Annotated in this window: 53 protein-coding genes and 1 pseudogene (2 of these 54 running past the window's edge); 37 read left to right on the top strand and 17 right to left on the bottom strand. The window is 45.1% G+C overall.

Annotated elements, in window-relative coordinates; translation table 11 throughout:
- The 3 genes and pseudogenes from ABS362_RS04485 to ABS362_RS04475 all read right to left on the bottom strand — a co-directional run.
- On the bottom strand, positions 1 to 1,627 hold the 5' portion of the coding sequence (locus ABS362_RS04485) for a DUF7619 domain-containing protein (RefSeq protein WP_350411224.1). The gene continues 1,049 nt to the left of window position 1, outside the view; only the first 1,627 of its 2,676 coding nucleotides appear in the window; it begins with the start codon at positions 1,625 to 1,627; the stop codon falls past the left edge of the window.
- Between the two features lie 1,344 nt (positions 1,628 to 2,971).
- Positions 2,972 to 3,079: pseudogene (locus tag ABS362_RS04480) on the bottom strand (hypothetical protein); the annotation flags it as partial.
- A 513-nt stretch (positions 3,080 to 3,592) separates the two neighbouring features.
- Entirely contained in the window at positions 3,593 to 5,392 is a 1,800-nt protein-coding gene (locus ABS362_RS04475; protein WP_350411121.1) for a glycosyltransferase family 2 protein, read from the bottom strand.
- 162 nt (positions 5,393 to 5,554) lie between these two features.
- Between ABS362_RS04475 and ABS362_RS04470 the strand changes: the two genes are divergently transcribed.
- Positions 5,555 to 6,868 (top strand): glycoside hydrolase family 2 TIM barrel-domain containing protein, encoded by a 1,314-nt coding sequence (locus ABS362_RS04470; RefSeq protein ID WP_350411120.1) that lies wholly within the window; start codon positions 5,555 to 5,557, stop codon positions 6,866 to 6,868.
- A gap of 807 nt (positions 6,869 to 7,675) precedes the next feature.
- Here the strand turns inward: ABS362_RS04470 and ABS362_RS04465 are convergent.
- On the bottom strand, positions 7,676 to 8,584 hold the full coding sequence (locus ABS362_RS04465; RefSeq protein WP_350411119.1) for a polysaccharide deacetylase family protein: 909 nt from the start codon (positions 8,582 to 8,584) through the stop codon (positions 7,676 to 7,678).
- A gap of 777 nt (positions 8,585 to 9,361) precedes the next feature.
- On the opposite strand from ABS362_RS04465, the gene ABS362_RS04460 reads away from it, so the two are divergent.
- From ABS362_RS04460 to ABS362_RS04440, 5 genes are all read left to right on the top strand, one after another.
- Positions 9,362 to 10,168: a M57 family metalloprotease gene (locus ABS362_RS04460; protein WP_350411117.1), complete on the top strand. Its 807-nt coding sequence runs from the start codon at positions 9,362 to 9,364 to the stop codon at positions 10,166 to 10,168.
- Between the two features lie 239 nt (positions 10,169 to 10,407).
- Positions 10,408 to 10,836, top strand: coding sequence for a hypothetical protein (locus ABS362_RS04455; protein ID WP_350411116.1), 429 nt, complete (start codon positions 10,408 to 10,410; stop codon positions 10,834 to 10,836).
- Between the two features lie 180 nt (positions 10,837 to 11,016).
- Positions 11,017 to 11,445, top strand: a complete 429-nt coding sequence (gene mscL / locus ABS362_RS04450; protein WP_434086515.1) for a large conductance mechanosensitive channel protein MscL — start codon at positions 11,017 to 11,019, stop codon at positions 11,443 to 11,445.
- 220 nt (positions 11,446 to 11,665) lie between these two features.
- Positions 11,666 to 12,076 (top strand): hypothetical protein, encoded by a 411-nt coding sequence (locus tag ABS362_RS04445; RefSeq protein ID WP_350411113.1) that lies wholly within the window; start codon positions 11,666 to 11,668, stop codon positions 12,074 to 12,076.
- A gap of 78 nt (positions 12,077 to 12,154) precedes the next feature.
- Positions 12,155 to 12,958 carry a hypothetical protein gene (locus ABS362_RS04440; protein ID WP_350411111.1) on the top strand — a complete coding sequence of 268 codons (804 nt, stop codon included), beginning with the start codon at positions 12,155 to 12,157 and terminating at the stop codon, positions 12,956 to 12,958.
- A gap of 81 nt (positions 12,959 to 13,039) precedes the next feature.
- On the opposite strand, the gene ABS362_RS04435 is transcribed toward ABS362_RS04440, so the two are convergent.
- From ABS362_RS04435 to ABS362_RS04425, 3 genes are all read right to left on the bottom strand, one after another.
- The gene (locus tag ABS362_RS04435; protein ID WP_350411110.1) at positions 13,040 to 13,231 is read right to left on the bottom strand and encodes a cold-shock protein; all 192 of its coding nucleotides are present in this window, start codon (positions 13,229 to 13,231) and stop codon (positions 13,040 to 13,042) included.
- A gap of 390 nt (positions 13,232 to 13,621) precedes the next feature.
- Positions 13,622 to 16,060, bottom strand: a complete 2,439-nt coding sequence (locus ABS362_RS04430) for a TonB-dependent receptor (protein ID WP_350411109.1) — start codon at positions 16,058 to 16,060, stop codon at positions 13,622 to 13,624.
- 920 nt (positions 16,061 to 16,980) lie between these two features.
- Entirely contained in the window at positions 16,981 to 17,856 is an 876-nt protein-coding gene (locus ABS362_RS04425; RefSeq protein WP_350411108.1) for a DUF3575 domain-containing protein, read from the bottom strand.
- A 344-nt stretch (positions 17,857 to 18,200) separates the two neighbouring features.
- On the opposite strand from ABS362_RS04425, the gene ABS362_RS04420 reads away from it, so the two are divergent.
- The gene (locus ABS362_RS04420; protein WP_350411107.1) at positions 18,201 to 18,914 is read left to right on the top strand and encodes a LuxR C-terminal-related transcriptional regulator; all 714 of its coding nucleotides are present in this window, start codon (positions 18,201 to 18,203) and stop codon (positions 18,912 to 18,914) included.
- Positions 18,915 to 18,996: 82 nt separating this feature from the next.
- On the opposite strand, the gene ABS362_RS04415 is transcribed toward ABS362_RS04420, so the two are convergent.
- The 3 genes from ABS362_RS04415 to ABS362_RS04405 all read right to left on the bottom strand — a co-directional run bounded on the left by ABS362_RS04415 (position 18,997) and on the right by ABS362_RS04405 (position 20,458).
- On the bottom strand, positions 18,997 to 19,206 hold the full coding sequence (locus ABS362_RS04415) for a response regulator transcription factor (protein WP_350411106.1): 210 nt from the start codon (positions 19,204 to 19,206) through the stop codon (positions 18,997 to 18,999).
- 162 nt (positions 19,207 to 19,368) lie between these two features.
- The gene (locus ABS362_RS04410) at positions 19,369 to 19,806 is read right to left on the bottom strand and encodes a hypothetical protein (RefSeq protein WP_350411105.1); all 438 of its coding nucleotides are present in this window, start codon (positions 19,804 to 19,806) and stop codon (positions 19,369 to 19,371) included.
- Between the two features lie 187 nt (positions 19,807 to 19,993).
- Complete coding sequence (locus tag ABS362_RS04405) at positions 19,994 to 20,458, bottom strand: YbhB/YbcL family Raf kinase inhibitor-like protein (protein WP_350411104.1); 465 nt, start codon at positions 20,456 to 20,458, stop codon at positions 19,994 to 19,996.
- Between the two features lie 357 nt (positions 20,459 to 20,815).
- Here ABS362_RS04405 and ABS362_RS04400 point away from each other — a divergent pair, with 357 nt between their 5' ends.
- Both ABS362_RS04400 and ABS362_RS04395 read left to right on the top strand, forming a co-directional pair.
- Complete coding sequence (locus ABS362_RS04400; protein WP_350411103.1) at positions 20,816 to 21,280, top strand: Hsp20/alpha crystallin family protein; 465 nt, start codon at positions 20,816 to 20,818, stop codon at positions 21,278 to 21,280.
- 335 nt (positions 21,281 to 21,615) lie between these two features.
- Positions 21,616 to 22,290, top strand: coding sequence for a hypothetical protein (locus tag ABS362_RS04395; protein WP_350411102.1), 675 nt, complete (start codon positions 21,616 to 21,618; stop codon positions 22,288 to 22,290).
- 100 nt (positions 22,291 to 22,390) lie between these two features.
- Here the strand turns inward: ABS362_RS04395 and ABS362_RS04390 are convergent, their stop codons facing one another.
- On the bottom strand, positions 22,391 to 22,672 hold the full coding sequence (locus ABS362_RS04390) for a hypothetical protein (protein ID WP_350411101.1): 282 nt from the start codon (positions 22,670 to 22,672) through the stop codon (positions 22,391 to 22,393).
- 352 nt (positions 22,673 to 23,024) lie between these two features.
- Here ABS362_RS04390 and ABS362_RS04385 point away from each other — a divergent pair, with 352 nt between their 5' ends.
- The 14 genes from ABS362_RS04385 (at position 23,025) to ABS362_RS04320 (ending at position 36,265) form a co-directional block, all read left to right on the top strand.
- Positions 23,025 to 23,504, top strand: coding sequence for a c-type cytochrome (locus tag ABS362_RS04385; RefSeq protein ID WP_350411100.1), 480 nt, complete (start codon positions 23,025 to 23,027; stop codon positions 23,502 to 23,504).
- Between the two features lie 28 nt (positions 23,505 to 23,532).
- A complete protein-coding gene (gene nosZ / locus ABS362_RS04380; RefSeq protein WP_350411099.1) occupies positions 23,533 to 25,575 on the top strand; it encodes a Sec-dependent nitrous-oxide reductase in 2,043 nt (680 codons plus the stop codon).
- A 208-nt stretch (positions 25,576 to 25,783) separates the two neighbouring features.
- Positions 25,784 to 26,398, top strand: a complete 615-nt coding sequence (locus ABS362_RS04375; protein WP_350411098.1) for a hypothetical protein — start codon at positions 25,784 to 25,786, stop codon at positions 26,396 to 26,398.
- Positions 26,395 to 26,853, top strand: a complete 459-nt coding sequence (locus ABS362_RS04370) for a nitrous oxide reductase accessory protein NosL (protein WP_350411096.1) — start codon at positions 26,395 to 26,397, stop codon at positions 26,851 to 26,853. Before ABS362_RS04375 ends, ABS362_RS04370 begins: the two co-directional genes overlap by 4 nt.
- Positions 26,837 to 28,135: a nitrous oxide reductase family maturation protein NosD gene (locus tag ABS362_RS04365; RefSeq protein ID WP_350411093.1), complete on the top strand. Its 1,299-nt coding sequence runs from the start codon at positions 26,837 to 26,839 to the stop codon at positions 28,133 to 28,135. Before ABS362_RS04370 ends, ABS362_RS04365 begins: the two co-directional genes overlap by 17 nt.
- Positions 28,098 to 28,805, top strand: coding sequence for an ABC transporter ATP-binding protein (locus ABS362_RS04360; protein WP_350411092.1), 708 nt, complete (start codon positions 28,098 to 28,100; stop codon positions 28,803 to 28,805). The genes ABS362_RS04365 and ABS362_RS04360 overlap by 38 nt, the downstream gene beginning before the upstream one ends.
- A gap of 3 nt (positions 28,806 to 28,808) precedes the next feature.
- Positions 28,809 to 29,576 (top strand): ABC transporter permease subunit, encoded by a 768-nt coding sequence (locus ABS362_RS04355; RefSeq protein WP_350411091.1) that lies wholly within the window; start codon positions 28,809 to 28,811, stop codon positions 29,574 to 29,576.
- A 207-nt stretch (positions 29,577 to 29,783) separates the two neighbouring features.
- The gene (locus ABS362_RS04350) at positions 29,784 to 30,329 is read left to right on the top strand and encodes a c-type cytochrome (RefSeq protein ID WP_350411090.1); all 546 of its coding nucleotides are present in this window, start codon (positions 29,784 to 29,786) and stop codon (positions 30,327 to 30,329) included.
- A gap of 26 nt (positions 30,330 to 30,355) precedes the next feature.
- Positions 30,356 to 32,398, top strand: coding sequence for a Sec-dependent nitrous-oxide reductase (nosZ, locus tag ABS362_RS04345; protein ID WP_434086514.1), 2,043 nt, complete (start codon positions 30,356 to 30,358; stop codon positions 32,396 to 32,398).
- 83 nt (positions 32,399 to 32,481) lie between these two features.
- Complete coding sequence (locus ABS362_RS04340) at positions 32,482 to 33,078, top strand: hypothetical protein (RefSeq protein ID WP_350411088.1); 597 nt, start codon at positions 32,482 to 32,484, stop codon at positions 33,076 to 33,078.
- 6 nt (positions 33,079 to 33,084) lie between these two features.
- Positions 33,085 to 33,549 (top strand): nitrous oxide reductase accessory protein NosL, encoded by a 465-nt coding sequence (locus ABS362_RS04335; protein ID WP_350411087.1) that lies wholly within the window; start codon positions 33,085 to 33,087, stop codon positions 33,547 to 33,549.
- Entirely contained in the window at positions 33,530 to 34,858 is a 1,329-nt protein-coding gene (locus ABS362_RS04330) for a nitrous oxide reductase family maturation protein NosD (RefSeq protein ID WP_350411086.1), read from the top strand. The genes ABS362_RS04335 and ABS362_RS04330 overlap by 20 nt, the downstream gene beginning before the upstream one ends.
- Positions 34,791 to 35,501 (top strand): ABC transporter ATP-binding protein, encoded by a 711-nt coding sequence (locus ABS362_RS04325; RefSeq protein ID WP_350411085.1) that lies wholly within the window; start codon positions 34,791 to 34,793, stop codon positions 35,499 to 35,501. Before ABS362_RS04330 ends, ABS362_RS04325 begins: the two co-directional genes overlap by 68 nt.
- Positions 35,498 to 36,265 carry an ABC transporter permease subunit gene (locus ABS362_RS04320; RefSeq protein ID WP_350411083.1) on the top strand — a complete coding sequence of 256 codons (768 nt, stop codon included), beginning with the start codon at positions 35,498 to 35,500 and terminating at the stop codon, positions 36,263 to 36,265. Before ABS362_RS04325 ends, ABS362_RS04320 begins: the two co-directional genes overlap by 4 nt.
- A gap of 75 nt (positions 36,266 to 36,340) precedes the next feature.
- Here the strand turns inward: ABS362_RS04320 and ABS362_RS04315 are convergent, their stop codons facing one another.
- Together ABS362_RS04315 and ABS362_RS04310 are read right to left on the bottom strand one after the other, a co-directional pair.
- Complete coding sequence (locus ABS362_RS04315; RefSeq protein ID WP_350411081.1) at positions 36,341 to 36,571, bottom strand: hypothetical protein; 231 nt, start codon at positions 36,569 to 36,571, stop codon at positions 36,341 to 36,343.
- Positions 36,572 to 36,698: 127 nt separating this feature from the next.
- Positions 36,699 to 37,895 (bottom strand): proline dehydrogenase family protein, encoded by a 1,197-nt coding sequence (locus ABS362_RS04310; protein WP_350411080.1) that lies wholly within the window; start codon positions 37,893 to 37,895, stop codon positions 36,699 to 36,701.
- Positions 37,896 to 38,179: 284 nt separating this feature from the next.
- Here ABS362_RS04310 and ABS362_RS04305 point away from each other — a divergent pair, with 284 nt between their 5' ends.
- The 3 genes from ABS362_RS04305 to ABS362_RS04295 are packed head-to-tail and all read left to right on the top strand — an operon-like array spanning position 38,180 to position 40,616.
- A complete protein-coding gene (locus ABS362_RS04305) occupies positions 38,180 to 38,818 on the top strand; it encodes a thioredoxin family protein (RefSeq protein ID WP_350411079.1) in 639 nt (212 codons plus the stop codon).
- A 47-nt stretch (positions 38,819 to 38,865) separates the two neighbouring features.
- On the top strand, positions 38,866 to 39,306 hold the full coding sequence (locus ABS362_RS04300; protein WP_350411077.1) for a hypothetical protein: 441 nt from the start codon (positions 38,866 to 38,868) through the stop codon (positions 39,304 to 39,306).
- On the top strand, positions 39,306 to 40,616 hold the full coding sequence (locus ABS362_RS04295) for a hypothetical protein (protein WP_350411076.1): 1,311 nt from the start codon (positions 39,306 to 39,308) through the stop codon (positions 40,614 to 40,616). Before ABS362_RS04300 ends, ABS362_RS04295 begins: the two co-directional genes overlap by 1 nt.
- A 40-nt stretch (positions 40,617 to 40,656) precedes the next feature.
- Here ABS362_RS04295 and ABS362_RS04290 read toward each other — a convergent pair whose 3' ends face one another.
- From ABS362_RS04290 to ABS362_RS04280, 3 genes are all read right to left on the bottom strand, one after another.
- The gene (locus ABS362_RS04290) at positions 40,657 to 41,085 is read right to left on the bottom strand and encodes a hypothetical protein (protein ID WP_350411074.1); all 429 of its coding nucleotides are present in this window, start codon (positions 41,083 to 41,085) and stop codon (positions 40,657 to 40,659) included.
- 13 nt (positions 41,086 to 41,098) lie between these two features.
- On the bottom strand, positions 41,099 to 41,494 hold the full coding sequence (locus ABS362_RS04285; RefSeq protein ID WP_350411073.1) for a group III truncated hemoglobin: 396 nt from the start codon (positions 41,492 to 41,494) through the stop codon (positions 41,099 to 41,101).
- A 94-nt stretch (positions 41,495 to 41,588) separates the two neighbouring features.
- Positions 41,589 to 44,888 carry a vitamin B12-dependent ribonucleotide reductase gene (locus tag ABS362_RS04280; RefSeq protein WP_350411072.1) on the bottom strand — a complete coding sequence of 1,100 codons (3,300 nt, stop codon included), beginning with the start codon at positions 44,886 to 44,888 and terminating at the stop codon, positions 41,589 to 41,591.
- Positions 44,889 to 45,375: 487 nt separating this feature from the next.
- Between ABS362_RS04280 and ric the strand changes: the two genes are divergently transcribed.
- The 11 genes from ric (at position 45,376) to rnk (ending at position 54,978) form a co-directional block, all read left to right on the top strand.
- The gene (ric, locus tag ABS362_RS04275) at positions 45,376 to 46,338 is read left to right on the top strand and encodes an iron-sulfur cluster repair di-iron protein (RefSeq protein WP_350411071.1); all 963 of its coding nucleotides are present in this window, start codon (positions 45,376 to 45,378) and stop codon (positions 46,336 to 46,338) included.
- A gap of 136 nt (positions 46,339 to 46,474) precedes the next feature.
- The gene (locus ABS362_RS04270; protein WP_350411070.1) at positions 46,475 to 46,975 is read left to right on the top strand and encodes a hemerythrin domain-containing protein; all 501 of its coding nucleotides are present in this window, start codon (positions 46,475 to 46,477) and stop codon (positions 46,973 to 46,975) included.
- Positions 46,976 to 46,980: 5 nt separating this feature from the next.
- Positions 46,981 to 47,814, top strand: a complete 834-nt coding sequence (locus tag ABS362_RS04265; RefSeq protein WP_350411069.1) for a DUF2249 domain-containing protein — start codon at positions 46,981 to 46,983, stop codon at positions 47,812 to 47,814.
- 7 nt (positions 47,815 to 47,821) lie between these two features.
- Complete coding sequence (locus ABS362_RS04260; RefSeq protein ID WP_350411067.1) at positions 47,822 to 49,129, top strand: hypothetical protein; 1,308 nt, start codon at positions 47,822 to 47,824, stop codon at positions 49,127 to 49,129.
- On the top strand, positions 49,110 to 49,427 hold the full coding sequence (locus ABS362_RS04255; RefSeq protein ID WP_350411066.1) for a metal-sulfur cluster assembly factor: 318 nt from the start codon (positions 49,110 to 49,112) through the stop codon (positions 49,425 to 49,427). Before ABS362_RS04260 ends, ABS362_RS04255 begins: the two co-directional genes overlap by 20 nt.
- 44 nt (positions 49,428 to 49,471) lie before the next feature.
- Complete coding sequence (locus ABS362_RS04250) at positions 49,472 to 49,927, top strand: RrF2 family transcriptional regulator (RefSeq protein WP_350411065.1); 456 nt, start codon at positions 49,472 to 49,474, stop codon at positions 49,925 to 49,927.
- 171 nt (positions 49,928 to 50,098) lie between these two features.
- A complete protein-coding gene (gene nadA / locus ABS362_RS04245) occupies positions 50,099 to 51,097 on the top strand; it encodes a quinolinate synthase NadA (protein WP_350411064.1) in 999 nt (332 codons plus the stop codon).
- Positions 51,098 to 52,651 (top strand): L-aspartate oxidase, encoded by a 1,554-nt coding sequence (gene nadB / locus ABS362_RS04240; RefSeq protein ID WP_350411063.1) that lies wholly within the window; start codon positions 51,098 to 51,100, stop codon positions 52,649 to 52,651.
- A gap of 99 nt (positions 52,652 to 52,750) precedes the next feature.
- Positions 52,751 to 52,888, top strand: a complete 138-nt coding sequence (locus tag ABS362_RS04235; RefSeq protein WP_350411062.1) for a hypothetical protein — start codon at positions 52,751 to 52,753, stop codon at positions 52,886 to 52,888.
- A 116-nt stretch (positions 52,889 to 53,004) separates the two neighbouring features.
- Positions 53,005 to 54,567 (top strand): FMN-binding glutamate synthase family protein, encoded by a 1,563-nt coding sequence (locus ABS362_RS04230; protein WP_350411060.1) that lies wholly within the window; start codon positions 53,005 to 53,007, stop codon positions 54,565 to 54,567.
- A gap of 6 nt (positions 54,568 to 54,573) precedes the next feature.
- Positions 54,574 to 54,978, top strand: coding sequence for a nucleoside diphosphate kinase regulator (rnk, locus tag ABS362_RS04225; RefSeq protein ID WP_350411059.1), 405 nt, complete (start codon positions 54,574 to 54,576; stop codon positions 54,976 to 54,978).
- Between the two features lie 548 nt (positions 54,979 to 55,526).
- Here the strand turns inward: rnk and hrpB are convergent.
- Positions 55,527 to 57,671 carry the 3' portion of an ATP-dependent helicase HrpB gene (hrpB, locus tag ABS362_RS04220; protein ID WP_350411058.1) on the bottom strand. 402 nt of this gene lie beyond the right edge of the window, so the window shows 2,145 of its 2,547 coding nt (coding positions 403–2,547); its start codon lies beyond the right edge, outside the window — the gene reads right to left on this strand; it ends in the stop codon at positions 55,527 to 55,529.

The raw sequence follows: 57,671 nt of genomic DNA, 5'->3' as shown, positions 1-57,671 counted from the left end.
TCTGTATCCTTAAATTACCCGAAGTTGCATTAGCCGGAACGATAACTTTTAACTCTGTTTCTGAAGCCGAAATTATAGTTGCGGGCAGCCCATTAAAGAACACTTTGTTAAGCGCCGGTTCTGTTGAGAATTTCTTGCCTGTAACTATAACTTCTGTTCCAAACTTGCCACTTTCCGGAGCAAAACCGGTAATGCCTGGCGTCGCGATGATATCATCTGCATCCAGTTTGTCTGCTTCGCTTATCACTTCCGGCATATCGTATATGCGGTTTGCGGTAATGTTAGTGCGAACAGGTGAGTTGAAATCGAAGAAAATGTCTGCAAAGTTCTCGACTAAAGTCTTTTCCGGAAGGTCTGCTCTAGGCTTGATACTGAACTGGATGTAACCGTGGCTGCCTGGTTCGTTCCTGTTGCTGTCGGGTAACATAATGTTATCGAAGGTCCAGGTAAGAACAGGCTTGCCTTTGCCGCTTACATCAAATCTGTAGTTATGCGAGGCAGACCCCATTTGCAGTGTGCTGATATCCAGGTTTTCTGACAAGGTATCGACTACCACCACGCGGTAAGCCACATCTGTTCCTGTGTTCTGGAAACGGATCTTATATTTTAGCGCAACGCCGGTTGGTGTATAGTTTTCGGTAGTCAGGCCGGTTGGTGTTACCTGCTTGTCATTCGGGTCAAAAGAGTCGGTTATCTCCAGGCATTCTTCTGCGGCATCCGGCTCTTCATCACCGGTTGGAAGCACATTTACAAAACCCATGCTAATGGGTACATCGCTTCCGCCCACCTGACAACCTTCTATCGTTTCGCTTGCTAAGGTGTTTTCACCGTTGCCGTCTGGCTGATCGGCCTCTAAACGTATAGTTTTACCCAACGCGGTTACCCAAAGAACCAGGCTGTCGCCGGAGGCCAATTTGTATTGCTCAACTGTAGATAATTTACCGTCCCTGTAAATCCTGAAAAGCTCACCAGTTTCCATGTCTTCCGGGCCATTGTTGCGGATCACAAACCGAACTTTACCAGTTTCAGGGTCACATTCACCGGTGACGGTAGCTATAGGTTTTTCAGGAAGTTTACCTGTTGAGATCCATGCTTTGGTACAAACTGTCAGACCGCGAACGCTTTCATCGCCGCATTTTACCTTGTCCTGTATAGTTATTACGCTGGTCTGGCCCGGAGCTATAGTTCCTACCGTAAATACATAAGTACCATTTGGTAATTGGGTATAGGGTTTGTCAGCTGACAAAAGCTCAACTTCTTTTGGTAAACGCACATAAACCTCTGCATTATGGGCAGGAGCAAAACCTGAGTTGGCGTAGGTTACTTTGGTTGTACTCTCAAAACAACGGCGACGACGCGTGGAGGAAACGTTGGCAGTTAGGTAAGGGGAGAGGGTGACCTTGTTGCCGAAGTTGATTTTGGAATTTATATTCCCTTCTGAAGAAAATGCTACTTTATGATTTTCAATAGCATCAGGACAAATTTGTTCTATTAGCTGACCTTTAATATTATGTACGATTTGTTTAACTGTATATTCACCTATACCTACATCAATAGAGAATTTACCATTACTATTTGTTCTAGTATAATAAGGGCCAGGAAGCGTTTCTATTAATATACCACCCAAGCCAGATTCATTATCCTGTATGCAATTACTGTTTATATCATTATAAATTGTGCCGGAGATAGTGTTAATTAAAGGTGTACTACCGTTACTATAAGATTTAACAGTTTTAAGATAATCTTTACTATCAAGTCCTACCCTAATCTCAGATCCATCAGGCTTAACACTTATTTTAGAGTTTAGGGGGATGTTAAACTGTCTTGAGCCAGGTATCGTCGTTACAAGATTTCCTTCTTCATCAAATTTTCTAATAGTTAGCTTGTCAACAGCATAAATGAAATTTTTGCTATCTACAGCAATAGATGATATTTCTTCCCACTTTTCAGGCGATTTATCTAAGGCATTAAATTGCTTAATAAATTTACCTTGAGGTGATAAAATTTTTATATTAGAGTTCTGTACAAGGTATATTAAACCAGCGTTATCTACTGTTAAATCTCTTATCGGAACAATATACCCATTAGTATTATCTACATCAAGAGTAAATTTTGATATCAGATTTTGTTTGTAATCAAATTTATAGCACTTAGCTCCTTCAATTAAATACATATTATTCTTACCATCGAAGGTGATCCTAGTTGGTGAGAAGTTTGACTCAGAGTTTGTTAGATCTTTGTGAAAACTGTTTATATAGTCACCTGTTGAGCTGAATTTATGTACTATGCCTTTTGAATCAAATGTAAGAATGTAAATGTCTCCATACTTATCTAATGCAATATCCCTTATTGGCCTTAATCCATCCTTATCTCCTAACCAACCAAAGCTTAAAATATAATCTCCATATTTATTTAATAATTTGACTTGATTTTCACTAATAATATAAAAGTTACCTTCTGAATCAAACTCCATTTGATTGTTTGCCTCTACCAAACTATTAGTTCCTTTCCCAGCGTTTCCAAAAGAGAATAAAAAATCCATGTTCGGGCTGAATTTTTGGATTCTATTGTGTTCACTAGTGTAGTTTAGTTCTATGGTGTAGAAGTTGCCCTTAGAATCGATTTCAATTCGAACATAAACTGCGTACAAATTCCCTTCCTTAGGGCTATGCTCAAAGTATGTATTTAGTAGGTCTCCATGAGTATCAAATTTCTTTACATACCTTCTTGCCCAATATGAAAGATAAAAATTTCCAGAGGAATCTATTGCAATATCTTGAGGACCCTCTTTGTCGATCAGTAAATCTGGACTACCATCTGGTTTAAATCTCTGGAACCTATTACGTTCTGCAATATAGATGTTATATTCAGAGTCAATTTTGATTGCTTTGGGCTCATAAAGTTTTCCTTTTTCAGTGCCATAGCCACCAAAAGTTTGTAGTAGATTTCCTTCGCTATCGAACTTTTGGATTTGATGACTCTCTAAATCTGAAACATATATATTGCCAAGATTATCTAATGCAATATCTGATGGTTGTCTAAATAAACCAGGTGCAGTACCTGATCCTCCAAAAGACATTACAATGTGACCTTCTAACGTGTATTTATATACTTTTTTGTCTTCTCTTATAATAAAAAAGTGACCTTTATTATCTAACACAACACCATATCCTGATGAGGCATATTTGGCACTACCATCATCAAAAACATGCTCTTTAATGATTTTACCCTCAGGATTAAATATTTTAAGGGACCATCCATCTGCAACATAAATATTATCATTCTTATCGATTGCAATATCACCAGGAGCGCTTAATGATTGCCCTAAAATCGATTTTAGTCTGTAGTTATGTTCTTGTGAAATAGATGGAGAGTTTGTTAGGATAATCAGCAGAATACTAAGTATAATTGTTCTCATAGGCTAAAAGTATAGATGAATGCTATCGCACTGTAAATCTATAAATTAAACTATAAATATTTAACTATACTTCGGCTAAAAATAAGGTAGGAGTAAAAAAGCCAATACCCTTTAACTATAGTTTATGACCAGCTATAGTTAAAGGGTATTGGCTTTTAAAGTATAAAAGAGGCGTTACTTTTTCTCGAATTTATAGTGTACCGGATGAATGACGATGCTATCTTTTACAGGTATGTGCTGTTTTTTGGCTTCAACCTGTTCTTCCATGTCAAAAATGTCGGTATAGTTGTATTTCTGCATCATAAAACCGGAAGCGATAATGGCGGCCAGTATAGTTAGTGTTAGCGCAAAGTACCGGATGCTGTTATAAAAACTATGACGGGTGCGCCAGATAAATAACCTGACCGGCATAAGTACCGGCTGCAACACAGGAGCTTGTATAATGCTGGTTCTGATAGAATTCATGAATTTTTCCTGGCCCAGCACGACGATGCTGCCAACTATAGCCACATTTACCAGCGCAAAGCCGGCCATCATTTGAAGGTATGGGTTATCCAGCATATGGCCATACACGAGCTGACTGTAGTAAATTGCCCCGATACTAAGGCCGCAGATCACGATGTTTGGCAGGCTAAGCCAGAAGTTGTTTTTAGGTTTGTCGTCTTTAGGTGTTGGTATATAAGGTACCTTAATGCGAAGAATAGAATAGATCAATCCCAGCGTGAAGATCCACCAGGTGCCTGTGCGCAGTATACCACCGAATAAATGGAATCCGTTCTCATTGGTCTCATGGAACCAGCGTTGCGCAAAATGCCGGATACAGATAGAAATAATAAAGAATGGGGCAAACATTAGCACAAAATCGCCAAGCGGCACATACCACGGAAACTCGTACAGCACCAGCGCCAGTATCGGGATGGCAAAATCAACCAGGTTAAAAACACCGAACAGGTAATAGAGCGGCAACGTGAAGTAATGGATCTTCTGGCGCCAGGTAAACTTGCTGAACAGTTTCGGGTAAACCGCAAAAAGTAGCTCAAACGTACCGCGCGCCCATTTTATCTGTTGTTTATAGTAGGCAGCCAGCGTAGCAGGCACCAATCCTCGGGTTAATATTTTAGGCACGTAAACCGATTTCCAGCCTTTGGCGTGTAGCTGCATGGCAGTATGCATATCTTCGGCAAGTCCGGCTGCATGGCCGCCAATGCTATCCAGCGCCTCCCGGCGGAACGTACAGTTTGCCCCGATGGCCTGCACCGTGCCATAGCTGTTCATACCCATCATCATGGGGCCATAAAAGCTATAGGTTTGCTCGGCGGCTCCGTAGGCTACCAGGCTTTCTTTGCGGTTACTATAGGCTTGCACCACTTGCACAAAACCAACTTCAGGGTTCTCGAAAAAGGGGAGTACTTCATCTAAAAATTCAGGGGCTGGCACGTGGTCCGGATCCAGGATTAGGCAGATGTCGCCGGTGGCGTATTGCAGGGCATTGTTTACGTTTCCGGCTTTGGCGTTAACTTTTATAGTTCGGGTAATGTGTTTTACGCCAAGTCGCTGGCAGGCTGCTTTCAGCACAGGGTCGTCGCCTTCGTCGCAGAGGTAAGTAGTATGGGGGTAACGTATGTTTTGTATAGCCTCCAGTGTTTCGATGATCATGCTGTGGGGTTCGCCCGGGCATGCCGTCGTAAAAACATCCACAGTAAAAGCGGTTTGCAGTTTCGGGCGTTTAGGCACACTCACCGAAAAATAATGATACCACTCGTGTAAGGTGCGCAGCAGTTTAAAGCCAAGTGCTGTTGTAAGCAGCCAATAAAGCGGCGCGTAACCAATGTGGTCTTTGTCTATGAACCAGTACAGGAACGAAGCCATACAAAATAGACCAAGCACGATCATGAACCGGATAGTCCTGATATCCTCAGAGGCAGGTTGCTTTAATTTAGGGGGTACAGTATGGTGCAGAGGGGCCGAAAGCATAAAAAATACTCTATCAGGGTGAAGTGTGCTTGGGTTGCTGGTTCAGGTAATCTAAATATTCAGATAATTAAAATTAACCTACGACTGCTATACTCGTATTTTGGCCTATATGTTCTCTAAAAGGTAAGTTTTTCACTTACCTGATCCATAATTTCTAGCGAAATGCCCTTATATCGTTCTTGTGTTATAGTTTGTGTATTTTTTGTTCTGTTTGGCTTTATTGGCTGTAGCTCTGGTACTAACCCTGAGCGTACCTATAGGGCCAAAGGACGTACAGTTGAGATAGTTGGCTCGCAGGGTAACTATAAGTTATATCGCCATGGCAAACCTTATTTTATAAAAGGTGCAGCCGGGTACGAGTATTTTGACAGGATAAAAGCTTATGGTGGTAACTCGATACGGGTATGGCACACCGAAGAAGCCGACCGTATTCTGGACGAAGCGCATTCCAACGGGCTTACTGTAACATTGGGCCTATGGCTTCCGAGGGAAGTGGATGGCTTTAACTACTATGATAAAAAAATGGTAGCCCAGCAAAAAGAAGAACTCCGGGAAATCATACTGAAATATAAAGATCATCCGGCGTTGCTGATGTGGGGAATCGGGAACGAACTATACTCCGAAAGTGCCAATGTAAAGGTGTGGGATGCCGTGAACGGAATAGCAGAAATGATACATGAACTGGACCCCAACCACCCGACGACAACAACCGTGATGAATGTGCCGCTGAAAGATGTAAACCTGATCACGGAACTCTGCCCTGCCCTCGATGTGCTCTCCATTAATACCTTTGGGGCGATGCACAACCTGCGCGAAGAACTGGCTAAAACAGACTGGAAAGGACCTTACATTATTTCCGAATTTGGGGCTCGTGGCTATTGGGAGGCTTTTTACACCGAATGGCTGGCACCCATAGAGCAAACCAGTTCTGAGAAAGCTACTTATAGTTTGGAGCGCTACCAACGCACTGTTGCCGCAGATACAGGGCAATGCCTGGGCAGCTACGTGTTTATGTGGGGAAGCAAACAGGAAACCACACCCACCTGGTTCAGCCTTTTTACCGACGATGGCGAAGAAACGCAACTGGTACATGTGATGCAGGAACTATGGACCGGAAAGAAAAGTGATAAAAACCAGGCACCCTATGTAGCTTATTTAACTATAGATGATAAACACGCCATCGATAATGTGTACCTGAAACCCGGAAAACAGTCAACAGCCAGCATATATGCCTTCGACCCGGAAGGGAAGCCTTTGCGCCTGCACTGGGAAGTACTGCCTGAAGCCAAACCTGCCGATGGGAATATAGTGAAAGAAGTAAAGCCAAATACTGTAAAAGGTGTGTTGCAACAGGCAGATGGCCACAAAATAACCTTAACTCCAAAACAGGAAGGTGCCTACAGACTCTTCGTTTATCTTTATGATGGCGACGGAAATGTAGCTACCGCCAATATTCCTTATTTTGTAAAGCGGTAGGGTAGAGGTTTAATTAAAAGCTATAGTTTTATAGTTTCCATTTGTCATACCGAGCGTCAGCCGAGGGATCTTATATGTCCTGTAGTTACTCTTTTGTCATTTCGACGTTAGGAGAAATCTGAGTTCTATAGTTAGATATCTTTTGATTTTAACCAAGTCATAGTTGCAAATCACTTCTAATCCTGGGAGCTCTAGTTACCTATCGTTTCATCTTTAGCTTTGGTGCCCTCATGGCCGGAAGGCCTCGTCTTCGGGCATCGCGCTGTGCGAATCTCTTTTGCTCCTTCGTCGCAATGCCTAACGGCACCAGATATTCACAAGGCGCTCAACCCAAAGACTGAGATGTTTCTCCTAGCCAACTTTATCTATAGTTTGAACCAGTAAGCTGCGAACTTTATCGTGGTTGTAGTTCCGTAGGGACAGGTCGCGACCTGTCCGCTCGACTGGCTGTTACTATAGAACTATAAACCTAACTATAGCAACAGCAGAAAGTCCCCCTTTGAAGGGGGCGAAGGGGGGATGTTTAACCGTACCAGATCTCTCACGCTGTTCGAGATGACAAAGCAGAAAAGCTCCCCGCCTTAGACTACCGAGAAGAGAGTTCGAAGGTAGCGAGCGTAGCTCTGAGGGGTTGGGGGTGGTTGGATAACAGCAACTATAGTACTCTAGCCAAAGCCACTGCTATTCCTGTCCCTACCTGGCCAGTTGAGTCAGGAGACTCAACATCATCAAAAGTCACGAGTCTGGAGACTCGCGCCAGTGTTACCAACAATACAACTATAAATTAAACTCTACCTAACCTAATCCTCACTTCCCATCCTGGAAACTATTCACCATGCTTTTATGCAGCTGCTTCGGCGACCAGTAGCCACTGGCTATTATGCGGCGGATAGTGTACAGGGGCTCATTGGCGTCGCGGGAAGTGGCCAGCTGGTAGGCTGCTTTTATGTTGCGTTTTTTGAGTTCGGGAATTGCCTGCTCGTTCCAGAGGCCAAATGGGTAAGCAAAGTATTCGGTGGGTTTGCCTGTTATCTCTTCCAGTTGCCGCGATGGTTTCTCGATCTGGGTGGCCCAGTCTTTTTCGGTGTACTTTTTTACATTCTGATGATCCCAGGTATGAGAGCCGATAATGTGGCCGGCATCAGACAGCTCTTTTACCTGCGCTCTGGTCATATAGTTTGGTCGCCCCAGCGACACGGTCATCACAAAAAACACACCCCTGAAGCCATACTGCTCTAAAACCGGAGCGGCTACACTATAATGGTCAAGGTTGGTGTCATCAAACGTAAACATCACAGGCTTTTCGGGTAATGGCTTGTTGTGCAGCAGGTAATCATATAGTTGGTCGGGCAGGATGGAGTGATAACCGCTGTCGGCCAGCATTTTTACCTGTTCCCTGAAATTAGCTTCGCCCACAATATAGGTCTTAGCCATTTCAGAGTCGCGTGGGCGCCAGTCGCGAAGCTGGTGGTAGCACAGAATAGGCACCTGTTTACGGGCCAGAATAGTAGCAGCATCTGCCGGAACCTGGCTTACAAGCTCCGCAACCGGGGCAGGTACTTTTTTAAGTGTATCTTCTATAGCAGCTATAGTTTGAACTGGTACCGGCTGATCTGACGATAAAGCAGCATCAGGTTTAAGAAAGTAAAAAGCAGATGCAACTACAACGATAAGCAGGGCGAGCAGCACAAATGGCCGGCGGAAAAAAGTAAGCATACAGGTAAATATAAAAGCTACCTAATACTACATAATTCCTTTCAAACTATAGCCACTGTTCGGGATAATTAATTCAACAACTTTCATGGTACACATTTCTATAGTTAAGCAGTGTTGTAACAGGTTCAGAGATGAACGGGATGCAAAGCAATTATAGTTCTGGTTGGTAACTAATGTGAAGTGCTAAGATCCAGGAATTAAAGGCAGCTTTAAGATTTACTATAAGTGTGAGCATGAGAGAAGTATTTTAAAGTTTGTACATCAGATAAATGTTACTTTTTATAAACTTTCTTCCCTTACGCCAGCACTTGTTCTCGTTATTGCTTGATTACTAATGGTGTAACATTATTTGAGACAATTAAAGGAGTATGCCTCGCCTAAATGCATACAGCGGTACAGCAAGCCAATATTTTTGAAATAACTGAATAATTACAAGTTGGTTTGTAACTATACTTGGTTAACTGCATTTTTTAGAACGGTTAAGCTAACACAGGATAAAGATTACTTACTGCCAGCTTAATAGTATGTTACTTTCCTGGATAAACCTTCCTTTAAATTAGAATCAAATAGAAATAAGTTTGAAATGTAGAATACTTACAGTCGGCAACTTACCTGCTTTCGTCACGAAGCGATTTAGTTGATTTCAGGCAGAGCCTGGCTGCACTACAACTTAAACGTCTTTCTGCTTTTACAATACCCTATAGTTTTTGCCAGAGGTGGAGCAACCGGAATTTGTTTCACTTTTTAATATATGTTTCACTTTAACACCTTAAACACATGAAAATTAAAAATTTACTCCTGCTTCCTGCACTGGTAGCAACACTTCTGTTCTCGTCTTGCGAGCAGAAAGAAGAATCAGCAGTTGCTGCAAACGAAGTTTCTGAGATGGCATTATCCAGGATCTCGCAACTTGGCTTTAACAAGGACAACGTACAGAAAGTAGAAGGCGGTTACCTGGTAGAAGGCGACATCCTGCTTACTGATACAGACCTTAACCAGAACACCATGGTACAGGCCCTGCGCGTTGGCGAAACAGAACAGTACCGTACTACTAACCTGGTGTCAGTACCTGGTTCAACCCGTACTATCTACGTAGCAGTTTCTACCAGCCTTCCTTCAACTTATGTTGCTGCTGTTGATGAAGCTGTACGTCGTTACAATGCTGAAAACCTTCGTCTGAAGTTTCAGCGTGTATCTTCAGGTTACAACGTATTATTCACCGCCGCTCCAGCAGGTTCTTCTTACCTGGCTTCAGCTGGTTTCCCATCAGGTGGTAACCCTTACAACAGAGTTCAGGTTAACTCTTCTTACTTAGGCACAAATCCTGGTACAAACTACCTGGCTACTATCCTTGCGCATGAGCTTGGTCACTGCATCGGTTTCCGTCACACTGATTACATGAACCGTTCTTATTCTTGCGGTGGTTCTTACTACAACGAAGGTGCTTCTACAGTAGGTGCTATCCATATCCCGGGCACGCCAACAGGTGCTGATCCTAACTCATGGATGCTTGCTTGTATCGGATCTGGTGTGAACCGTTACTTTAACTCTAACGACAGAACTGCTCTTAATTACCTGTACTAGGCTCTACCCTTAGTGCAGTTTTAGAAACCCCGGTTGGTACTGCCTTCCGGGGTTTTGCTTTTAAAGCAAACCTATAGTTGAAGATGTGATTCGGAACCTGCTTTATAGGCTAATGAAATTGCTTTTTGACCATATAATCATACAACTAACATCAATATATTATACTAATAATTTTAAATAGACGTATAATAAAAATTAAATTAATAATTGGTATAATATTATATAAATGTGCTTTACATATGCACTTACAAGAGTATTACATTGGTAATGTAGTTACAAGGTATAGTTTGCTGTACTCTAAAATATGTCAGCCAATAAGCCACGAGGAATTTAAGGCTGCCATGCTCCGGTCGCTTGACCTATTAAGTGAACACCAGCTGGAGCGGTGGTTAGTAGATTTTACGAGCAGCAACATAACTCTGGAAGATCAGCGCTGGGCAGTAGAAACATTCGGACTACTTATCAGCGACAGTTCAGTAAAGAGTATTGCCATGGTTCGCCGCGATGATATGTTCCTGGAGATGGCAGCTGAGAACATGCGCGACAAGATATATGACATTTACGGCCATGTACAGGATCTGGAACATTTCGAGAGTCTTTCTGACGCGCTCCACTGGCTTTGTCCGGGAGTAACTCCGGAGCTGGTCGTATCTGCTAATCCGTGTTAATATAATTTTAAGTTATTTTTTCTAAAACTCCCCGTCGCTGTTTAACAACCCGTAGTATTCTTTGCCTAAATGTTTGCAAATAAAAGGATTATGCTATATTTACATATCCCTGCATACCTATAAATCAGGGAGTAACAGCAAATCATACACACATATAACCAAACAACAACTCTTATGGGCATGATCAAGGAATTTAAGGAATTTGCAATGCGCGGTAATGTAATGGACCTGGCAATAGGTATCATTATTGGCGCTGCATTCAGCGGATTAGTAAACTCCGTAGTAAACGACCTGATTATGCCGCTGGTAGGGGCATCGGTTGGCGACATGGACTTCTCTAACCTGTATGTGCCACTGTCATCGGAAGTACCGGCTGGGCTGGCGCTTGAAGAAGCCAGAAAGCTTGGAGCCGTATTTGCGTGGGGTAACTTTATAACCGTATTGTTAAACTTCCTGATCCTGGCTTTCATAATTTTCCTGATCATTAAGGGCATGAACCGTATGATGCGTAAGAAAGCAGCTGCGCCGGATGTACCGCCAGCCCCAACCAAAGAAGAAGTACTGCTGACAGAAATGCGCGACGCGTTACGCCAGATAGCATCCAGATAATAAAAATATAATAACACAGGCAGCCGGCAGCTTAGTTATAGTTGCCGGCTGTTTTTGTTTAAGAACACTTTCACTAACAGTTACTTATAGTTGGCTGTTACTTTTCGTGTTTTATGAGACATTCGTAATGCAAAACTATAGTTGTAATATCGCACCTTAATAGTGAAAGCTTTTATCGTATTTATTAACTTTACTGTAGTTCGAGGTTTACCCATTACAAATGCTATTACACAAAGACGGATTAATTGAACTGAATTACGACGTTGTACAGGATATCTTATCGTTTCGGTGGCCAGACCTGAGCGGAATGACAATGCCTGAAATAGATTTCTCGCTGAAGAAGCTGATTGACACACTCCGGCATTACGACATTAAAAACCTGTTGGTAGACTCAAGACAAAGCAAAACAGACCTTAGCAAAGATGAGCATCTGGCATTGCTGCTGCGTTTTTCAGAGTATTTGATGAGCACCCGTCTGCAGAAAATGGCACGACTTGCTACATCAGACCTTAGCCGAGAAAATGTAGTTGATTTTGCTGTAGAAGAAGCCGTAAACCGTATAGGCATTACCTTTGTTTTTCGCAACTTCACCGACGAAGCAAGCGCTCTGAAATGGCTTGGCGAAAGCTGAAATTTCAAGGAGCTATGGTCGCCGTACTTTACCTAAGCCATATCAGACCCATCACAAAACTGATTTAAAACCGTCTTTATGAAAATAAGATTACTGTACGTACTCGCGCTTATAGTATGCCTTTCCGGTTGCCTGGATAAAGAAACAGAAGAGGAGGATGCGAAGGATGTTTGCCAGTTACTTTCGAGCACTACAACTATAAAGAACCACCAGGGAGCCAGCTTCAACTATAGCCTTACCTATAGTTATGATGACCAGGGAAACCTAATACAAATCGCAGCTCCTGATACCTCTATGCTAAACATAAAGCTGGAGTATGATGCGCAGAACCGGCTTATAAGAGAACGATCAGGTTCTTACTCCTGGACAAGTGAATACAATACCACAGGCCAGGTAACAAAACAGACCAGAACATTTGCGTTTGCCCTGGACAGGTATGAAACATTTTACCTTCTACACGCTTATGACAGCGAGAACAACATAATAGAATCTGAATACTATGCAGCCGAAAGTGGGGGAGATGTGCTGCTTTACACGTACCGATATACCTATAGTGATGGCAAGGTTAACGGTATAGAGATGCTATCGGAGCAGGATGCGCGGCACTACACAGCAACACTGGTTACAGATGCTAAAAAAGCGCAGCTGCCAGCCTTACCTATGCACATGCTATACATGTTCCGCGACGAAACAATACCGGCTATAGGTTTGCTGAACGGCAACGTAACAAACTATAATGTGCAGCACGGCGAAGGCGAATCAGGGTTTAAAACTTTTGCTGCAGACATAACTTATAACGCTTCCGGTTACCCCACTGCAGTTACCAGGAACTACGCCAGCGGCGCCACCGAAAACACCACCTATAGCTATAGTTGCAAGTAGGCAAACAGACAGGTATAAAACCAAAAAAGGCTTACCATGTGGTAAGCCTTTTTTGTTGATGCTTGCATTTATATTTTTATACTAAGCACGCTTTACATTTACAGCGTTTAGTCCTTTTCTACCTTCCTGCAATTCAAATGTTACTCTGTCGTTTTCTCTAACTTCATCAATCAATCCAGTAACGTGTACGAAGTACTCTTTTTCTGAATTTTCATCCTTGATAAAACCAAAACCTTTTTCGCTGTTGAAGAATTTTACTGTTCCGTTATTCATAATGTTGTTAATTTATACACCTACTACATTAAGCTTTCAGGAAATGTTCATAATTTTTTTGAATTATTTAAATTTTGTCGAAAAAAGTGCCTTGACTGGCTGTATGGCTATAAAAAATTTATACACATTTTCGTTTTAGCTACATAAAGCAGGTTATTGTACCCCCTTATTTCCGCGAATTTGTAGCTGAAATGCCCCGGTTTTGTTAGCAAACTGCTGTAACCATGCTGCTATAATATGCTTGCGCCTAACCTGATCTCATAACTATAGTTAGCAGCATTAAAATAAATGCAAACTAAACCGGAAGGCCTGCCCAATCACCTTTTCAGGCAGAAGGGCAGGCCTTAGGAGTTACAAACAATCAACTATCTATATCTGTGTAATGATCTCTTAATTTCCTGTGCGGTTCAGTTCTTCCAGGTTCACGTTACGCTTCTTGCTCTCGAAAGCTTTGCCTTTGTTAAAGTTGTAGCGAAGGTGCAGCCTCACGCTTCGCATGCCGTGGTACTGCTCGATCTTGTTCGAGTTACCGTCTATCATGGTGTTCAGTTTAAGCTGGCGGCTTTTAAAGATGTCAGTCACGTTCATGGTCATGGTCAGCTTATCATCCAGGAAAGAGCGCTTCAGGCCGGCATCTATCCACCACTGATCCTGGAACTCGAACAAACCATATACGCCCGGCCCCTGGTAGGTACCTGTTACCTCTAAACGCATCCCTTTCGGCAACGAAACGTTGTGGCTGCTCTGGGCTGTAAAGTTGAACTGCTCTGTAGTTTCGGTTACGTCTCTTACCTTCACCGTAAAATGATGATAGCCCAGGTTCAGGTTGTTGTTCATCTCCCATTTGCCAGGCAGTACACGTACAGGAGCTACCAGCGTTGCTTCTATATTCGTAAAATCATCCATGTTGCGGCGCTCGAAAACTGTCTGGTTCTTTTCTCTATAGTATACCGGCACTTCGCCAATAAAGTCCTTGGTAACATCGTAGCCAAGCACCAGGTTATAGGTTTGCTTAAACATCTGGGTAAGCTCAAATGAGTTGGTGTATTGTGGCTTCAGGTACGGGTTGCCGGTTGCCAGGGTGTTAGGATCTATATAGAAAACAAACGGATTCAGGTGGCCATAGTACGGGCGGCTTATGCGGCGGCTGTATTTGTACCCGATCTGGTAGTTTTCGCTTACCTGCTGCTGCACAAACACACTCGGGAAAAAGTTAAGGTAGCTACGGTCGGTAATTTTGTTCAGTGTTTTGGCATCGCCTTCGGCAAAGGTCTGTTCGGCACGCAGGCCGGTCTGTAGTTTCCATTTCTCCCCAAAGCTGGTCGAAAAGTTTATGTAGCCTGCCAGAATATCCTCGGTAAAAATAAAGTGGCTGCTACGACCAAGGTCTTTCGTTCTGACGCCGTCATTTATCTCGTAAAAGTTAAGCTCGTTATCCGAGATTACATGGCTTATTTTAGCTCCGAGTTCCAGTTTGCTTTTTTCGCTCAACTGTGTTGCGAAGTCTGTTTTAGCCGAGTAAATATTATAGTTGGTTGGGTTTTCGGTGCCGAAAAGGTTTGTAAAGCCCGGCTCGTCGCTGTTTATGCGTTTGTAGCTGTGCACCATGTTGGTTGCGTCGTCGTTGCTGATAGTGGCATAATCAACGTCTGCGCTCAGTGCGCTTCCTGTGGCCCCTAGCTTACCGGTATAGTGTAAGTTAATAGTGCTGTTATAGTATGTGCCGTCTGCGTTTGTCCTGGATAAGATCAGGGTATCGTTAGCAGCGTCCATGTCCCGTAAAAAACCTCTGGTACCAAAGCTGTTGGTGTTTTCAGAATATTGCAGGTTAGCAACTATACCCACGCTGTGTTTTTCGTTCAGGTCGTAGTCGGTTGCAAAGCGCAGGGTAGGCGAAACCCGGTAGCCTTCTTCGCGGCCATCCTGTGTCAGCGATTTTTTACCTGTATTGCTGTTAACGACGCGCTCTGTTTCTATATCTCTGAAGCGGGAGCGGCGCGAAAAGTCAGCGTTTACGGAGGTGTTCCATTTGCCATTTTTCAGGTTTACGTTGCCGCCGGTAGTGTATGTATGCAGTTGGTTATACTGGTAGCCGGCATAAACTCCACCGTTCAGGCCAAACTGCTCATTCTTTTTAAGGTTGATATTGATGATTCCTGATGTACCTTCAGCATCGTATTTCGAGGATGGGTTGGTAATGATCTCCAGGTCTTTCAGGTTCTCGGCAGACATGCCCTGCAGCAGGTTTTGCAGGTCTTTGCCGCTCAGGTAGGATGGTTTTCCGTTCAGCAGTATCTGTACGCCGCCTTTGCCATTCAGGGTTATGTTTCCGTCCTGGTCTACCCACACGCCCGGCGATTTTTCCAATACCTCATAAGCTGTGCTGCCTGTCGCTAGTGCCGTACCTTCTACACTTACCACCATTTTGTCGGCCTCGTTAACTATAGTCGGACGAAGCGCCTGTACTGTCACTTCTTTCAGCACCTGGGCATCAGAGCCCAGTTTCAGTTTACCAAAGTCTTTTACCATTGCAGTCCCCGAAACCTCGAACACTGGTGTCTGGAAAGTAACATAGCCCAGGCTGTTGATCTTAAGCAGATAGCTGCCTCTGGCTGGCGTCTTTATCTTAAAGTTGCCATCCATGTCGGCAATGGCCCCGGTTACAACGGCTTGCGTGGCTGCATCTAGTACAGCTACATTAGCAAAACCTATACCCGCATCTTTCTCGTCGGCCACGGTGCCGGTCAGCATGCCCTCGGTTTGTGCGTAAGTGTTTGTTGTAAAGCTGCATAATAGCATAACAAGCAGGAAGTGATACATCTTTTTCATGGTGTTATTTTGGAGTGTGTAATTGATAATTAGATGCAAATATATTGTAAGGTACTTTGTTATGCAAGGTACTGTTGAAATATTATATGAACTGTAGTTTTTTGCCTGTTAACATCCCTCGTTTCAGGACGAACAGCTAAGGACTTTATAAGAATTGAGCAAAAGATGGAGAAAGAAGGAGGAAGGTTGCCTGGGAGGAACTATAGATTAAAAAAATCACCAACTATAGCTGTGGTGGCTGCAGTTTAGTTTCTTCCTAAATAGGGGAATGCTTTATGAATAGCAGCAGAGTCTTTAAGTGCCAGATTGCTTAGTTAATTTATATCCAGAAAGTGTGCGGATGAGGTAAGATAATAATAAAAAACTATCCCCTTGAGGGGATTATAGGGGTGTTTACATTTGCTGGTTAACCAGTATGTTTAATCGAAAAGCCGCTAGCTTCGTAGTTTTACACCCCTGTAGTCCCCTGTAGGGCAGGGTCGTTTCATTCTATTATTTGCCCTCGCTCGCCTCTGGCGAGTGTGAGTTACCTGCGGACTCTGGCCGCTTAAAACTGTGCCTGAGGCACAAGTGGCGGGACGCCACTAAATAGCTCACACTCGCCAGAGGCGAGCGAGGGCGTTATTTTATATGATTTTAGTAGAATGAAACGACCCTGCCCTTAAGGGGACAGTTCTTCAAATTGTAAGCCTGTTCATGAAAAGTTATGGGACAATATAAAACGAGGACCCTCGCCCCATAGCTACTTAATTCTTCAGGATGAAAAAAAACTGCTCTTGGGAAGTGCTAGACCATTAACTGCAACTCTATATAAAAGTAAAGACCACCCTCAGTGGGGTGGCCTTTAACTAATAGGGTTTAAGCATAAAAGTAGCGCGGAAGTATAGTTACCGGTTTAAAAGGTTGGGGTCCTTTTATCCCTAGAAAGCTATACCCAAATTAAATCCGAAGCCACGTAGTCCGCCAAAAGGGCCGTTTAGTTTGCCAAACATACCGTTGTCGTTTACTGTAGCATCCAGGTATTTTCTGTCGCCGTTACTGGCTATGTCTTCCAGTTCTCTTTCCAGTTCTGCTTTATCTTCCTGTGGCATGTCGCTCAGGTCTGTTTTGGCGTTAAAATCGCCTTTCAGTTTGCCGTAGTGGCCACCAACTATGTACCAGTCAAAGGTTACTCGTTTTGCTATCAGCCATTGCGCGCCCAGCATTACACCCCCGCCAATGCCTTTTAATTTAGCATCTATCGGCAGATCGTACGTCATGCCCATATCGCCTTCATACACATACAGATGCGTCAGGTTCATAGTTGTATAGCGACCGTAAAGCGAGGCATAAAAGCCGCGGGCACCTGGCTTTTTACCAGTATAAAAACGAACCTCTCCTGTAATGGCGTTAGATGAAAAGTTAGCTTCATCCAGGATCTTAGCTATCTCATCGCCTTCTTCACCTTCTTCATCCAGTTCGGCAAATTCAATTCCTTTATCAACCAGCGGTATACCGCTCAGTTTTGTTTCCGGGATAAAGCTGTAACCTCCCACCAGGGTTATTTTACGGGCAATGGCGCGCTCGTAACTAAAGCTATAGTTGCTGAATGCCAGCGAAGACAGGTTCATCTTAATGCCATTCTTCCGAAAAACCTCATTCATCTCCGGTGTAGTAGTTGCCGCAGCGGTTGTAGGTAATGTTGTTTGTATGGTCGTGGTCGAATCTACAGAAAGTGTTGGAGATGCAGGATCAGTTTGAGCTGCGCATACTCCGAAAGCAAGGCAGCCAAGAAATGTAGTAAACAGGTGTTTCATGCGCAGAGGGTTTTAGAGTTACTAAGGGTTGTGTTATTGGTAAATAGATACTTATACTAAAATATATTGTTAATGTTATATATTACTATTTAAATGTAAAGATCCTGCCCAAAAAGATGGTCTTTATAGTTGCTTTGTACTCTTCTGAAATTCAGTGATTTATTAATTGTTTTTCACAGTCGGGATAGCCCGGAGAGACATCAAAGGTCAGGAGATTTATGATGATTAGGAATACCTACTTCTGAGTATTTGTAGACCGAGTAAAGCTATAGTTCGTATTTTATTTCACGGAAAAGTTTACAATAAATATAAAATATAGTATATTTAATTGTTATTAACCTCCTATGAAGCAAACTGATTCTTTACCTGATACCAATAATAAACTAATAACGCTGGATGAGCGCATGCAGCAGAAAATCGCGGATATCGCTGCCGTAGCCGATCATCTTCCGGCTGTAGTCATTATCCACAACTTTCAGAAGAATATGACGGTGGAGTACATTTCGCCGCGTGGTACCAGGGAGTTGGGCTTTACAGTAGAGCAGATCCGGGAAATGGGGGAGGAGTACCATGCAAAGTTCTTCAACCCGGAGGATATGCCTGACCAGATCGCAAAAATGACAGACCTGTTACAGAAGAACAGCGATGATGAGATCGCTTCTCTTTTTCAGCAGGTACGCGCCTCCGAAGATCATCCGTGGGCCTGGCACCTTACCACTATTAAAATACTGATGCGCGACGATGAAGGTAAAGTGTTATTAACTATAGCACTTGCCTTCCCGATAGATCCGCTACACCATGTTACTTCTAAAGTGACCCGCCTCCTGGACGAGAACAATTTCCTGCGTAAGAACTATAACCGCTACAGCAGGCTATCGGAAAGAGAGCGCGAAATTCTGAAGCATATATCCCTGGGCAAAAGCGCCTCAGAAAGTGCCGAAGAACTATTCATTTCTGTTTCTACTGTAGAAACCCACCGGCGTAATCTTAAAAAGAAGCTTGATACCAGTTCCTTCTTTGAGCTTACACAGTATGCCCGCGCTTTCGACCTGATCTAAAGTGCCTATAATAAAAATGCGAGGTAACAATGTCACCCCGCATGGTCTGTCAGATAATCTAAACTTTAACTTCTATACTATTTTATGATATCACGGCCTCTTTGTAGGCCCAGTTTATAAGCTGATAAGGACTAACGAAGCCCTGCTTTACAAGCATATTCCGGATGTGTTTTCTAACGGCTTGCTCTGAGATTTGCATTTCGCTACTTATCCGGGCTTCTGTATAGCCATCAGCTAATAAAGCAAGCACCTTTTGTTCGCGCTCGCTTAATATTTGCACATGTCTGTCCATATAGTAAGCTCCTCAAAATTCTTTTTATACAGAATTATAAATATGGCCTTAAATTATTAAAAGGGCAATACTCACTTTTGATGATTTTTGACCTTTTATAAGCCAGGTAAGCCTCAAATATTGTTGATATTACTTTTACGGTTTGCATTGTTACACTGCATTCTATATGGAATGAATAGTGGAAGGAAGGCGGTAAAACTGCAGGTTAGGGATAAGCCAGGCTAAAGCCTCTTGTTCAGTATCAAACAATTCTATAAACTTCGTTTTACCAAAGATGCGGTAAGCTTTATCCCGTAACGATAGCAGCACATTATGATGAGGTGACTCCCGCGGAACAACTACTGCAATGTATTTTATAGTGCTTAAGGTAAGCAGGAGCCCAAATTCCTCGGCAACCCATTTCTGGTCTGCCAGGTTGCGTGGCTGTAGCAGCGTACTGTTCTGTAGCCACCGCACAATATTATGGCTGTTAATTAAACTATAGGTTTGTTTAAGCCCGGCCATGTACTCCTGGTTCGTTACATCGCGCAGCCATTTGCCATACAGCAGTTTTTTGTCTGTATCGATCCTGAACTCTAGATAATTTTCAACATCCTTCATTGTAAGCAACCGTCAGGCTATGCACTGTTATAAATTCAATTATGCCAGTAGCATGGGGATCTTTACTTACTGCATATTCATCACAAGATAAGAATAATTTCTATTACAAGATATACTACCTGAATTATTTGATATGTGTAGTAAAGTCCTTATAACCAAAGACTAAACTATAAGTTTGAAAAGAGCCCTACGTAAGCGCAGGATGACTGTAAAGTCCCACAAGTTCGCCGGAGCCTATTACATGGTATTCCATGGCTTTTAACATTTCCGGGCGGGTGCTGCCTGCCGGCAATTCCAGTTTGGTATCGAGGGCATATACTCTGAAAAAGTAACGGTGTGTACCAATAGGAGGGCAGGGACCCTGGTACAGTATCGTTCCGAAATCATTTTTCCCCAGAATGCCTTCTGAGCTATTCTCTTCTATAGTTGCGCTGGGCGGTATATCCCAGACAAGCCAGTGCGTCCAGGTGCCGGAAGGGGCATCCGGGTCCTCCATTAATATGGCAAGGCTAACCGTTTCAGCAGGAATATTATCTAACTCTAAAGCGGGGCTCACATTGTCGCCGTCGCAGGTAAATTGCACTGGTATCGTATCGCCAGCCTCAAAGGCAGCGCTTTTAAGAAGGATTTTAACAAGCTCAACAGGTTCCATAAAAATAATCAGGGTTTAAGGTTAATATTGGCAAAATTTCAAACTGCTTACTCGCTTTAGACCGGACATTTACCTGGTCCGCAACCACTTGTGCACAGCATCTCTTACTATACGTTTTAGCGCTGTTTTAAGCAGCTTTTAAACCGACTAATCTCAAGGTTTTTAGTGGACTAACTATACGAGCAAAGTACTTACCGGAACCCCATGCTTCTGATACTTCCGGTTATTACGTGAACACCCTTCAGAAGCATGTTTAATGGTATGTTAATGCTTAACAACTACCCCTTGCATTCGTATAAAAATATGTATTAGCTATAACTATAGTTTTAAATTATATAAGCTAAAAAAGGAGGTAAAATGAAATCAATGACGAGAAGAGAGGAGAACAAACCAGTTCAACGCAGTGTGTTCTCAAATTTCTTTACCGACATAGACCGTATGTTCGATGATGACATGTTCCTGATGCCGATGCATATGAGTCGTATGGGCAATGCCAATATGCCTGCCGCTAACATCAGCGAAACAGACAAGGAATATTCTATCGACCTGGCTGTGCCTGGCATGAAACGCGATGACTTCAACATTGAGATCGATGAACACATGATCTCGATAAGTTGTGAGAAAGAGGAAAACATAAAAGAAGACAAAGACAACTATAAGCGCCGTGAGTACAACTATAGTTCGTTCAGCCGCTCTTTCCGCTTACCTGAAACCGTAAAAGCAGACAGCATTAAAGCGCAATACGAAAATGGTGTGCTGCACATACGCGTACCTAAAGCAGAACAGACTGTACAGAAAAAGAAACGCATTAATGTAGAGTAACTATAGTTGCTCCATAAAAAGCCGGGCCCACAATAATGTGGTTCCGGCTTTTTTATGTGCCATACTTCCGGGGTGGCTGGTCTGTATTCTCACAGCTATACAGGTGCTAATGCATAGATTATAGTCACAACATCAATTAAGCTAAATTAAATAATTTAAAGTGTAGCTTGTGTTTTGTGGGTACATATTAAATAATGTAATAAATTAAAGTATATATATTATTTAATATGAAATTAATTATAAAAAATATAATTAATAAATGAAACATATAAAATTTATTAAAAGTATAGTTGGGAAGTTTATATATTTTTCACAAATTATTCCCTCTATTAATCATGAGAAAAGCAAAACTTTTCGGTTTGCTGGTAATTCCGGCAATGTTCACAGTAGGATGTTCTGAAGATCAGGACGTAAATCCATCAGTAGACCTGAGCGCAAGCAAGTCAGCGCTGGCAACAGGTAACGGTGCACCAAGTGGTGCACATTATGGCCTTAACATCATTGGGGTTCCTAAAGGCAAATCTGCGACTATGGATGGAAACAATGGTCACCGCATTTTTGTAAATCTGGATGGTAACTCTAAGATCATGCTGGCAGAAGGAGATGATTTTAAAGTGCTGGATGCTAATGGTACGGATGGCTCTGCAGCTTTCCAGTTACCAAATCCTGATCCTGAAAATGACGGCATTACAGAATATTCTGTATGGGCCCGCGCATTAGGCAAACCAGGTGGCAGTTCTACTATGACTACCTGCGCTTATGATCCAATTGCTATGGAAGATGTGTGTAGCAGCGGTAATGTTGTTTCTGTTAGAAGCAAGGGCAAGTCAACATTCACAAATGTTTCAAGAGACTTACTATATATTTATGCTGACCTGGACGGTGATGGTACAGATGAACGTTACCCTCTATTTGATGACAGATTGGAAGACTACTACTGGAACTATGACAATAATGGTCTGAAAGTTCTACAGTTACGTTTTTATGATCAATCGACTAACGTAAATTAACCTTCACTGGGATGTTTAAAACCAAAAACCCCGGCCATAGTTGGCCGGGGCTTTTGGTTTAATATCAACTATAGTTCTCAAAACTATAGAAAAGCGATTCTTATTTTCCTCTGTCTTTTTTATCGTGGCCTTCTACTTTCACGAGCTTATTATAAAGACCCAGAAGCAGGAAAGGAGCAGGCCACTGACCTACAAATAAGGCTTCATCATCTTTTTTCATGATCTTTAAAGTAGCAGAAACCGCCATTGAGCCCAATGCTGCCCATAAGAAAAGGTCTGATGGTAATTTGGCCGTATATTCTTCAATGGTTCTGGCTACCGGGCCTTCTCTGTGCTCCGGATTCATTTTGTCAGCTTTGTTTTTTAATTCTTGTGCTTCCATAGTTATATTCTGGATTATAGTTAAAGTAATTGCTATAAAAAAACGGATAAGCACTTTTAAAGTTTACAATTCCCCGCAAAATAGCCCCAATAACCCTACAACAGTATCTTCTAAGGGCAATACACGCGCTTTTTTCATGTCTGATACCTGCCTGTAGCAACTTTTTCATCAGAAAGATGACAAATGTCATTAATAAAAGAGATAAAGGTCTTTTAATAGCCAGGCCCTCCGCTATACTTTTGTTATGTAAACAATCACCCACTTATAGTTAAACACTTACACTAATAATTTAAAGATGAAAAACCAGAGTAAAACACTACAAAGTCTTCTGAACGGTGAACTGTTAAGATCCATGAAAATAGGAGCTGTAGCCCTGTTTTGTGGTTCAATGCTTTTTAGCTGCTCATCCGGCGACGCTGAAACTGCCACTGTAGAAAACGAAGCTGAAAGCGGTCTGGCACACGAAGCCCCTGCAGCCCCTGTAGAAGATGACGGTAAAGGAATTGGCCCTGTTACTACTGTTGAAGTAGGCGCTGACATTGACCAGGCACTAGCGGATAATGGCAAGTCTATTTTTGAAGGCAAATGCTCAGCCTGCCACCAGTTATCAGATCAGAAAGTTGTAGGCCCTGGCCTTGCAGGTGTAACCGAGCGTCGCAAGCCGGAATGGGTAATGAACATGATCATCAACCCGGAAGAGATGACCAAGAAAGATCCGGAAGCAAAAAAACTACTGGCTGAGCACTTAACCCAGATGACCAACCAGAACGTGACTGAACAGGATGCAAGAGCGATCCTGGAATTCCTGAGACAGAACGATAAAAACAGCTAACAGCATTAAATCTAAAACCATAATTAGAATGGATACTTCAATTTTTAAATTGAAAAAACTTGTACCAAAGGCTGCCCTCCTGATGGCGGTTGCGGCAGGTACAGCGCTACAGGGATGTAGCAAAACAGAAGGAGGCTCCAACGCATCATCCGAGGCAGTTGCTTCAGATGCAGCTTCTGCAGTGTATGTAGCTCCAGGCAAGCACGACGAACTATACTCGTTCCTGTCAGGTGGCTTTAACGGGCAGGTTTCTGTGTATGGTCTTCCTTCAGGCCGATTGCTGAAGATCATTCCGGTTTTTACACAGCACGGTGAGAATGGCTGGGGATATAGCGAAGAATCAAAAGCGATGTTGATGACCTCTCATGGTTTCGTGCCCTGGGACGATCTGCACCACCCGAAACTATCCCGTACCGATGGTCAGACTGACGGCCGCTGGTTGTTCGTAAACGGTAACAACACACCTCGTGTAGCCCGCATCGACCTTAAAACGTTTGAGACAGTTGAGATCATGGAGCTTCCAAACTCAGCAGGTAACCACTGCTCTCCATACCCAACCAACAACAACGAGTACGTAATTGCCGGTACACGCTTCTCTGTACCTCTGGATATGAAAGGTGGTACAAAAGACGTGAGCCTGGATAAGTACGAAGAAGAATTCCGTGGTTCTATCTCTTTCATTAAAGTAGACCCTGAGCACGGCGACATGGATCTTGATTTCCAGATCCTGGTTCCTGGTTTCGACTACGACTTGGCTAACGGTGGTAAAGGCCCTTCTGAAGACTGGGTATTCTTTACAACTTATAACTCTGAAAAAGCCGGTACTTTAAAAGAAGTAGGTGCCTCACAAAACGACAGAGACTACCTGGCAGCAGTAAACTGGAAATTAGCAGCTAAATATGCCAAAGAAGGCAAAGCGCGCGAAATGCCTGCTAACTACTACCACAACAAAATGGATGAGAACTCGCACGTAGCAAAATCTACTGTGAAGAAGAAAGTGCGTTACCTGTTACCGGAAGAGTGCCCAGGTATGATGTACCTGTTGCCAGCTCCTAAATCACCACACGGTATCGACGTTGACCCAACCGGTGAGTACATGGTAGTAAGTGGTAAACTTGCTTCAGCTATTCCGGTGTTCTCTTTTGCTAAAATGCAGGACGCTATTAAAAACAAGCAATTTGATGGCGAGAAAAACGGTATTCCGGTACTTAAGTACGAGTCTGTACTGAAAGGTGAAGTAAAAGAGCCGGGCTTAGGACCATTGCACACTGAATTTGACGGTAAAGGCAACGCTTATACTTCTATGTTCGTGTCTTCTGAGATCGTAAAATGGAAATTGAACGACCTGAGCGTAGTAGACAGAATGCCGGTTTATTACTCAGTTGGTCACTTAATGATCCCTGGTGGTGATACAAAAGAGCCACATGGCAAGTATCTGGTAGCAATGAACAAAATTACAAAAGACCGCTACCTGCCAACTGGTCCTGAGTTAGCTCACTCTGCACAGCTGATCGACATCTCTGGTGAGAAAATGAAAATGCTGCTTGACTTCCCGACTGTAGCGGAACCTCACTATGCACAGGCAATTCTTGCCAGCAAAGTGGCGCCAAACAGCACCAAGTTCTTTAAGCTGGATGCGAATAATCACCCGCACGCTGTGAAGAAAGAAGCAGATGCAACTGTAGTGCGTGAAAGCAAGAACAGAGTACGTGTGAAAATGACAGCTATCCGTAGCCACATGACACCGGACAACATTGAAGGTATACAGGAAGGCGACACCGTTTACTTCCACGTAACCAACCTGGAGCAGGACTGGGATGTACCTCACGGATTCGCGGTAATGGGTGCCAACACTGCAGAAACCCTGATCATGCCAGGCGCTACACAAACCCTGAAATGGGTAGCGAAGAAAGCCGGTGTGTATCCGTTCTACTGTACAGACTTCTGTTCTGCACTGCACCAGGAAATGCAAGGTTACATACGCGTATCTCCAAAAGGATCTAACGTGCCGATCAAATTCTCGACCGGTAAAAAGAAACAGAACATTCCAGGAGTAGCATCAACTAAATAGTGCTTTAACTGGGTAAATCAGCGGAGGTTACCCACGTAGCCTTCGCTGTATTTTTTTAATGAGTTGCGATACTTCAGTTAGTAAAGTTTCATCCAAAGGTCTCGACAGGTTTGCAGGGGATCAGGGTGAAGACCCATCTGAAGTAAGAAACAGAATCGTCTTATTTCTGCTCCGCGACATTTTTTGATTCACCTTAAATTATAAAAGGATGAAAACTTACCAGAAGCTGCTGATGATCGTGGCAGCATTATCACTTGGCCTGTTGTTCATGTTCCCGATGTGGAAGATTTACCTGAAGGCCCCACAATATCCGGAAGGATTGGAACTGCACATCTGGGTTAACAAGCTTGGTGGTAGCTCTGAAAGTGTACTACAGAATTTTAATATCCTGAACCACTACATTGGTATGGAGCCGATCCACGCCGAGTCGTTTGCCGAGCTGAAGTTTATGCCTTACATCGTGATCGCGTTTATGGTTACGGGTGTGCTGGTAGCCCTGATCGGGAAGCGAAAGCTGGTACTGGGCTGGTCTGTTTTACTGATGGTGGCTGGTGCCGCCGGTATTCTGGACTTTTACCTGTGGCTGGTAAAATTCGGTACCAACCTGGACCCAATGGCAGCTATTAAAGTACCGGGCATGACGTACATTCCGCCACTGCTGGGCAATAAGGTGTTGCTGAATTTTGAAGCATTGTCTTTACCGGCCTTAGGCAGCCTTGGTATTTTCCTGGCTATAGTGCTGGCAGGCCTTTCGTATTATTTCAGCCTTAAAAACAAGTCCGATAAAAAAATATCCATGCCAAAGCATGTAGTTATATCATGAGAAACCTGAAAGCATACCTCTATAGTTTAGGCCTGATAGTATTGCTTGGTTGCCAGGCAGAGCCAAAACCAATTGCGTATGGCCAGGCAAATTGTACTCATTGCAACATGACGGTGTCAGATAACCGCTACGGGGCAGAACTCGTGAATGATAAAGGAAAAGCTCACTTCTTTGATTCAGCCGAGTGCCTGCTGGCGTATGTAACCGAAAACCAGGAACAGGGTCAGAAAGCAGCCTATTTGCTGGTAACAGATTTTACAAAGCCCGGAGAACTGACAGCGGCCCGCAATGCATATTTCTTACAGACAAAAAAGCTGCCCAGCCCGATGGGGATGTTCCTGACAGCAGTGACCAATAAAGCCACTGCCACCAACATGCAACAAGAGTATGGCGGCAGGCTGCTAACCTGGAAAGAGGCGCTTTTAGCCGTTCAGAATAATGAAAGACCTGAATAAACAAATTTTAAGTATTGTTGCCACTTTGGTGCTGTTGCTATTAGCTGCTATGGCTTATGGCAGCACGCTTAAAGTGTGTAAATCCTGTAACTATAGTTCGGTAAAACAGGCGGTAAAAATGGCAAAGGCCGGAGATACCATAGTTGTTGCGAACGGAGTGTACCAGGAATATGGCATTGAAATAACCAAACCGCTAACTATAATCGGGCAAAACAAGCCGGTGATAGACGGTAACTATAAAGGCCAGATCATAACGGTACTTGCTGATAACGTAACTATACAGGGCCTGACCCTGAAAAATATTAAAACAAGTTACACCCGCGACGATGCTGCCATCCGGGTGATTGAGCGCAGCAACGTTAAAATTTTAAACAACACCATACTGAAGACATTCTTTGGTATATATATGCAGAACGCTGATAACTGCGAGATCAGGGGAAATATAGTTTCCGGGCAGGATGTGAAAGGATTGAACGAATCGGCGTTGGGCAATGCCATACACTTATGGTACTGCGACAACATGACCATAAGCAACAACAAAGTAACCGGCCACCGCGACGGCATTTACCTAGAGTTTGTAAAAGACAGTTTCGTTAAAAATAACCAGAGCCAACAAAACATGCGCTATGGTCTGCACTTCATGTTCTCAGACCGCAACGTGTACACCAACAACACATTCCGAAAAAACGGGGCTGGTGTGGCCGTTATGTATACCCGCGATATCCGGATGGAACACAACACATTTGAGGACAACTGGGGCGCCGCAGCGTACGGGTTGCTCTTAAAAGATATCAGTAACAGCGTGATTCGGAACAACACGTTTCGTCGGAACACGACTGGTATTTACATGGAAAGCTCTAACCGACTGGACATACAGCAAAACGAATTTGACAGGAACGGCTGGGCCGTCAGGTTGCTGAGCAGCTGTTCCGATGACACCTTTAAGCTAAATAACTTTACAGGTAACTCTTTTGATGTAAGTACCAACGGCGATTCAAAGCTTAATTTTTTTGAGAACAATTACTGGGATAAATATAGCGGCTATGACCTGGATAAAGACCAGTTAGGTGATGTGCCTTACCGCCCGGTAAGTTTGTACTCTATGCTGGTAGAGCAGGTACCGGCCTCGGTAATGTTTATGCGCAGCTTTATGGTAGACCTGCTGGATAATATCGAAAAAGTAATGCCAAGCATCATACCAGAAAACCTGGTTGATGAAAAGCCAATGATGAAGAAGATCGATCATGATAACTATAGAAAACTTACGCAAATCGTACGGTAAACTGCAGGTGCTGAAGGATGTCAGCATCAGTTTCAGTGCAGGAAAAGTAGTGTCGGTTATAGGCCCAAACGGAGCCGGTAAAACCACGCTGAGCAAATGTATATTAGGTATGGTGCTGCCCGACAGCGGAGATATTAAGATAGGGGGAGAAAGCATACTGAAGAAATTTGCTTACCGTAGCCAGGTGGGCTATATGCCACAGATCGGTAAGTACCCCGAGAATATGAAGATCCGCCAGGTTATCGAAATGGTACGTGATATCCGCAAAGATGTAAAGCAGGTGGATGAAGAGCTGATCGGGTTGTATGGGCTGGAAGAAATGTATGAGAAACGGATGGGTGCTTTATCGGGTGGTACCAAACAGAAAGTAAGTGCCGCACTCGCCTTTATGTTTAACCCGCAGATACTTATTCTAGATGAACCAACAGCCGGCCTGGACCCTATCTCTGCCGAGATCCTGAAATGCAAGATCCTGAAAGAAAAGAAAAGAGGAAAGCTGATCCTGATCACATCGCATGTGATGAGCGAGATAGAAGAGGTGGCAGATGAAGTGCTTTGTATAGTTGACGGGCAGGTGAAATTCTATGATACTATAGTTGACATTAAGGCCAACACACAGGAAGAGCGCCTGAGCCGCGCCATCGCTAAAGTTATGAACGGGGAGGATTAAGCCATGAATAAGATCATAAAATACGTATTGCTGGACATTGTAAAAAGCAGGATCATCATTGCATACACCTTGTTTTTGCTGTTGCTTTCGGTGGGCTTGTTTAACCTGGGCGGCAGCCCGGATAAAGGCATCCTGAGTCTGCTGAATTTGGTATTGCTAACCGTACCACTGATCAGTATCGTTTTTGCCACCACGCACTTTTATAATTCCTATGAATTTATGGAACTGCTGGTAGCCCAGCCCATTAACCGCAAAAAGATCTTCATGAGCGAATACCTGGGCGTAACGCTGTCGCTGTCGGGGGCTTTTATAGTTGGGGTAGGGGTGCCGGTGCTACTTTTCAGCCCAAGCCTAACAGGTTTATACCTGCTGTTGACCGGCGTGTTCATAACGTTCATTTTCGTGGCCATGGCTTTCCTGGCGTCGGTTATTACCCGCGATAAAGCCAAGGGAATTGGGGTGGCGCTGCTACTGTGGTTTTACTTTGCCCTGATCTACGATGGTATTGTGCTGTTCATATTATACACGTTCGGCGATTATCCACTCGAAAATGCGACACTTGCCTTAACAGCCTTAAACCCGATCGACCTGGGCAGAATCATAGTGTTATTGAACCTGGATGTATCGGCGTTGATGGGGTATACCGGGGCGCTTTATAAAAGTATTCTGGGTAGTTTATGGGGCATCAGCATTGCATTTGGGTTGCTACTACTATGGGTATTATTCCCGCTTCTTAGCTCTGTTAAAGTTTTTGCCAGGAAGGATTTATAATATTACTGCAGCAATACTATAGCTGCAAAAAGGTAATGGTGTTTTGTGTTTTGAGAGCGCAGGTTCAGGCCTGTGCTCTTTTTTTTATATGATAATATATCCAGCTAAAATATTCACATATCAGGATATAAAATAACTGTAAACTTTTAGGTGCGTACAATCAGACAAACTGTGTTTAACTATTTTTCTCTAAAAATCCCACATATTATGAAAAAAAGAACAATTGCGTTAAACAGAATATTCTCTTACAAACTTCCCAACCCATTAAAATATGGCATGGTGCTGTTGCTAAGCGGTGCGTTAATGTTTGGTTGCTCTTCAGGAGAGAATGAAAACCAGGGGGCTGATGCGCAGGAAGAAAGTGGTCTTGCTGAAGAGACAACAGTAGGCGAAGAGGTAGCCGCAGAAGATAATGGTCTGGGTGTAGGTCCTGTTAAATCGGTTGAAGTAGGAGCAGAAATAGATGAAGCACTTGCTGCTGAAGGTAAGACTATTTTCGAAGGCAAATGTTCTGCCTGCCACCAGCTGACAGATCAGAAGATTGTGGGCCCTGGCCTTGCAGGAGTTACGGAGCGTCGCAAACCGGAATGGATCATGAACATGATGATAAACCCGGAAGAAATGACCAAGAAAGACCCCGAAGCAAAGAAGCTACTGGCCGAGCACTTGACCCAGATGACCAACCAGGATATATCTGAAAAAGATGCCAGAGCGCTGCTGGAATTCCTGAGACAGAACGATAAAAACAGCTAGCTGAGTAATAAACCAAAAATGATCTTATGAAAGAATTATTAGGTAGGTTTAACGGGCTTAAAACTCAGTTGGTGCTGGTTTTAGCTTTAACGGCAAGTGTTATGCTGCAAGGCTGTAGCACCGATAACAATGGCACTGATGCTAAAACGGAAGGTGTAGCCGAAAATGCAGCGGAGGCTGTGTATGTTGCGCCGGGTAAACATGATGAACTATACTCATTTCTGTCGGGTGGTTTTAACGGTCAGGTTTCAGTGTACGGAATTCCATCGGGTCGTTTACTGAAAGTTATCCCGGTTTTCTCACAGTTTCCTGAGAACGGGTATGGCTATAGCGAGAACTCCAGGGCAATGCTGATGACATCGCATGGTTTTATTCCATGGGATGACCTGCACCACCCTAAACTTTCCAGAGCGGATGGCATGACGGATGGACGCTGGCTGTTTGTGAACGGCAACAATACCCCGCGTGTAGCCCGCATCGACCTGAAAACGTTTGAGACCGTCGAGATCATGGAAATTCCGAACTCAGCTGGTAACCATTGCTCGCCATACCCAACCAACAACAACGAGTATATTTTAGCTGGTACACGTTTCAGTGTACCGCTTAACCTCGAAAAAGGCGGTGTGGGAGATGCAAGTCTGGATGAGTACAAAGAGAAATTCCGTGGTTCTATCTCTTTCATAAAAGTAGACAAAGAGAACGGTGATATGGAGCTTGACTTCCAGGTTCTGGTGCCGGGCTTTGACTACGACCTTGCTAATGGCGGCAAAGGACCGTCAGGTGACTGGGTATTCTTTACAACCTATAACTCTGAGAAGGCCGGTACTTTAAAAGAGCTCGGGGCATCTCAGAACGACAGGGACTACCTGGCTGCTATTAACTGGAAAATGGCTGCCAAGTACGCTGCAGAAGGCAAAGCACATGAAATGCCTGCCAATTATTACCACAACAAACTGGACCATGGCACGCACGTTGCAAAATCTACGGTAAAGAAAAAGGTGCGCTACCTGTTACCGGAAGAGTGCCCGGGCATGATGTACCTGTTGCCAGCCCCTAAATCTCCGCACGGTATAGACGTAGATCCGACTGGTGAGTATATGGTAGTTAATGGTAAGCTGGCTTCTTCACTTCCAGTGTTCTCTTTCTCTAAAATGCAGAAAGCTATTAATGACAAAGCCTTTGATGGGGAAGTAAATGGTATTCCGGTATTTAAGTACGATGCTGTATTATATGGCGAAGTGAAGGAACCGGGCTTAGGGCCATTACACACCGAATTCGATAACAAAGGCAACGGCTATTCAACCATGTTCGTGTCATCGGAAGTGGTAAAATGGAATGTGAAAGATCTGAAGGTATTAGACCGGCTGCCGGTTTACTACTCTCCGGGGCACTTACTTATTCCGGGTGGCGATACCAGGGACCCTTATGGTAAATATCTGGTTGTGATGAACAAGATTACAAAAGACCGTTACCTGCCAACCGGACCAGAACTGCTGCACTCTGCCCAACTGATCGATATTTCTGGTGAAAAGATGAAGATGCTGCTGGACTTCCCGACATTGGCAGAGCCGCATTATGCGCAGGCGATTGCAGCTGATAAGGTTGCCCCGAACAGCACCAAGTTCTTTAAACTAAATGAGAACAAACATCCTAATGCTGTTAAATCGGAAAAGGATGTAAGCGTAACCCGAACCGGCAGAACTGTGAATGTGAACATGACATCTATCCGAAGCCACTTTACACCGGATAACATTGAAGGGGTACAGGTAGGCGATACCGTGATGTTCCATGTAACGAACCTGGAGCAGGACTGGGATGTGCCGCACGGTTTTGCTATAATGGGTGCTAACAACGCTGAAACCCTGATCATGCCGGGCGCTACTCAAACTCTGAAATGGGTGCCTAAAGGTCCAGGTATTTATCCGTTCTACTGTACAGACTTCTGTTCGGCACTGCACCAGGAAATGCAGGGCTATGTACGGGTGTCAGCACGCGGATCTAACACACCGCTCAAGTTCTCGACTGGTGAGAAGAAACCAGTACCACCAGCTACAGCAGCTGTAAATTAATACTACTTCAGCTGGGCAAGGCAGCGGAGTTTGTCCCAGGCAGGCTCCGCTGCTTTTTTATAGTTCACCTTAAACCAACAAGGATGAAAGCATATCATAAGATTATGATGATCGTGGCAGCATTATCGCTGGGGTTATTGTTTCTTTATCCGATGTGGAAGATATACCTGGAAGCGCCCCAGTATCCGGAAGGGCTTGAGCTACATATCTGGATAAATAAACTGGGTGGCAGTTCTGAAAGCGTTCTTCAGAATTTCAATATCCTGAACCACTACATTGGGATGGAGCCGATCCACGCTGAGTCGTTTGCGGAGCTAAAGTACATGCCCTATATCGTGATCGCTTTTATGATAACCGGCGTTATAGTTGGTTTTACCGGTAACCGGAATCTGGTACTTTTATGGGTTGTATTACTGGCTATTGCCGGAGCAGCAGGTATTACAGATTTCTACCTGTGGCTGGTAAAATTCGGTACAAACCTGGATCCGACAGCCCCTATTAAAGTACCGGGCATGACCTATATTCCGCCTTTATTAGGTAAAAAACAGTTGCTAAACTTTCATGCGCTCTCTTTGCCTGCCTGGGGAAGTTTAGGCATTTTCCTGGCTATAGTTATTGCCAGCTTAGTTTACATTCTGTCGCGTCATTCTTCATCCATTAAAACTGATCGTCTTGCTTAACCAAATATGAAACGAATAGTATTTTACACCCTCAACATTACCCTCTTAGCTTTTTTAGTTAGTAGTTGCTCCGTAGAGCCTAAACCAATTCCGTATGGCGAGGCTAACTGCACCCACTGCAACATGACCATTACAGATAACCGCTATGGTGCAGAACTGGTAACCGATAAGGGTAAGGCCTTTTACTTTGATGCTGCGGAGTGTCTGGCAGCGTATGTATCAGAGCACGCCGAACTAAAGGGTAACACCTCTTACTTGATGGTGACTGATTATACTAACCCTAACAACTTAGTAGATGCTAAAAATGCTTTTTTCCTGCAAAGCGAAGCACTGCCTAGCCCAATGGGCATGAACCTGACTGCTTTATCAGATGAGCTGACAGCCAAGCAATTGGAACAGGAATATGGCGGCAAGGTTTTAACATGGGGTCAGGTGCTTTCAGCAGTTCAGAATGATGCTAAATTCAAATAAATACACACCGGCTATAGTTTGTTTCTTAATGCTGATCTTAGGTAGCCGGCAAACTATAGCTGAGACCCTTGATGTTTGTAAAACCTGCACCTATAGTTCGGTGAAGCGGGCAGTGCAGGCAGCAAAACCCGGCGATAGAATTGTGGTGAACGGCGGCGTTTACCAGGAAGCCGGAATTGAAATTACTAAACCGCTGACCTTAATTGGTAAAAACAACCCAACTATAGATGGCAATTACAAAGGCCAGATCATAACAGTAATGGCTGACAATGTAACCATACAAGGCTTCACGCTAAAAAACATTAAGACCAGTTATTCTAAAGACGATGCTGCCATCCGGGTTATTGAGCGCAGCAACATTAAGATCCTGAATAACACCATCCTGAACACGTACTATGGTATTTACCTGCAAAACTCCGATGACATTGAGATAAAAGGTAATGTGGTGAAAGGAGAGAATACCGGTAAAACAGAGTCTGCGCTGGGTAATGCCATTCATCTGTACTATAGCGATGATGTAGAGATAAGTAACAACGAAGTACAGGGCCACCGCGACGGTATTTACCTGGAAACGGTTAAGAACAGCCTGGTGCACCGGAACACAAGCCACAAGAACCAGCGCTATGGGTTGCACTTTATGTTCTCAGATGGCAATACCTACACCCACAACGTTTTCCGGAATAATGGAGCCGGTGTTGCGGTAATGTATACCGATAATATCCGGATGGAGCATAACACGTTTGAGAATAACTGGGGCGCAGCATCTTATGGGTTATTGCTGAAAGATATCAGGAGCAGCATCATTCATAACAATGTTTTCCGGCGAAACACTACCGGCATACACATGGAAAGCTCCAGCCGGCTTGATATTAAAAGCAATAGTTTTGAGCGCAATGGCTGGGCCATAAAACTTATGACAACCTGCATGGATGACACCTTCAGGCTTAACAACTTTACCGGAAATTCTTTTGATGTAAGTACCAATGGCACCAGCCAGCTAAACCACTTCGAGCATAACTATTGGGAGAAGTACAACGGTTACGACCTGGATAAGAATGGGGTAGGAGATGTCCCTTACAGGCCTGTCAGCTTATATTCTATGCTGGTAGAGCGTGTACCGCCATCAGTTATGTTTATGCGCAGCTTTATGGTAGATTTATTGGATAGTATGGAGAAAGTGCTGCCGAGCATTATACCGGAGAACCTGGTAGATGCACAACCCTTAATGAAGAAAATAGATCATGATAACGATAAAGAACCTAAACAAATCCTACGGCAAACTGCAAGTGCTCAAAGACGTGAGCGTTGAGTTTCCGAAAGGAAAAGTTGTGTCTGTGATAGGACCTAACGGTGCAGGTAAAACTACCATGAGCAAGTGTATTCTGGGAATGGTCTTACCTGACACCGGCGACATTAAAATGAACGGCGAAAGCGTGCTGAAGAAATATGCTTACCGCAACCTGATCGGCTACATGCCCCAGATAGGCCGCTACCCCGAGAACATGAAAGTGCGCCAGGTAATTGACATGATCCGGGATATACGGAAGAACGCAACTATAGATGATGAACTGATTGGTCTGTACCGCCTCGAAGAAATTTATGAGAAACGGATGGGCGCTTTATCGGGCGGTACCAGGCAGAAAGTAAGCGCCGCGCTGGCCTTTTTATTTGACCCGCAGGTGCTCATTCTAGATGAACCAACTGCCGGCCTCGACCCGATAGCAGCAGAGATACTGAAGGGAAAGATCCTGAAAGAAAAGAAAAAGGGAAAGCTGATCCTGATCACATCGCATGTGATGAGCGAGATAGAAGAGGTAGCCGACGAAGTGCTTTGTATAGTTGATGGCAGCATCAGGTTTTACCAAACTATAGCTGAGTTGAAAGAGCAGACCCAGGAAGACAGGCTTAGCCGTGCTGTTGCCAAAATAATGAGCGAAGGATACACCTCATGAACAAGATCATAAAATACGTATTGCTGGACATTGTAAAAAGCAGGATCATCATTGCTTACACCTTGTTTTTGCTGTTGCTTTCGGTGGGCTTGTTTAACCTGGGCGGCAGTCCTGAGAAAGGCATACTGAGTCTGCTTAATTTGGTATTGCTAACTGTTCCGCTTATCAGTATCGTTTTTGCCACCACGCACTTTTATAATTCCTATGAGTTTATGGAACTGCTGGTGGCCCAGCCCATCAACCGCAAAAAGATTTTCATGAGCGAATACCTGGGCGTAACGCTGTCGCTGTCGGGGGCTTTTATAGTTGGGGTAGGGGTGCCGGTGCTACTTTTCAGCCCAAGCCTAACAGGTTTATACCTGCTGTTGACCGGCGTGTTCATAACGTTCATTTTCGTGGCCATGGCTTTCCTGGCGTCGGTTATTACCCGCGATAAAGCCAAGGGAATTGGGGTGGCGCTGCTGCTGTGGTTTTACTTTGCCCTGATCTACGATGGTATTGTGCTGTTCATATTATACACGTTCGGCGATTATCCCTTGGAGCTTGCTACGTTAGTGATGACCGCCTTAAACCCGATCGACCTGGGCAGAATCATAGTGCTATTGAACCTGGATGTATCGGCGTTGATGGGGTATACCGGGGCTATGTATAAAAGCATTTTCGGGAACTGGTGGGGAATTGCCGCTGCGTTCGGCTTGCTGTTACTCTGGGCCCTTATCCCGGTTTTAATGTCCAGAAGAATTTTCTCCAGGAGAGATATGTAATAACTATTGCTCAGGCATAAAAAGAAGGAGCGCAACGTGTAAACATTGCGCTCCTACTTTTTATAGTTGTTGTATTTACTGGTTTGTCTCAATAGGCGATGATATGGTATCTACTTCCAGGCGGCCTGTATCTTCAAGCCCTTCCAGTTGCGGACTTATCTCTTCTCCTGATCCTATCTCTACATCACCGTCACCTAATGTTTCTTCGGTGGTAGTGGTTTCGGTGTCTGCTTCCTCGTTTGTTGTGTTCGCATCGCTGCAGGCAAATGCAAAAAAGCCTAATCCTATAATAAGTATTATTTTCATAGCTTAAGAAGTTGTTAAACTATAGAAAACGGATGTTTACTGGCTATGTTTCAACTTATTAGCCTATGCAGGTTCACACCCGGCATCAAATAAAACCGTCTGTATACTTTATATTAAAGTTGCTGAACTATAGTTTACGGCGTTTTAATTCTTCCTGCAGCATCTCTAGTTCGCGGCTCATTTGCCCGGCAATAGAGGTGTTTTCTTCTGCCCTCCGGATAAGATAAGGTATAGCTGTCGCTACGTCGCCATACGGCAAATACTTAGAAGCATTAAAGCCGGCATCTGCCAGGTTAAACGTAAGGTTGTCGCTCATGCCATATAGTTGAGAGAAGTGGATGAGCTGCTGATGATTTGTGATATTGTCTTTACGGATGCGTTTGGTTAAGTAATTTGTGCTGTATTCGTTGTGTGTAGCGGCACAGAGCTCGGCACGGTCCAGGTTCTCCAGGCAGATATCTATTGCCTCGTTAAAGCTTTTGTCGGTATCCTCTTTTACAGTAAACACCGGGCAGCTATAGTTGTATTTTCGGGCACGTTCCTGTTCTTTCTCCAGGTAAGCACCACGCACTATTTTTATTCCGGCAATTATACCGGCATTTTTGCAGCGTTCTATGCAAGCTTTCAGGTAGGCTACGCGGTCTACGCGATACATTTGCAGGGTATTGAAAATTACGGCGCGGCTGGTGTTGTAAGCAAACATCATTTTCTCAGCCAGCTCATCCATCGGGTCCTGCATCCAGCTTTCTTCCGCATCAATATACAAGGTAAGGTTGGCTGCTGCTGCTGCCTGACACACCGTATCCAGTCTTTTTTCTGTTCTGGCGAAGGCTTCTTTTTCCTGTTCTGTCAGCGGTTGCTTTTCATGCAGTTTCTGGAAGATATCCTTGTGGCCGATGCCTGTAAGTTTTATGCTGAGATAAGAGAAGGTTTTCGCGTCATTGGCCAGAGCTATATTCTGCAGAATCTCATCCCGGACCATATCAAAACCGGCTTCATCTGTCTGAGCTTCTGCAGCATAATCCAGCACCGTGTTTACACGCACACCAGCCATCCTGGAAATGATGGGTTGCGCCTCCTGTACCGTTTCGCCACCACAAAAGTGCCTGTATATCGTTTTCCGGATCATCCCTTTAATGGGTAAGCCAAGCTTAAGCGCCCAGTTTGTGGCAACACCGCCCATTTTTACCAGAGCAGGTTTGCCCATCATGGTAAACAGGAAGTTAGCCAGCTTTAAATCCTGGTCTGTTTTGGTGCAGAATGCCACCTGCATGTTGTCCGGGTTGAACTTACGGGTAGGTTCCGGTGCTGTAATATTATTCATGATGATGAAGGCTAAAATGTGGTGTCGCCTGTTAAATGCCGGATGCAGTCTTGCAATTTTGCCAGGCACTGTCAAGCTATAGTTACTCAAACTTTAAGCAATGTTAGCCATAGTTCTACCACCTCGAAATGAGTACCATCAGTATCAAAAATGACATCTGTCATTTCATTTGAGTTTTGTTAACTATCTGCTGAAAAGTTGATGAAATAATTTTGCTGAGTGATAAGTATCACTTTATAAACTAAGTGGTTGTGGTATACTTGCAGTGTAAAAATTAACATACTATGACCACGTTAGACACATACTATAGCGAGCTGGTAAACCCAATGACCTACCAGGAATTTAAAGCCTTGACAGAAGAACTTGTTGCTGAAGGAAAAACAACCGGCGACGAGCAGACAGAGCAACGGATTAACTTTACAAAACTGAACCAGCAGCGCATGAAACGCGTGGAAAAACAGTTTGTAATGGAGCCTGAACTTATCGAACTGCTGACACAGAATGAACTGAACTGGAACTGGCTGATACTGGTAGAATCGTGGTGCGGGGATGGTGCACAATTACTGCCAGCCATTGCTGCTATTGCCGAGCAAACGCCGGGCATAACTCTTACCGTACTGCTACGCGACGAGAACCCTGAACTAATGAACACCTGTCTTACAAACGGAAGCAAATCTATTCCAAAACTGATCTGCGAAGATGTGGAATCCGGGGAGCGCCTATTTACCTGGGGATCACGCCCGGCAGCTATACAGCAACAGGTACTAAAGTTTAAAGCAGAGAACCCGGATGCAGGCCACGACGAACTGGTGCAGCAGGTGCAGCTATGGTATGCCAAAGACCGCAGCCAGGCGTTGCAACAGGACCTTATAAACATCGTGCGCGGAGTGCTGACAAATAGTACAACTACAGCTGAAGTTTAAGTAATCAGCCCTGTTTTGGTTTTTAATACAAACTTAAATCAGTACCTATGAAACTTTATCTGGCATTGCTGCTTGTTTGTGGCCTGTTGTTTTCCTGTTCGCATAACCATAACCCGGAAGCCGGTCACAATGAAGTTCATGCTGCTGTTCCAGCCCTCTCGTTAAATGGCGAGCAACGCTGGCAGGCTGATGATGCAACCAATGCAAACATGCAGCAACTACAGCAACTGATGCATGACCATCTCCGACAGCCGGATGCTGATAACCCGGAGTCAGTGAGCGATCTGAGGCAAAAGGCAAAGCTTGGCTTTGATAAGGTATTCAGTGATTGCCGTATGAAAGGACCGGAACATGACATGCTGCACGTTTATTTAATGCCGATGCTGGATGATATAAAAGTGATGGATACCAACGATCTGCAGACAGCCATCGCTGCCCGCGATCGTTTGGCATCGCGTCTGGACCAATATCAAACCTACTTTAAATAGTGCCTGAAACCGGAAATAAAACAACTTTAGCCTTGGGCAAATGGCGGCTTCCATTGTTAAGCGCATTGCTCAGCCTGGTCATTATTGCCTTGCTGGGTCTGGTGCTGCGTTGGACATTTGTGGCGCCTGTTGCCGGTCTGAACTATAAATACCTGTTGCATGTACACTCGCATGCCGCGTTACTGGGCTGGCTGTACCCGATACTTTTTATAGCCTTACTGCATACTTACCTGCCTGCGCCTCTCCGGGACAAACCCATTTATAGCTGGCAGTTCTGGTTGGCGCAGGCTACGGTACTTGGTATGTTGCTGAGTTTTCCGGTGCAGGGGTATGGTGCCGTTTCCATTACCTTTTCTACAGCGCACATTCTACTGACTTACTGGTTCATTTACCGTTTTCTGAAGGATGCAAAAGCAGCAAATGTAAGTTCGGGCAACTATAGTTTGTCTTTTCGGTTTGTGAAGGTAGCGTTGTTTTTCCTGGCACTTTCGTCGCTGGGGCCGTGGGCCATGGGGCCAATTATGGCGACCGGGCATAGCGGTACTGAACTATACTATAACGCCATCTATTTTTACCTGCATTTTCTGTACAATGGCTGGCTGACTTTTGCTGTGTTAGGTTTGTTGTTCTGGCTACTGGAAACGCATAACATCAGCTTTAACCGCAGCTATAGTTTGCTGTTTTTCAGGTTGATGCTCTGGGCTTGCCTGCCGGCTTACCTGCTGTCTGTGCTCTGGATAAAACCTGGGGCTATAGTTTACATGGTGGGTGGAATTGCTGCTTTTGTACAGGTTATAGCATTAGCAATCTTAGTAGCTATCGTCAGGCCTATTCGCAATCAATTGTTAGGCTTATTTGGTACCTGGAGCAGAACTATAGTTTTGCTTGCTGCAACTGCTTTTATGTTTAAGATCCTAATGCAGTTCTCCACCGCGTTCCCGTACATGGCTGACCTGGCGTACCAGTTACGAAACTTCATTATCGGCTACCTGCACCTGGTGCTGATCGGTTTTGTGAGCTTTTTTATAGTTGCGTTTTGTGTGCAGCAGGGATGGTTACGTCTCAGATCAACTATAAGCCGGTGGGGGATGGGGCTTTTTATAGTTGGCTTTATAACCAGCGAAGCACTACTGTTTCTGCAAGGGATCTTTTACTGGATTGGCGCCGGAACTATAGCAAACTACAATGAGATGCTTTTTAGTGTAAGTATCTGTTTACCGACAGGGTTAATTCTGTTCTTTATCTCGCAGCTGCAAACCATAAGCGTAACTGCCGGAAACAAAACTGTAGCTGCTTTTAAGAAAGTATAGTTATAGACCAGTCTAGCCTAACAAGTTTCTTTGTTATAGTTTACAGATTCCCGAGCAACGTAACGCCGAAGCTGAATAACAGAACAACCTTTACCAACTCAGCACCGATGTAATAAAAGTGTAATACTGATTTAGGTAACTGAGCACCCGAAATTACCAGCTCAGCGCGCTTATCCATAGCAGGCAGCAGCCAGATCGTTTGTAAAAGGAGAATCAGGATAGGTATGAACAGGAGAAAGGACGTTGTAATACCCAGGCTGCCACTACCGATAATCAACACCAGCGAAGCCAGCCCGAAGAACCATTCCACTTTATTCAGCCCACTGAAGATAAGCCGGCCAATGCTCAGGCCAATAGGCAGGGTAACCCCCGGTGCCCGAAACTTCAGCCATGCTTCCATAAAACTAATAGCGCTTACAAAGCCGACCCACAAAAAAGTCAGTAGTATCAGGTAGTGTTCTGAGTTCATCTATAGTTGAGATTTACAGGATCGTTCTGCCTTTGTTCTGTTTGTAGAATTCGATCTTGCTGGCAAACATATCAGCCATCTTCTGAGCACGCCACTTTGCTTCTTCGGCTTTCTCGCCGGTAAACAGCTCATCTATAGTCGAGAAGAAAATGCTGACCCATCTCTCAAAGTGCTCTGCACCAACTGGTAAAGTAATGTGCTTGGTGCCCGGACTTCCCTGGTAGGTCAGTTCTTCCAGCAAAACGGTTTGCCAGAATCTATACATGATATCCAGGTGGCGCGCCCATCTGTCCTGAATGCGTTCGTCGAAAATCGGTCCCAGCATCTCATCGGCACGCACCCTGGTGTAAAAGGTATCCACCAGCAGCTTTACATCATCCAAGCTTAATATGTCTTTCTTTTCTGTCATTTTGCAAGTTACTTAAATCTAAAGTATTGTCATCCCGACGATAGGAGAGATCTTATTCAGATTTCTCACTATCGTTCGAAATGACAAATTACTTTTAACTACAACCCAAACTATTGCCACAGTTCAAACATTTGTAACAGGTGCCGGAGCGGATAGTGATGTGTCCGCACACGTTACAGATCGGGGCATCGCCCATCATGTTGGCCAGTACCTGTTGTGTCTGTTCCATCAGTACCGTTCTGCTTTGGGTAACTACAGAGTAGCTTTTTCCGGAGCTTTTAGTGGTCGATGTTTCGGAAACTATAGTAGATGATTGCTTCGGTAAGTTATTAGTAGCAGGTTTCTCAGGTATAATTTCCGGTTCTTCAGGGTGCACATGCACCAGGTCTTTCCTGTTGAGGTACTCATAACCCAGCATTCTGAAAATGTAGTCGAACACCGATGTAGCTGATTTTATATTCGGATGCTCTACGCGGCCAGCCGGCTCAAAACGAGTAAAGGTAAAGCGATTCACAAACTCATCCAGCGGCACACCATATTGTAGGCCCAACGACACCGAAATGGCAAAGCAGTTCAGGATAGACCGGAACGAAGCGCCTTCCTTATACATATCAATAAACAATTCGCCCAATGAGCCATCCGCATACTCGCCGGTTCTGATATAAACAGTGTGGCCGTCGATCTTAGCTTTCTGGGTAAATCCGTTGCGTTTGTCCGGTAGTTTACGGCGCTCTACCATGCGTGTCAGTTCTTCCCGGAAACCGTTGTTTGAGGCATCGGAAAGGATGGCTTTGGCTGCCTGTAAAACCTGCTCGGCATTAAATTGTGCTTCTGTTATAGTTACCTTTTCTTCTGTTTTCTCTTCAGTTTCTGTAGAGGTGCTTTTTGATGTGAGCGGCTGCGAAAGCTTGCTGCCATCACGGTAAATAGAGCAGGCCTTTAAACCAAGTTCCCAGGATAGTTCGTAGCAATGCGCCACTTCTTCCACGGTAGTTTCGTTTGGCAGGTTTATCGTTTTAGAGATCGCCCCGGAAATGAACGGCTGCACTGCGGCCATCATTTTAATATGTCCTTCGGCATGAATATAACGCTGTCCTTTACTGCCGCAGCGATTGGCGCAATCAAAAACAGCATAATGTTCCGGTTTCAGATAAGGCGCACCTTCCACAGTCATGGTTCCGCAAACATAGTCGTTCGCTTCTTCTATCTGTTTCGAACTATAGCCCAGCGCCTGCAACAGGTTAAAACCGGGTAGTTGGTATACATCAGAACTATAGCCTAACCGCTCTAAGCAAGCATTGCCAAGTGTATATACATTAAAGAGGGAGGACAGGTCATAAGCTTTTGGTAAGGCTGTTTCCAGTAAGCTAATCTCATCTTCTGTAAAGCCTTTTTCGAGGAGCGATTCCGGGTTAATGTGTGGTGCACCGGCAAGCGAACTATGGCCTTTGGCATAGTTTACTATAGCATCTATCTCATCCGAGCTATAGCCCAGTTTATTAAGAGCACTTGGTATAGATTGATTGATGATCTTGAAATAACCGCCACCTGATAGTTTTTTATACTTCACCAAAGCATAATCAGGCTCCACGCCGGTTGTGTCGCAGTCCATCAGCAATCCTATAGTTCCGGTTGGGGCGATAACGGTGGCCTGTGCATTTCGGTAACCATATTTTTCACCTTGTGTCAGTGCTTCGTTCCAGGAATTCTGGGCTGCTTTTAACAGGTAATCCGGGCAAAGCTGCTGGTTCAGGCCGTGTGGTTTTATACTGAGGTTATCATAGTTCTCCGGTTGATCATAGGTGGTAAAGCGGTGGTTGCGGATCACACGCAGCATGGCATCGCGGTTCTGATCATATTTCGCAAAAGCCCCTAAACTGGCAGCCATTTCAGCAGAAGTTCTGTAAGCCGTTCCGGTCATCAGAGCCGTGATACCAGCCGATAAAGCGCGGGCTTCATCGCTGTCGTAAGGCAAGCCCTGCACCATTAATAAGGCTCCTAAGTTGGCATAACCCAAACCAATTGTTCTATAGTCGTAAGAGCGTTGAGCTACAGCTTCGGAAGGGAATTGGGCCATCAGTACAGATATTTCTAATACCACGGTCCACAGTCGGCAGGCATGTTCAAAAGCGGCTACATCAAATTGCTGTTTGGCCTCATCAAAAAAGCGCAGCAGGTTAAGCGATGCCAGGTTGCAGGCTGTATCATCCAGGAACATGTATTCCGAGCACGGGTTCGATGCGTTTATTCTGCCTTCCGCCGGTGAGGTATGCCACTCGTTTATAGTTGTATCGAACTGCAGCCCCGGGTCGGCGCAAGCCCAGGCAGCATCTGCTATCTGGTTCCATAAACTGCGGGCAGGTATAGATTTGATGACTTTGCCAGTCGTACGGGCAGTCAGGTGCCAGTCGCCGTTCTGTTTTAGCGCTTTAAAGAATGTATTTGGAACACGCACCGAGTTGTTGGAGTTCTGTCCAGATACGGTGTTATAAGCTTCGCCTTCAAAATCACCGGAATAGCCGGCAGCAATAAGGGCTGCTACTTTTTTCTCTTCGTCCTTTTTCCAGTTGATAAATTCCTGAATTTCGGGATGGTCCAGGTCCAGGCACACCATTTTTGCAGCCCGGCGTGTTGTGCCCCCCGACTTAATAGCCCCCGCAGCGCGGTCGCTTACCCTTAAAAATGACATAAGCCCGGAAGAAGTACCGCCACCTGATAACTCTTCTTCCTTGCCACGGATATTTGAAAAGTTTGTTCCAACGCCCGAGCCATATTTAAATACGCGCGCTTCCTGCACCAGCAAATCCATAATACCGCCTTTCTGGGCCAGGTCGTCCTGCACCGAAAGAATAAAACAGGCATGTGGCTGCGGGCGCTCAAAAGCCGAGGTCGACTCCTTCATTTTGCCCGTGTCGGAGTCTACATAATAATGGCCCTGCGATTTGCCAGAAATGCCATATGAGTTGTAAAGGCCAGTGTTAAACCACTGCGGAGAGTTTGGTGCGGCATACTGGCCCAGCAGCATATATACCAGTTCGTCATAAAACACCTGTGCATCTTTCTCAGACGCAAAATAGCCATACTTACTTCCCCAGTCCTGCCAGCATTTTACCAGGCGGTGCACCACTTGCTTCGCAGATTTCTCAGAACCGGTTCTACCATCGGCCTGAGGTACACCTGCTTTGCGCAGGTACTTCTGAGCAAGGATATCTGTCGCGATCTGCGACCACTGTGCGGGTACTTCCACATCGTTCAACTCTGCCACTACATCGCCGGTCGGGTTGCGGATAGTGGAGGAGCGGAGTTCGTAACTGAACATGTCGTAGGCATTTTGCGCTGCGGTGGTAAAGTGCCGGGCGAAGGACAGGCCGGCCGTTCTCTTACTTTTCTTCATAGGGGTAGCTCTATAAATTTTTAAGGGTTTATGAATAATTTTTGCGCGTTTGCCTGCGACGGTCTTTAGACTGATAAGGCCGGTTGCTATAGTTATGCTGCCTGTTACAAACTATAAAATGGGGCTTGAAAGGAGTAACTATAGCGGCTATATATATAACAGCTATACTTTGAATTCACTAAGCTATCAACTATAAACCCGAGCCTTTATGAGCAAGGTCACTCTAATAAATGACTTCGGTCATTTTCGCCCTTTCGAGATAGTGGTAAACTTGTATAGTTATTTTAAGTGCCTGTAAATCAAAATTATAAACGAATACTATAAGGCTCTTAATACAGATTTTTAAACTTAAATATGCTGTTGTTGAATCTGTTGTAAAGGTATGACGTTTAATAAAATAATAAAATACCTTTTTATCTTTTATTTTAGAAAATCGCCTTCTACCTTTACCCCGGTGATTGATTATAACAACAAAAAATTAACCAATATGGAAACCACACAAAGTATAGAAAAAACGCTGGACGTAACAGTTCTTGAGCCACGCATGAAGCACCCGACCATTTTCGAATGGTTCGATAAACTGAAAGGTGGCGAAGCTTTTATCATTCATAACGACCACGACCCGAAACCACTTTATTACCAACTGCTGGGCGAACGTGGCAATACATTCAAATGGGAGTACCTGGAGCAGGGTCCTGAAGTTTGGGAAGTGCGCATCAGTAAATTAACTCCGGAAGAAGGCGAAACTGTAGGCGAGCTGGTAGCAAAAGATTACCGCAAGGCACAGGTATTTAAAAAATTTGGTATTGACTTCTGCTGCGGTGGTAAAAAGTCGGTAGCACAGGTTTGCAAAGAAAAAGGCATTAGCCAGGATGAACTGGAGCAGGAGCTTTTAGCCATGGACGAGGCAGAGCAGAATCGCCAGGCCGAGTACGATAAATGGGAGCCATCTTTCCTGGCAGACTATATCGTGAACATGCACCACAAATATGTACGCGAAGCCATACCTGCCCTCTACGAATATACTACTAAAATTGCCCATGTACACGGCGAGCGCCACCCGGAACTGCTGGAAGTTGTGAAGCACTTCACGAACGTGGCAAACGAGCTGGAATCGCATATGCCAAAAGAAGAGCGCGTACTGTTCCCTTACATTAAGCAGTTGGATGAAGCGAAGAAAAGCGGTGTAAAAATGGAGCCTGCTGCCTTTGGTTCTATCCAGAACCCTATCAATATGATGGAGATGGAGCACGACCATGCCGGCCGTGAGCTTGAAATGATCCGTGAATTAACAAATGACTATACGCTGCCGGTAGATGCCTGCGCAACCTATACTGTTGCGTTCAAGAAACTGCAGGAGTTTGAAGATGATCTTTTCCGTCACATTCACTTAGAGAACAACATCCTGTTCCCGAAAGCGCTGGAGATGGAAAAAGAAGTAGTGAAATAGATACCAGTCAGAACCAGGATTTGCAGGATCAGAAGTAGACCGGGGTTTAAACGCTTTATACTTTTCCTGATAAAGAATTCTGCAGATACTGAACATACTGTGAAGCCTGGTTCCGACAAATTTAAATACCACTGTTATGAAAAACGCAATAGCACCCCAGAAAAGAGACAAGAGCCTGGTGCCGCTGTCTCGTGAACACCACTTCGGATTATTGTTTTGCTGGAAGATACGGCAGGGACTGAAGAACGGAACCGACCTGGAACTGATGCGTGCCTATGTGCGCTATTTCTGGGAGAACATACTGAAGGAGCATTGCGATGAAGAGGAGTGGATATTGGAAAGACTGCTGAAAAAAGACGATACGGTAAGGGCACGTTTGGCTGAGGAGCACCAGTTATTGCACTCTATAGTTGACCTGATAGCAAGCGGCAGCCCAATGAACAGAGAACTTTTTAAAGTACTGGAAAGAGATCTGAACGACCACATCCGCTGGGAGGAAAGAGAGCTGTTTCCGTATGTGCAGCAAATGGCAAACCCAGATGAGCTGGAACTGACAGGTAAACTGCTTGCTCACAAACACGACCCACGCCAGGATAACTTTACACCTGAGTTCTGGACTGTAAAAGCCCAGGCTTAATACCCATGAATATAGCAGCTACTACTAAAATATCTGCGCTGATAAAGGAGAACCCGGCAGCGATAGATGCGATAGCAAGTATAAACAGGCATTTCGAGAAGCTTCGCAACCCGGTGCTGCGCAAAATACTGGCGTCGCGGGTAACTATAGCCGATGCTGCCCGCATTGGCGGCTGCGACATTGAAATGTTTTACCGCAAGCTGGAGCCGCTTGGTTTTATAGTTGGCCCCACTGCAACCGGAAGTACCATAACAAACAACACCATGCAGATACCTGAAACTCAAACCACGACAAAGCCGGCTTACCTTGCGCAGCTTCCAGAGCAAAACTTACTTACCCTGGATGTGTGCGAAGATATAGCTACCGGCAACGATCCGTTTCTGAAGATAATGAAAGCGGTAGAGGAAATAGGGGAGAACAATGCCTTGCTGATCATCAACACCTTTGAGCCAACACCACTTATAGCCATCCTGAAAAAGAAAGGCTATAGTTTCTGGTGCGAGATCAAGTCGGTAAATCTGGTGCACACCTACTTCTGGCTGGATGCTGAAACCGGAACTACTGCTGGAGAAACTATAAAATTTGAAACTGGAGGTTTTGAGGATGTGCTGGCACGCTTTGCGGGTAAGATAAAACGTATTGATCTACGCGCCATGGAAATGCCCCAGCCGATGGTTACGATACTTGGTGAGCTTGAAGTGTTGCCGCAACAGGAAGCCCTGTATGTAGTGCATAAACGTGTACCGCAGTTTTTACTGCCACAGCTCGCGGAGCGCGGCTTTAATATAACTATAAAGGAAGTGGACCATAACCAGGTTGACTTACTGATCTATAAATAACCAGACTATGAGCACTGCCACTACTTCCAATTCGCCGGGCAAATGGGTTGTGCTGCCGCATTACGCTTTTGCTGCCCTGGCCTTTGTTGCGCTCAGCATCTTATTGCTGTTCTCTACCGATGCCTTCAGCGGACATTACTTCCACCCGAAACTACTGACCCTAACCCACGTGGCGGTACTTGGCTGGGCAACCATGCTCATTTTCGGGGCGCTGTACCAATTGCTGCCCGTTGTGCTCGAGTGCAAACTATATTCTGAAAAACTGGCTATCTGGGCCTTCGGGTTTTTAGGCGCCGGTACTATACTTCTGGCCTGGTGCTTCTGGCAATTTGAGCTGGGCCATGTCATGCACGTAGCCGCCTGTAGCCTGGTCATCTCTTTTATACTCTTTAACATCAACGTTATCCAGACGGCGAGGCTTGCCCCCAAATGGACCATAGAATCTGATTTTATAGTTACATCGGCTATCTGGTTACTGGTTACTGGTATTGTCGGTCTTATCATGGTGCTGAACTTTACAATGGCTTTTCTGCCGGTAGAACACACGCATTACCTAAAGCTTCACGCACACATCGGTATGGCCGGTTGGTTCCTGCTGCTCATTATAGGGGTAGGGTCCAAACTGATCCCGATGTTTTTGCTCGCACACGCCGAGAGTACTAAAAAACTGAACTGGAGCTATAACCTGATCAATGCCGGGCTGGTGTTCTTCATCTTCGATCATTTGTTCTTCCATACCGCACTGTTGCCGGTTTATGCCGTGTTGGTTGTAGCGGGCATTGTGCTATTCATGATCTTTATTTACGAAACCAGCAAAACACGCCAGCGTCACGACGTGGACCTTGGCATGAAACAGACCTTTTTAGCGCTTGGCTTGTTGCTGTTGCCTATTATGCTGGTATTTATAGTTAGCAGCCAGGTAGCGCTGCCACAGCAGTTGTTGTCAGCAGTTTATTTAGTGTATGGTATCTCGGTTTTCCTGGGTTTTATAACCGCTATTATACTGGGGCAAACCTTTAAAACACTGCCATTTATAGTCTGGATGCATGCGTACGAAGATTATGTAGGCCGTTTTAAAACGCCGCTTCCGAAAGATATGTACAATCATACTATTCAGCGCTGGCAAAACCTGAGTTACCTGATCGGTTATTTACTGCTGGTAACAGGCGTGCTGCTGAACAACCAACAGATCATACTTGCCGGTGCTATCGGCTTTACCATCACATCGTTGCTATACACGGCCAATGTGTTTCAATTGCTAATGCATAAAGTTCAGGAACTAAAACCTTTTTCCTATGGAAACGCAAGTGTCTGAAGACTTCGGAAATGAAGTTTTCGAAACCCTAAAATACATTATAGACCCCGAAGTGGGTATAAATATAGTTGACTTGGGACTGATCTATGGAGTAAGCCTGGATGGCGACCTGCTGGAGATAGAACTGACCCTGACAACACCCGGCTGCCCGATGAGCGGCACTATTACAACTGCTACGGAGCAGATACTTTTAAAACGTTTTCCGAATCTGGATGTAAAAGTAAACTTAGTGTGGTCTCCGGCCTGGTCTACTGAAATGATCACGGAAGAGGGAATGCGACAGTTGGAAGGGAAATAGTACCTTTGCAGCCGTGTTAGTGTTAAAAGAATAAACAGCTTCTCATGTTATCGAAAACAGCGGAATATGCCCTACGTGCCATTGTATACATCGCCCTGAGCGATGCACAAGGGCATAAGGCAGGTATAAAGGAAATTGCAAAAGAGCTGGAATTACCTGCTCATTTTATGGGCAAGATATTACAGGACCTGGTGCGTAAAGGCATTATTGCCTCCATGAAAGGGCCGGGCGGAGGATTTTTTCTGCACCGGACAGCCAGTGAAATAAGCCTGCTCGAAGTAGTAAGTATCATTGATGGCCTGGAAGCTTTCAGGAAGTGTGGAATGGGCATGAAGATGTGTTCTGATCTGCATCCCTGCCCGCTGCACAACGAGATAAAAGCATACCGCGATCAGTTGCTGAAAGTGTTCAGTTCTAAAACGATACAGGACCTGGTAGATGGAATTAATTCAGGTAAGTATTTTATCACCAACCTGCATGAAGATATAGCATCGGCGTAAGATATCAGTGCCAACTATAGTTTAATGCTTAACTATAGATCTGCAGATATGAGAGATTTTGCCTGATCTTTTTATCGCTGAAAACACAGAAAACTTAACCTAACACAAACATACAATCCAGAAATGTTTACTACCCAAACACGGGGCGCTTTCTCTGAAAAACTCAGAGCTATGGAACCTATTGCCCTGCCCGAACAAGAAGAAGCTGCTTTACTTGCTGCTGTGGAAGAGATCCGTGAACTGAAGAAAAAGCATAACGCGGTGGTACTGTCGCATTTTTATATGCCAGCCGAGCTGCAGGTGAAACATGAAGATGGCGGCATTGCCGATTTTGTGGGCGACTCGCTGGGGCTGAGTGTGGCCGCTAAAACCGTGGAAGCGGATTATATTATTTTTTGCGGAGTTAAGTTTATGGCTGAAACGGCTAAGATACTGAATCCTGTGAAACAAGTGTTGCTGCCAAGTTTTGATGCTGGCTGTTCGCTGGCCGAAAGCATTACCGGAGCAGATGTGCGTAAGCTGAAGGAGCAATGGCCGGGCGTGCCCGTAGTGGCTTATATCAATACGTACGCCGAAACCAAAGCCGAAGCCGACATTTGCTGCACCTCGCGCAATGCCATGGATATTGCCCGCTCGCTGGGCGGCGACAAGCTCATCTTTTTGCCGGACCTGTACATGGGCCGAAACCTGCAGACCAAAATAAAAGCGGAAACCGGTAAGGAACTGATACTTTGGGAAGGCAAGTGCGAAGTGCACGAGCAATTCACACCACAGCGCATAACCGGCTTAAAACTGATGTACCCCGAAGCGCAGGTATTGGTGCATTGGGAAGTTCCGGACAATACGGTAACTGAAGCGCTGAAAGGAGCCGGTGGGATAGTTGGCAGCACATCTGATATTATCCGATTTGTTGGCGAGAGCGGTAGCCGCCAGTTTATACTTGGTTCGGAGTGCGACCTGGGGGCAACGCTGCGTGGCATGTATCCACAGAAAGAATTTATAGTTCCATGTATCAAATGTCCGCACATGAAGCAGATAACTATACAACGAACACTGGATTCGCTTCGGGCAATTGGAACGCCACATGAAAAACTTTTCGAAGTAACCCTGGAAGAAGAGATCATCAAAAAAGCCCTTATACCAATTGAACGCATGCTGGCCTTTGCATAAATGGAATCGCTGGAGTATGATTTTGTAGTATTGGGCAGCGGCATTGCCGGGTTAACTTTTGCCCTGGAAGCTGCTGCACATGGCGAGGTGTTGGTTCTCTGTAAAGCTGCATTTTCGGAGACCAACACTGCTTATGCCCAGGGAGGAATCGCGGCTGTACTGAGTGCTACAGATTCTTTTGAGCAGCATGTGCAGGATACCCTTACGGCCGGTGCAGGACTATGCGATGAAGCTGCAGTTCGGTTTATGGTGGAGCGGGCCCCTGCCGCTGTAAAATGGTTGCAGCAGCAAAATGTATTTTTCGATACAGCCCCTGATGAAACTATAGCGTTAGGTCTGGAAGGCGGCCATTCGCACTTTCGGATCGCGCATGTAAAAGACCACACCGGATTAAGTATACAGCAGGCACTAAGCAAAGCAGTTTTCCAGCATTCCCGTATTACCGTTTTAGAACACCACCTTGGCCTGGATCTGCTGACGCAAACTATAGACCAGCAAAAGATCTGTTATGGCATGCAGGTGCTGGATATGGTGAGCTGCAACTATAAATCTATTTTGGCCAAAGCTATAGTTCTAGCAACCGGCGGCTCCGGGCAGGTTTACCAATACACTACCAACCCAACTATAGCCACCGGAGACGGGCTGGCTATGGCACACAGGGCTGGTGCAGTTATCCGGAACATGGAGTTTTTCCAGTTTCATCCCACAGCCCTTTACGACCCGACTTCCAAAGGCACATTCCTGATAAGCGAAGCCTTGCGGGGCGCCGGCGCAGAACTGGTATTGCCGGATGGCACAGCTTTTATGCATCGTTATCATCCGTTGGGCTCCCTAGCCCCCAGGGATGTAGTTGCCCGCGCCGTGTACGAGCAGATGTATCTGCACCATTCCGCATGTTTGTACCTCGATGCCACGCGTTTACCCAATGGTCATCTTCAAATTCACTTTCCGGGTATCTATACCAAATGTAAATCGATAGGCATCGATGCTGCTGTTGAGCTGATTCCTATAGTTCCGGCTGCGCATTACCAGTGCGGCGGCATAGCAACAGACCTACACGGACAAACATCTATAGTTGGGTTATATGCAATTGGTGAGGTAGCTTGTACGGGTGTGCATGGTGCAAACAGGCTGGCAAGCAATTCGCTTTTAGAAGGGGTGGTATTCGGAATAGAAGTTGCCATACATGCCACGTCATCAGAGCCATACTGGTGCCCATCGTTTAAAAGTATAGTCTATAGTTTGCCGGATAACCGGTACGATACAGTGGCGGAAGAAACAAAAACGGAGATACAGCTGTTAATGTGGGAGAACGTTGGTATCGTTCGGACTGCAGAAGAATTATTGCATGCAATTTACAAACTGGCAGAGCTGAAGTTTAGACTAAAGCAGCTGAAAGGTTTTTCGGTGGCGGTGCAGGAAGCTAAAAATTTGCTGACTGTGGCAGAACTGATCCTGAATGCCTGCCTGGACAGAAAAGAAAGCGTGGGCGGGCATTTTGTGGCTTTACAAACTAATTTGCCTGTACTACAGAAGCTTGCAGCATCAGTTTAACTATATGTAACAATATAGAGATGGGGCTGCGTATACAGCGAATAAGTTGCATATCAATAGAATTACTGCTTATTTTGCTCAACCAAATTTAAAATTATCGTGCTGCCATTTAGTATACATACGATACAATTGCCGCTTACAAACCTTGTAGCCGCGTCGCATCACGTTTCTTTAAGCGATGACCTGAACGGCTATTGCCTTAACTTTTTCTCTGCTCCCAAAGACTTTAACAAGTAAGCCGGAACCCCTCCGGCCCCGATTACACCTGCATTTTAGTGCTGCCTGTCTGCTATAGTTTGTAGCGGGTGCTGGCACTAACTGTTTCTGTATTTACTTAATTTCTTACATCTGATATGTTAATCAAACTTAGCGTAAGGCAACTTCTTGCGGTTGCTTTTGCTGTCATATATGCCATTGTTTTTTACCTGGCTTACCAAAATGTAGCCTATTTAGGGTTGCTGGTATTTGTGCTTCCACTGCAGGCAGTTTATATCCACAATATTCGCCAGCCAAAACACTCTATCCTGCGTAACTATCCGCTTTTGGGGTACCTGCGCTACTTTTTCGAGAGCATCCGCCCGGAAATGCGCCAGTACTTTTTTGAGTCTGATCTGGATGGGAAACCGTTTAGCCGTCGGCAGCGCTCTTTAGTATACCAGCGGGCCAAAAACGTGCGCCAAACGGTGCCATTCGGTATGCAGGCCAACAGCCAGGAAAACGGTTTTGAATGGATAGCACATTCCATGTTCCCGGCGCATATAAAGGAAGAGGACCTGCGTGTAACAGTTGGCAGCAGCCGGTGCAGGCAACCGTATAGTGCCAGCATCTATAACATATCGGCTATGAGCTATGGCTCGCTAAGTAAAACGGCTGTTACAGCATTAAGTGCGGGTGCCAAACTGGGCAGGTTTGCACATAACACCGGCGAAGGCGGCGTGAGCCCATTCCATATAGAGGGTGGCGGTGATCTGATCTGGCAGATCGGTACCGGTTACTTTGGTTGCCGCGACAGCCAGGGTAATTTCTCTGAGAAACTATACGAAGAGCAGGTAGCCCATCCGAATATTAAAATGGTGGAGATAAAGTTGTCGCAGGGGGCAAAACCGGGACATGGTGGTATACTGCCTGCTGCCAAAAACACCCCTGAGATCGCAGCTATCCGTAAAGTAGTGCCGCATACTACTGTTGCATCGCCGCCGGCGCACTCTGCTTTCAAAGACCAGTTTACCATGCTGTTGTTCATTGATAAATTAAGAGTATTGTCGAAAGGCAAGCCCATTGGTATCAAGCTTTGTATTGGTAACAAACATGAATTTGAGCTGCTTTGCCAGGAGATGATGCACAACCAGATCTTCCCGGACTTTATAACGATTGATGGAGCAGAAGGAGGCACTGGCGCCGCACCGCTGGAGTTTACTGATAGCCTGGGAATGCCGCTTTACGATGCGCTGTCTTTTGTGCAGGAGATGCTGGTGAAATATAAGCTCAGAAAAGAGATCCGGATTATTGCTGCCGGTAAGATAATTACGGGAGTAGATATTATCAAGGCGATCTCGCTGGGTGCGGATATATGTTATAGTGCCCGCGGAATGATGTTTGCGCTTGGTTGTATACAGGCACTGCAGTGCGATTCCGGTCGTTGCCCGGTTGGTATTGCCACCCAGGACGAAAACCTGTACAAAGGCCTGGATGTGGCTGATAAGCGGGTGCGTGTTGCCAACTTCCATGGCAATACTATAAAATCAACTATAGAAGTTATGGAAGCCTGCGGATTTGGAAGCCTGAACAGTATTACCCCGGATAAGATTTTCAGGAGAGTAGAATCTGGCAAGACGCTGAGCTTTAAAGACATTTATTTTACCCCGGCTGAACCCGGATCTGTACTCTCAAAAGAGCATCAATTTATATTAAACTGAACTTTTATGAACCCCATTTATCTAACCGAAAAAGATCATGAACGCCTGCACAGCCTGGTGCAGTTGCAACGCCAGACAGTTGGCGCTGCCGCTGTAGAAGGGTTGTGTAAAGAGCTGAAGCGCGCAAAAGTGGTAGCCTCAGAAGAAGTGCCGACTGATGTAGTAACTATGAATTCTGTAGTACGCCTGAAAGACCTGAAAACCGGGAATGAGATGGAGATAACGGTAGTGTACCCCAAAGACGCTGACCTGAATGCCCGCAAGATCTCTGTGCTGGCTCCGGTTGCAACGGCTATACTGGGTGGCAAAGTTGGCGACGAAGTAGAGTGGCCGGCCCCGCAGGGAATGCTGTCTTACAAAATAGAATCTATCCTTTACCAGCCCGAAGCTGCCGGTGATCTGTATTTATAGTCTGGTAGTTTCAACTATAGTTTTATAGTTGAAAAGCCCAAAGCCACTGATGATCGGTGGTTTTGGGCTTTTATAGTTTACGAGAATCTATTCTACTAATGCCCTCGCTCGCGTCCCGAGAGTGTGAGTTATCCCGCTGACTCTGGCCGCGTTGCTAATGCTATTATGTGATATGCCGCAAGTTTAGCGATAGCGCAACTTGTGGCTATAAATGAGGCCAGTTTGTAACTGGCGCTCAAACTGGCGGTATGGACGGAGCTTTATAGTTTATAAATTGGTAGCAACCGGCTTTCTAGGGCAGCAAGTGCTTTGTTGCGATAGCTGTTCTGTTTCCGGGCATGTGTTTTTCGCACAGTTGTTTTGTTTCGTTTCTTGCTGGTCCAGCTGCTCTTTTAACTGGTTAAGCTGTTTACCGAAAGCATAGATGTACATTGATTCCATGGTGTTGTTTTTTTATCTGTTTAAGATCTGTTACACCAAGATGACGGACAGACAACATAAAAGACGCAACCGGGTTACAGCTTTTTATAGTTGGCTGAAACTATAGTTTACTGAGGTCTTTTCTTGGTGCCACGGGTTGGTACAGCTGCCAGCGGGTCATCGGGCCAGAAGTGTTTGGGGTAGCGCCCGCGCAGGTCTTTCCGCACATCAAAATAGCCGCTGGTCCAGAAGCTGCGCAGATCGCGGGTAACCTGCACGGGCCGTGAAGCCGGGGAGAGCAGATGTATGAGCAAAGGCACCTTGCCACAACCAATACGCGGCGTATCCAGCATCCCGAAAACTTCCTGCAAACGCACGGCAAGCACGGGTGTAGTTGGGTCGGTATAGTCTAAGGCAATGCGGGAGCCGCTTGGTACTTCCAGGTGCGTTGGTGCGAGCCGGTCCATTACCTGCCGCTGCTCCCAGCTCAAATTCGAAAGCAGCATTTCATTAAAGTCCAGCCTGGCTACCTGTTCTATAGTTCGTAAACCAACCAAATGCGGCAGCAGCCATAGTTCCATCGTTTCTTCCAGCGCTTTATCTGATACATCCGGCCATAGTTCCGGAGACAGTTGCTGCAGGAAAACTAGGCGTTGTCGTGTTTTTAAAGCCTGCTCTGACCATGGAAGTTTTTCGATACCTTTTTCTTGAAACGCCTGCAAAAGTATAGCCGCTACCTGCTCAGCATCTGGGTTTGGCTGGTTGGTTTCCTGTAGTATTAGGGCGCCTAAGCGGGTAATTTTCCGGGCTGTAACTCTGCCGGTGGCTTCATCAAATTTAACCTCATCCAATTCTTCCAGTTGCGCTGTGAAATGCTCCAGTAACTCCGATTTGTTGAGTGGTGCTGCCAGCAATACACGTGGCTGGTTTCCGATCTCCAGGTGCGCTATACTATAAAACTCTGCTTCGCCGAAAAGCTCTGTTGGCAAAGCTGCCCGCTGCCCTGTTACCAGTCTTACCCGTCCTGAAGATTCGCGTTGGGCCAGGCGGTCTGGGTAGGCAAGCGCGGTTAAAATACCGGCAGTATCAGGTTTTATAGTTTCGTTGGTAGCGCGGGTGCGTTGCATCAGGTGTTGGGCCTGTTCTCGTACACGGCGCAGGGCATTTTCGTCGAGCACAAAGCCCGGAATGGGTGGTCGTTTGCCGGTTAAGATCTCCAGGCGTAGTGGCAGGTCTGGCAATGCATTTCCGCGCCCGGTTTCCAGCTGTTTCAGTATGTCCTTTTCAGATAACAAAGCTGCCAGAGCGCAGGCGGTAGCACCAAACCCAAACTCCTTGCCGCGAATAACCAAATGCCCGAGTCGTGGAGATAGCCCCAGCGAAGCAATGGCTTTTCCGTGGGCTGTGGCATTTCTGTTAGTATCTATAGCTTCAAGACGAAGTAACAGATCACGGGAGAGGGCCATGGCGGCGGCAGGAGGAACATCAAGCCAGTTTAAAGCAGCAGCATCTTTCACGCCCCACATCGCCAGTTCCAAAGCCAGTCCGGTCAGGTCTGCTTCGCAGATCTCAGGGTTTTGCCTTTGTGCTAACTGCAACTGGTCGGCATTGGACCAAAGCCTGTAACATACCCCGGGGCCCAAACGCCCGGCACGACCACGACGCTGATCAGCCGCCGCTTTTGAAACAGCTATAGTTGCCAGTGTGGTAAGCCCGGTGCGAGGCACGAATTTAGGAACCCGCGAATAGCCACCATCGATCACTATTTTTACACCTTCAATGGTTAAGCTGGTTTCGGCGATGCTGGTAGCGAGTACTATTTTGCGCCTGCCTTTTGGTGCAGGCTGTATGGCTGCCATTTGTTTTGAAAGCTGAAGGTCGCCGTGCAGGATATGAAGATCTATAGTTGGAGCCAGTTTACCTTCCAGTTGGGTAGCTACTCTTCGCATTTCGCCCATGCCCGGCAGAAATACCAGTAAATCGCCTTCAGGTTCATCGGTGAGCGCTTTCCGGATCGCTTTTGGTACCAGGTTGCCCAAACGCTCTGCAGGCCAGTTACCTGCCCCAGCCACTTCTGATGGGGAGAGATAATACGTTTCGACAGGGTATTGACGGCCTTCGCTGGTGATAACAGGTGCATCCAGCCACTTGCCAATCGTTACAGCATCTAATGTCGCACTCATCACTAATATTCGCAGATCAGGGCGTAGCTCAGCTTGTGCATCCAGGGCCAGGGCTAAACCCAGGTCAGCCTGCAGATTACGCTCATGAAA

Origin of the sequence: Pontibacter populi (genome assembly GCF_040278685.1) — a bacterium.
GTDB classification, from domain to species: domain Bacteria; phylum Bacteroidota; class Bacteroidia; order Cytophagales; family Hymenobacteraceae; genus Pontibacter; species Pontibacter populi.
This window is presented reverse-complemented; position numbering and strand designations above follow the sequence as displayed.

Excerpts from the sequence above, each read along its gene's own strand:
- ric (WP_350411071.1), top strand. The coding sequence starts at position 45,376 with ATGGAAACCACACAAAGTATAGAAAAAACGCTGGACGTAACAGTTCTT.
- nadA (WP_350411064.1), top strand. The coding sequence starts at position 50,099 with ATGGAACCTATTGCCCTGCCCGAACAAGAAGAAGCTGCTTTACTTGCT.
- ABS362_RS04470 (WP_350411120.1), top strand. The coding sequence starts at position 5,555 with ATGCCCTTATATCGTTCTTGTGTTATAGTTTGTGTATTTTTTGTTCTG.
- ABS362_RS04265 (WP_350411069.1), top strand. The coding sequence starts at position 46,981 with ATGAATATAGCAGCTACTACTAAAATATCTGCGCTGATAAAGGAGAAC.
- ABS362_RS04340 (WP_350411088.1), top strand. The coding sequence starts at position 32,482 with ATGAAAGCATATCATAAGATTATGATGATCGTGGCAGCATTATCGCTG.
- ABS362_RS04250 (WP_350411065.1), top strand. The coding sequence starts at position 49,472 with ATGTTATCGAAAACAGCGGAATATGCCCTACGTGCCATTGTATACATC.
- ABS362_RS04460 (WP_350411117.1), top strand. The coding sequence starts at position 9,362 with ATGAAAATTAAAAATTTACTCCTGCTTCCTGCACTGGTAGCAACACTT.
- ABS362_RS04255 (WP_350411066.1), top strand. The coding sequence starts at position 49,110 with ATGGAAACGCAAGTGTCTGAAGACTTCGGAAATGAAGTTTTCGAAACC.
- ABS362_RS04440 (WP_350411111.1), top strand. The coding sequence starts at position 12,155 with ATGAAAATAAGATTACTGTACGTACTCGCGCTTATAGTATGCCTTTCC.
- ABS362_RS04375 (WP_350411098.1), top strand. The coding sequence starts at position 25,784 with ATGAAAACTTACCAGAAGCTGCTGATGATCGTGGCAGCATTATCACTT.
- ABS362_RS04335 (WP_350411087.1), top strand. The coding sequence starts at position 33,085 with ATGAAACGAATAGTATTTTACACCCTCAACATTACCCTCTTAGCTTTT.
- ABS362_RS04445 (WP_350411113.1), top strand. The coding sequence starts at position 11,666 with ATGCTATTACACAAAGACGGATTAATTGAACTGAATTACGACGTTGTA.
- ABS362_RS04475 (WP_350411121.1), bottom strand. The coding sequence starts at position 5,392 with ATGCTTTCGGCCCCTCTGCACCATACTGTACCCCCTAAATTAAAGCAA.
- ABS362_RS04310 (WP_350411080.1), bottom strand. The coding sequence starts at position 37,895 with ATGAATAATATTACAGCACCGGAACCTACCCGTAAGTTCAACCCGGAC.
- rnk (WP_350411059.1), top strand. The coding sequence starts at position 54,574 with ATGAACCCCATTTATCTAACCGAAAAAGATCATGAACGCCTGCACAGC.
- ABS362_RS04365 (WP_350411093.1), top strand. The coding sequence starts at position 26,837 with ATGAAAGACCTGAATAAACAAATTTTAAGTATTGTTGCCACTTTGGTG.
- ABS362_RS04355 (WP_350411091.1), top strand. The coding sequence starts at position 28,809 with ATGAATAAGATCATAAAATACGTATTGCTGGACATTGTAAAAAGCAGG.
- ABS362_RS04385 (WP_350411100.1), top strand. The coding sequence starts at position 23,025 with ATGAAAATAGGAGCTGTAGCCCTGTTTTGTGGTTCAATGCTTTTTAGC.
- ABS362_RS04230 (WP_350411060.1), top strand. The coding sequence starts at position 53,005 with ATGTTAATCAAACTTAGCGTAAGGCAACTTCTTGCGGTTGCTTTTGCT.
- ABS362_RS04320 (WP_350411083.1), top strand. The coding sequence starts at position 35,498 with ATGAACAAGATCATAAAATACGTATTGCTGGACATTGTAAAAAGCAGG.
- nadB (WP_350411063.1), top strand. The coding sequence starts at position 51,098 with ATGGAATCGCTGGAGTATGATTTTGTAGTATTGGGCAGCGGCATTGCC.
- ABS362_RS04360 (WP_350411092.1), top strand. The coding sequence starts at position 28,098 with ATGATAACTATAGAAAACTTACGCAAATCGTACGGTAAACTGCAGGTG.
- ABS362_RS04330 (WP_350411086.1), top strand. The coding sequence starts at position 33,530 with ATGATGCTAAATTCAAATAAATACACACCGGCTATAGTTTGTTTCTTA.
- ABS362_RS04405 (WP_350411104.1), bottom strand. The coding sequence starts at position 20,458 with ATGGAACCTGTTGAGCTTGTTAAAATCCTTCTTAAAAGCGCTGCCTTT.
- ABS362_RS04390 (WP_350411101.1), bottom strand. The coding sequence starts at position 22,672 with ATGGAAGCACAAGAATTAAAAAACAAAGCTGACAAAATGAATCCGGAG.
- ABS362_RS04260 (WP_350411067.1), top strand. The coding sequence starts at position 47,822 with ATGAGCACTGCCACTACTTCCAATTCGCCGGGCAAATGGGTTGTGCTG.
- ABS362_RS04270 (WP_350411070.1), top strand. The coding sequence starts at position 46,475 with ATGAAAAACGCAATAGCACCCCAGAAAAGAGACAAGAGCCTGGTGCCG.
- ABS362_RS04455 (WP_350411116.1), top strand. The coding sequence starts at position 10,408 with ATGCACTTACAAGAGTATTACATTGGTAATGTAGTTACAAGGTATAGT.
- ABS362_RS04290 (WP_350411074.1), bottom strand. The coding sequence starts at position 41,085 with ATGAACTCAGAACACTACCTGATACTACTGACTTTTTTGTGGGTCGGC.
- ABS362_RS04285 (WP_350411073.1), bottom strand. The coding sequence starts at position 41,494 with ATGACAGAAAAGAAAGACATATTAAGCTTGGATGATGTAAAGCTGCTG.
- ABS362_RS04305 (WP_350411079.1), top strand. The coding sequence starts at position 38,180 with ATGACCACGTTAGACACATACTATAGCGAGCTGGTAAACCCAATGACC.
- nosZ (WP_434086514.1), top strand. The coding sequence starts at position 30,356 with ATGAAAGAATTATTAGGTAGGTTTAACGGGCTTAAAACTCAGTTGGTG.
- ABS362_RS04395 (WP_350411102.1), top strand. The coding sequence starts at position 21,616 with ATGAGAAAAGCAAAACTTTTCGGTTTGCTGGTAATTCCGGCAATGTTC.
- ABS362_RS04300 (WP_350411077.1), top strand. The coding sequence starts at position 38,866 with ATGAAACTTTATCTGGCATTGCTGCTTGTTTGTGGCCTGTTGTTTTCC.
- ABS362_RS04410 (WP_350411105.1), bottom strand. The coding sequence starts at position 19,806 with ATGAAGGATGTTGAAAATTATCTAGAGTTCAGGATCGATACAGACAAA.
- ABS362_RS04280 (WP_350411072.1), bottom strand. The coding sequence starts at position 44,888 with ATGAAGAAAAGTAAGAGAACGGCCGGCCTGTCCTTCGCCCGGCACTTT.
- nosZ (WP_350411099.1), top strand. The coding sequence starts at position 23,533 with ATGGATACTTCAATTTTTAAATTGAAAAAACTTGTACCAAAGGCTGCC.
- ABS362_RS04325 (WP_350411085.1), top strand. The coding sequence starts at position 34,791 with ATGATAACGATAAAGAACCTAAACAAATCCTACGGCAAACTGCAAGTG.
- ABS362_RS04315 (WP_350411081.1), bottom strand. The coding sequence starts at position 36,571 with ATGAAAATAATACTTATTATAGGATTAGGCTTTTTTGCATTTGCCTGC.
- mscL (WP_434086515.1), top strand. The coding sequence starts at position 11,017 with ATGATCAAGGAATTTAAGGAATTTGCAATGCGCGGTAATGTAATGGAC.
- ABS362_RS04370 (WP_350411096.1), top strand. The coding sequence starts at position 26,395 with ATGAGAAACCTGAAAGCATACCTCTATAGTTTAGGCCTGATAGTATTG.
- ABS362_RS04425 (WP_350411108.1), bottom strand. The coding sequence starts at position 17,856 with ATGAAACACCTGTTTACTACATTTCTTGGCTGCCTTGCTTTCGGAGTA.
- ABS362_RS04430 (WP_350411109.1), bottom strand. The coding sequence starts at position 16,060 with ATGAAAAAGATGTATCACTTCCTGCTTGTTATGCTATTATGCAGCTTT.
- ABS362_RS04465 (WP_350411119.1), bottom strand. The coding sequence starts at position 8,584 with ATGCTTACTTTTTTCCGCCGGCCATTTGTGCTGCTCGCCCTGCTTATC.
- ABS362_RS04400 (WP_350411103.1), top strand. The coding sequence starts at position 20,816 with ATGAAATCAATGACGAGAAGAGAGGAGAACAAACCAGTTCAACGCAGT.
- ABS362_RS04350 (WP_350411090.1), top strand. The coding sequence starts at position 29,784 with ATGAAAAAAAGAACAATTGCGTTAAACAGAATATTCTCTTACAAACTT.
- ABS362_RS04435 (WP_350411110.1), bottom strand. The coding sequence starts at position 13,231 with ATGAATAACGGAACAGTAAAATTCTTCAACAGCGAAAAAGGTTTTGGT.
- ABS362_RS04420 (WP_350411107.1), top strand. The coding sequence starts at position 18,201 with ATGAAGCAAACTGATTCTTTACCTGATACCAATAATAAACTAATAACG.
- ABS362_RS04415 (WP_350411106.1), bottom strand. The coding sequence starts at position 19,206 with ATGGACAGACATGTGCAAATATTAAGCGAGCGCGAACAAAAGGTGCTT.